This window comes from Pigmentiphaga sp. MLSB6-MA01 (genome assembly GCF_058793475.1).
Genome location: NZ_JBXAFV010000002.1, coordinates 165536 through 223206 on the forward strand (window position 1 = coordinate 165536; position 57671 = coordinate 223206).

Below are 57671 nucleotides of genomic sequence, written 5' to 3' on the forward strand. Positions count from 1 at the left end.
TTCCTGGAGGTGCGGGCGCTTGCCCTGCGGCAAGCGCCAGCCCCTCGCTGCATCTGCGTACCGCTTCCTGCGGCACCGGGGCCCCGGCCTCGTCCTATCGGCCTGCGGCGGTAGGGGCGAAGCCCGCACAGGGAGACCATCGACGTTCCACCGCTGACCAGCCTGTCGGCGGTCGTCCGCCAGGAATCGCCCGCCGCCTCAGGCCTCGGGCGCCACGGCCTCCGCGCGTTCCGCGTAGAAAGCCTCCACATCGGCCACGTTGCGCGTGCGCGTGAACGGCGGCAATCCGCGCCACAGCAGCTTGCCATAGGGCTTCTCGACCAGCCTGCGGTCGGCCACCATCAGCACGCCCCAGTCGGTCTCGGTGCGGATCAGCCGGCCCGCGCCCTGCTTGAGCGCGATGGCCGCCTCGGGCAACTGATATTCGAAGAACGGGTTGCCGCCCCGTTCGCGGCAGGCGCGGATGCGCGCATCCAGGACCGGATCGTCCGGCGGCGCGAACGGAAGCTTGTCGATGGCCACCAGGGTCAGCGCATCGCCCGGCACATCTATGCCTTCCCAGAAGCTGGCGCTGCCCACCAGCACCGCATGCGCGCTGGTCCTGAAGCGATCCAGCAGTTCCCGCCGGGAGCGGTCGCCCTGCCTGAACAACGGCCATTCCCATCCGCGCTCGCGGAAGGCTTCCTGCAACAATTCGGCCACCCGGTCCACCGCCCGCAGGGTCGTGCACAGCACCAGCGCCGACCCGCGGCTGGCCGCCAGCACGGGTAGCAGCGCCTCGACGAAGCCTTCGATGAAACGCGGATCCTGCGGCGCGGGAATGCCGTGCGGCACGAACAGCCGACCGTTCGTGCCGTAGTCGAACGGCGACTCCCAACGACCGGTCGTTGCCTCGTACAGACCGAGCTGGCGGGTGAAATGCGAGAAATCCTCGCGCACCGACAAGGTGGCCGAGGTCAGTATCCAGGCCTGTCCCGCCGGCCGATACTGGGAAAACGCCTGCGCGACAGACAAGGGAGCCGTATGCAGCCGGATGTGGCTGGTTCCGGTTTCCACCCAGCGCACCCAGCCGTCGTCGGCCCGTTTCGGAGGCTGCCCGGAAGGCGGTTCGGCAGCCGGCTCGGGCCACGCGAACTCGGCCGGCTTGCCGGCCTGCTCCGCGTGTGCCGGCGGCACGCCATGGGCCTCGGTCCAGCGCGCCAGCCTCGCGATGAGGTCGGGGCCACGCTTGGCGACCATGTCCAGGTCGGGGTGGCGTTCGCCCACGGCCATCAGGATGCGGCCCAGGGTGTGGACCGCATCGATCACCAGCCGCACCGCCTTGCCGAAATCCTGCTGATTGGGCAGCGTATCGAACGTGCTGCGCTGGCCCGGCATTTTCTCCACCGCCGCGCAGGACAACCTGAGCTCGCGCGTGGCCTGTTCGACGGCCTGCCCCAGCACCGGCCAATCCGCGCTCTCGCGGGCATGGGACAGGCCCGCGACGGTGGCGTCGCGCGCGAAATCCAGCAATTGGTGCGACGACACCGATTCACCCAGGAAACGTGTGGCGGCCGCGGGCAACTGGTGGGCCTCGTCGAAGACCACCGTGTCGGCGGCGGGCAGCAGATCGGTGATGCCTTCGTCCTTGAGCGCGAGGTCGGCCAGGAACAACGCATGGTTGACCACCACCACGTCGGCCTCGATCGCGCGCTTGCGGGCCTGCATGACGAAGCACTCGCGGAAGGTTGGGCAATCCGACCCCAGGCAGTTGTCGCGGGTGGACGTCACCTTGTGCCAGATGTCGGCGTTCTCGGGCACCTCGGCCAGTTCGGCCTTGTCGCCGCTGCGGGTGTGCTTGGCGAAGAGCTCGATCTTGCGCAATTGCGCGACTTCCGCGCGCGAGCCCAGGCGGCCGTCGCCCACCGTCCGCTCGAGGTGGTAGTGGCACACATAGTTGGACCGCCCCTTGAGCAGCGCGATGACGACGGGCAGCCCCAGGGCATCCCGCACCGCCGGCAGGTCGCGCGCGAACAACTGGTCCTGCAGCGTCTTGGTGCCGGTCGAGACGAGTACCTTGCCGCCGTGCATCAGCACCGGCACGAGATAGGCGAAGGTCTTGCCGGTGCCGGTGCCGGCCTCGGCCACGAGCGTGCCGCGCTCGCCGATGGCCTGGGCGATGGCCTGCGCCAGCTCGATCTGCTGGATTCGAGGCCGGTAGCCCTTGAGCTTGCCCGCCAGCGGGCCGTCGGCCGCGAACACGGCGGCCACGTCGGCGCCGATGTCCATGATCGAAGCCGTCATGCAGGAATGTCCGGAATCAATTGCATCTGCAGGGCCACGATGTGGTCCTTGAGCTGGAGCTTGCGCTTCTTCAGGCGCTTCAGGCGCAGTTCGTCCACCCCGGCATCGATGGCCAGCCGCTCGATGGCGGCGTCGAGGTCCCGGTGCTCGAGCTGCAACTCGACAATGCGCGCCTTCAACGTCTGGATCCTGTCATTCATCACGGATTTCCGGCAGGCGCCTGCGCGCCCGCTTCCTGTTGCTGCGCCTTCAGGCGTCCGGCCTCTTCCTCGCGGTCGGCCCGGCGCCGGGCACGCTTGGCCTCGGCTTCCTGGCGGTCGCGGGCCTGCTTCTCGGCGTACTCGCGCGCCTCGGCCTGCTTGCGCTCGAACTCGGCGCGGTTGCGGGCGCGGACGGCGGGATCGTCCAGCTCGCGAGGCGGACGCGGCGCCGGCGCGGCCACGGGGCCCGACGGGCGCGCCGGCGCCGCGGGTTCCGCCTTGGGCGGTGGACGACTGGCTTGCTCCTCCGCCTTGCGGGCGGTCCGGTCGGCCGCCTTGGCGTCGCGCTCGGCATTGTCGCGGTCGCGCTTCTCTTGCCGCTCGCGCGCTTCTTCACGCCGGATGTACAGCTCGGCCTCGCGCCGGTCGGCATCGGTGCGCGTCACACCGGCGTTGCGCTCGAGCCTGGCCTTCTCGGCGCAGCGGGTGGCGAAGAACTTGTGCATGCACGCGGCCGCATCGGCGTCGTACTGCCGCCTGATGCGGTCGGACTCGGCCTTGGCGACGTCGGCGGCCGCCTGCGCGGCCTCTTTCGAGGCGTAGGTCTGCGCGGGGACGGCCTGTCCGTCCCCCCCGGCCGCCAACACCGGCACGGCGGCGACGGCCACCGCGGCGGGCAGCAGCCAGCGCGCCAGCCAGGCGGCCCGGCCGCCCGAGGTCGGCCGGCCGTCGACACATTGCGTAACGCCCGGACGGAAAGCAATTAAGGACATATTCTCAGACTGTGGCAAAATCCGCGGCTTCATTTTCCAAGGTAGGACGGACTCGATGGCTATGGTCACCGACCGGGGCGAGGCACTCGACACCCAGGCCCAATCCCGCATTATCGCCCAGCTTGCCGAAGAACTCGGCGCGCGCCCGTCGCAGGTCTCCGCCGCGGTGGAACTCATGGATGACGGCGCGACCGTGCCGTTCATCGCCCGCTACCGGAAGGAAGTGACCGGCGGCCTGGACGACACCGTCCTGCGCAACCTGGAAGTACGGCTGGAATACCTGCGCGACATGGAAAGCCGCCGCGCGGCCATCCTGGCCTCGATCGAGCAGCAGGGCAAGCTGACCCCCGAGCTCAAGGACGCGCTGACCACGGCCGACACCAAACAGCGCCTGGAAGACCTGTACGCCCCATACAAGCCCAAGCGCCGGACCCGGGCCCAGATCGCCCGGGAAGCGGGCCTGGAACCCCTGGCCGACGCCATTCTCGCCGATCCGGCCATCGATCCGCAAACCGCCGCCGCCACCTACGTCAACGCCGAGGCCGGCGTGGCCGACGCCAAGGCCGCCCTGGACGGCGCCCGCGACATCCTGACCGAGCGTTTTTCCGAAAACGCCGAGGTGCTGGAAAACCTGCGCGGCTATCTGTGGAGCACCGGCCTGGTCTACTCCAAGGTGGCCGACGGCAAGGAAGCCGAAGGCGCGAATTTCCGCGACTGGTTCGACTTCAATGAACCGCTGCGCACCCTGCCCTCGCACCGCGTGCTGGCCATGCTGCGCGGCCGCCAGCAGGGCGTGCTCGAACTGCGCCTGGGCCTGGAACCCGAACTGGAAGAGCAGCTTCCCCACCCCTGCGTGGCACGCATCGCCAAGCTGGTCGGCCTGGACGGCGTGTTCGGCCTGGACATCAGCCCGCGCCAGAAATGGCTGGGCGAAGTCTGCCGCTGGAGCTGGCGCGTGAAGCTGCTGCCCTCGTTCGAGACCGAGAACCTGGCCCGCCTGCGGGAAGAAGCGGAAGCCGAAGCCATCCGCGTCTTCGCCTTGAACCTGAAAGACCTGCTGCTGGCGGCGCCGGCCGGCCCGAAGGCCGTGCTCGGCCTGGACCCTGGCATCCGCACGGGCGTCAAGGCGGCCGCCATCGACCGTACCGGCAAACTGCTCGACACCGCGACCGTCTACCCGCACGAGCCCCGCCGCGACTGGGATGGCTCGATCGAGACCCTGGCCCGCATCGCCCGCCGCCATCAGATCGAACTCATCGCCATCGGCAACGGCACCGCCTCGCGCGAGACCGAGAAGCTGGCCGCCGACCTGATGAAGCGCTACCCCGACCTGAACCTGACCCGCATCGTCGTGTCCGAGGCCGGCGCGTCCGTCTATTCGGCCTCGGAACTGGCCGCCACCGAATTCCCCGAACTCGACGTCAGCCTGCGCGGCGCCGTCTCCATCGCCCGCCGCCTGCAGGATCCGCTGGCCGAACTGGTCAAGATCGATCCCAAGTCCATCGGCGTCGGCCAGTACCAGCACGACGTCAACCAACGCGAACTGGCCCGCATGCTGGACAGCGTGGTCGAAGACTGCGTGAACGCCGTGGGCGTGGACGTGAACACCGCCTCGGCGCCGCTGCTGACCCGCGTCTCCGGCCTGAACGCCGCGCTGGCCAAGAACATCGTGTCCTGGCGCGACCAGAACGGCGCCTTCCCCTCGCGCGCGAAACTCATGGACGTGCCGCGCTTCGGCGACAAGGCCTTCGAACAGGCCGCCGGCTTCCTGCGCGTGGCTGACGGCGACAACCCGCTGGACTGCTCGTCCGTCCACCCGGAAGCGTACCCCGTGGTCGAACGCATCCTGGCCAGGCTCCAGACCGAAATCCGCCAGGTCATCGGCAACCGCGCCGCGCTCAAGGGCGTCTCGCCCGCTCAGTTCACCGACGAACGCTTCGGCCTGCCCACCGTCCAGGACATCTTCAGCGAACTCGAAAAACCGGGTCGCGACCCCCGCCCCGAGTTCAAGACCGCCACCTTCCAGGACGGCGTGGAAACGCTGAACGATCTGCGCCAGGGCATGATCCTGGAGGGCGTGGTCACCAACGTCGCCAACTTCGGCGCCTTCGTCGACATCGGCGTCCACCAGGACGGCCTGGTCCACATTTCGGCGCTGTCCGAGAAGTTCGTCAAGGACCCGCGCGACGTGGTGCGCGTGGGCCAGACGGTGAAGGTCAAGGTGCAGGAAGTCGACATGCAGCGCCAGCGCATCGCGCTGACCATGCGCCTGAACGACGACTCGGCCCCGGCCCGCCGTGGCGGAGACGGCGGCGCTGGCACCGGCGCGGGCCGTCCGGGCGGCGGCCGTGGGCGCGACCGCGGCACGAACGTGAGTTCGCCCGCGCCCGGGGAAAGCGCGATGGCCGCGGCCTTCGCGAAGCTGAAGCGATAGACGGCGGCGACGCCTGATGACCCACAAAAAGGGAAGCATGCGTGCTTCCCTTTTTGTCGTCACGAGTAGGTGCGGCCATCCCCCACCGGCCAGATCGCCCCAAGGCGGGCCACCGTTTCCTTGAGCCTCGGAGCGATGTCCTCCAGCGCCTGGCGGTTCATCCGGGCACACGGCGCCGCCAGCGTCACCACGCCCACGCATTCCTTGTGCTCGCCGAACCGGCGAATCATCACAGGCACGCCGATCGCCCCCACGCCCAGGGAATGCTCCTCGTAGGAAATCGAATAACCCCGCCGGGCGGACAGCTTCAGGTCGTCCAGTATCGCTTCGACCGTGGCGAGCGAATGCTCGGTGGCGGGCTCCAGGCCCCGCTGCAGCACCAGGCCCAGCGCGCGCTCGCTGCTCATCGTGGACAGCCAGGCCTTCCCGGCCGCATGCAAGTGCAGCCGCACTTCGAAGCCATAGCTGGGGTTGAGCTGCAACAGCCGGCTTTGCGCCAGGATGGACGAAACCCAGGTGATGCTGTCGCCTTCGACCACGGCCAGCCGGATCAGCTCTCCCGTGGCATCCGCCAGTTCGCGCAGGATGGAGTTGCTCTGGTCCAGCAGCAGCGACCGGGACATTTTCCGCAGGCCCAGATTGCTCACCTTGAAAGTCAGGCAATAGCGCCCGGACGCGGGATCGCGGAAGACATAGCGGCAGGCGACCAGCGTATTGAGCAGCTTGAAGGCGATAGCCTTGTTCACCGCCAGCAGGCCGACGATGTCCGTGAAGGACAACCCGTCCTTGGCGTCCGCCAAGGCCTCCACGACCTCGAACGCGCGCTGCACGGCGGCAATCTGCTCGACTTTGACCGGGTCGCCGGCGTCCGCGGCTTCGTTCATGGCCGGTGTCTGCGGGGATTCATCCATGGTTCACAACCGCCAAGATTTTCTTGAAAACCATAGTTACTCTCCATTAAGTTTTTGATTTTAATGGATTTAATTTCCAACATCCATCTCTTTGACTACTACAGGTAACCTAGGTTACCTTATAAAAAGAAAACGATTCATCGAGAGGGTGGGATTCATGAGAACAGGCAGCAGGCTGGCCGCCGACATCGGGGGTACGTTCACCGACGTCGCGTATTTCGATGCCGGGACCGGCAATTTGTCGCTGGGCAAGGCATTGAGCACGCCCGACCGTCTGGTCGAGGGCATCGCCAGCGGGGTCGCCCAGGCGGACACCCGGTTCGAGGATGCCGAGATATTCCTCCATGGCTCGACCGTCGCGATCAACGCGCTGCTCGAGCGCAAGGGCGCGCGCACGGCGCTGCTGATCACCGAAGGCTTCCGCGACATCTACGAAATCGGCCGCATCAACCGGCCCGATGCCTACAACCTCTTCTTCTCCAAGCACGTGCCCCTGGTCGAGCGCGCGCTGCGTTTCGAGGTCGCCGAACGGATGACGGCCGACGGCACAGTCCATGCCCCGCTCGACGAAGCCCAGGTGCACCGTATCTGCGACGACCTCATCGCCCGGGACGTCGAAGCCGTCGCTATCCTGTTGCTGCACTGTTATGCCAACCCGGCTCACGAGGCCCGCGTCAAAGCCATCGTGCAATCCCGCCTCCCCCATGCCTTCGTGACCGCCTCGCACGAACTGTCGCAGGAGTACCGCGAGTTCGAACGCTGCTCGACCGCGGTCGCCAATGCCTATGTCGGCCCGACCGTCAGCCGCTACATCGGTGAAATCGAACGCCACCTGGACGCCCGGGGATTCGCCGGCTCGTTCCTGCTGGTCCAGTCGACCGGCGGCCTCTACGTGCCGGATCAGGCAAGGCAGCAATGCGTGCGCATGCTGGAATCCGGCCCGGCCGCGGGCGTCGTGGGCACCCACGCGCTGTGCGCCCGCCTGGGCATCGCCAATGCCGTGGCCTTCGACATGGGCGGCACCACGGCCAAGGCCGGCGTCATCCTCGAAGGCCGTATCCTGACCGGTAATCTCGCCCTGGTCGGCGGCTACAACGAAGGCCTGCCCGTACAAATTCCGCTGGTGGACGTCTTCGAGGTCGGCACGGGCGGCGGCAGCATCGCCGAACTCGACCACGGCGGCGCCCTGCGCGTCGGCCCCCGCAGCGCCGGCGCGGCGCCGGGACCGGCATGCTATGGCCGCGGCGGCGAAGCGCCCACGGTCACCGACGCCAACCTGGTCCTGGGCCGCCTGGGCGCCGATCGTTTCCTGGGCGGCCAGATGCCCCTGGACGTCGATGCGGCCCGGCGCGCGATCGACGCCCGCATCGCCACCCCCCTGGGTCTGGACGTGCCCCAGGCGGCCGAAGGCATCCTGCGCATCGCGGCGACGAAGATGTCCTATGCGGTCAAGGGCGTCTCGACGGAACGCGGCCTGGACGCCGCCTCGTTCACGCTGGTCGCCTACGGCGGCGCCGGTCCCCTGCACGCCGCCGCGGTGGCGCGCGAGATCGGCATGCGCCACGTGATCATTCCCCGGGCGCCCGGCCATTTCTGCGCATTCGGCATGCTGCACTCCGACCTGCGCTACGACTACGTCCGCACCAGCTTCGCCAAGCTGGCCGATATCGGCCTGGACGATGTCATGGGCCAGCTCGACGAACTGGCCGGCCAGGGCCGCGAGGCCCTCGAACTCAGCACGGTCCGCCCCCAGTCGATCACCGTCGCCTACTCCGCCGACATGCGCTATGTGGGACAGGAGCACTCCGTCACGGTCGACCTCGACGAATCCGAACTGCGATCCGGCGACAAGCCGGCCATCAAGGCCCGGTTCGATCTCGTGCACCAGCAGCGGTACGGCACCTGCGCGCCCGGCGAGCCCGTGGAGATCGTGACGCTGCGCGCCGCCACCACCGGCGTCATGCCCAAGCCGCCCATGGAGGAACTTCCCCCATCGCCCGGCGGATCGATCGAGGCGGCCCGGGCGGGACATCGCCGCGTCTATTTCTCGGCCGACGCCCGCGACATCGAGACCCCGGTGTTCCGCCGCGACGCCCTGCCCGCCGGCGCCAGGCTCGACGGTCCCGCCCTGATCGAGGAACACGCCTCCACCACGGTCGTGTTTCCCGGCGACCGCCTCGCCGTGGACGCCTACGGCAACCTGCACATCGAACTTGGAGTCTGCTGACCATGCCCGCCCCTTCCCCGCAGCCCGACATGGACCTCCCGCGCCCGGACGCCGTCCTGACCGAGATCGTCCGCAACGGGGTACTGGCCGTGACCGAGGAAATGAAGACCAACCTCATGCGCACGGCCTACAACATGATCATCTACGAAGCGCTCGACTTCACCGTGGGCCTGTTCACGGCCGACGGGCAGACCGTCTCCATCGGTATCGGACTCCCCAGCTTCATCCGCGGCATGGCCAACACGATCAAGGCCAACCTGGACAGATATGGCAGCGACGGCATCGAGCCCGGCGACATCCTGGTGACCAACGACGCCTACATCACCGGCAGCCACCTGAACCACTTCACCTTCAGCCAGCCCATCTTCTTCGACGGCCGGCTCACCGGCTGGGCCTGCTGCATGGCGCATTGGCCCGATGTCGGCGGCGCGCTCGGCGGCGTCACCTCCGACATCTACGCCGAAGGAATACAGATCCCGGTACTCAAGTACCAGCGGGCGGGCGTGGTCAACGAGGACCTGGTCGACATCATCCGTACCAATGTCCGCCTGCCCGAACGGGCGATGGGCGACCTGCGCGCGCAGATCGTGGCGGTCACGACCGGCTCGCGGCGCTTCTCCGAACTGCTGCAGCGATACGGCCGAGAGCCCGTGCTGGGCGCCATCATGAACATCATGGACCAGTCCGAGGCCGCGGCCCGCCAGCGGACGCTCTCCATTCCGGACGGGGTCTACGAAGCGGAGTCCTTCATGGACGACGATGGCCTGGACATCGGCAAGCGCGTGCCCATCAAGGTACGCGTGATCAAGCAAGGCGACGAATTGACCGTCGACCTGTCCGACATCAGCCCCCAGGTGCGCGGCTTCTTCAATTCGGGTCCCAGCACCGGGTATTCCTGCGCGCAGGTCGCCTACAAGTGCCTGACATCGCCCACGGACTATCCCATCAACGAGGGCAGCTTCCGGCCGCTGAAGGTGATCGTGCCGCAGGGAACGGTCGTCAGCGCCATCAAGCCCGCGGCCATGCGCAAATGGATGACCTTTCCCATGACCGTGGTCGACACGATATTCAAGGCGCTGGCGGGCGCGATTCCCGACCGCACCATCGCCGCGCACCATGCCGACCTGGTGATCGCGATGTTCCATGGCATCGCACCGGCGGACGGCCAGTTCTTCATCGGCTTCATCGGCCCCACCGGAGGCGGCTGGGGAGCCAAGCACTCGGCCGACGGCATGAGCGGCGTGGTCTGCTCCAACGACGGCGACACCCACAACAGCCCCTGCGAACAGCTCGAATCCAAATACCCCATCCTGATCGAACGCCATGCCCTGCGGCCCGATTCCGGTGGCGCCGGCAAGTACCGGGGCGGGCTGGGCACCGAGGTCGTGGTCCGGGCACGCTCGACCCTGTCGGTCGATGTCCAGGCCGACCGCATGCAATGCGCGCCCTGGGGACTCCACGGCGGCCACGCCGGCCTGCCCAACGAGGTCGTCGTCACCCGCCATGGCTCGGGCCAGCCGGAGACCGTGGCCGGCAAGATACGCAACGAACGCCTCAAGCGCGGTGACACCCTGCACCTGCGCGCGGGCGGCGGAGGCGGCTTCGGCCCCCCCGCGCAAAGGGATCCCGAGTCCGTGCTCGACGACGTGCGGCAGGGCTACGTCAGCGCCGGCAACGCGCGCGACATCTACCAGGTCGTGATCGACGACGACAGAATCGACGTCACGGCAACACGGCGGCTCAGGCAGGACGCCCGCCGCTGATCGTTCCACCCAGGAGGAGACACCATGACGTCTGAAAAAATCGTTCCCTTGCACGCGGCCCGCCTGGCCGCGCTAGGCGCGGCGGCCTGCGCCGCGCTGGCCGCCGCGCCGTCCCAGGCCGCCGACGCGTTTCCCTCGCGGCCGGTCATCCTGGTCGTTCCCTACGCCCCCGGCGGCGGCGCCGACATCCTCGCCCGCACAGTCGCCAAGTACCTGGGCCGCGAATGGAACCAGCCCGTCGTCGTCGAATCCCGCGCGGGAGGTGGCACCACGATCGGCGCCAACTATGTCGCGCGGGCCAAGCCCGATGGGTACACGCTCCTGGTCAGCGTGACCCAGCACGCCATCGCGCCATCGCTGTTCAAGCAATTGCCCTACGACTATCTCAAGGACCTGGCGCCCGTGGCGCTGCTGTCCGACAGCCCCTTCATCCTGACCGTGCCCGAACGCTCCGCGTTCGCGAGCCTGCCCGACCTGCTGGCGGCGCTGCAACGCAAAGGAGGCTCCATGAATTTCGGCTCCTCCGGCCCCGCGAGCGTGCCCCACCTGGCCGGCGAAATGCTCAACCAGGCTACCGGCGCCAAGGCCACGCACATCCCCTTCCCCGGCACGGCGCCGGCGTTCACCGCGCTGCTGGGAGAACAGATCGACTATCTGTTCGGAGACACGTCCGTGCTCCCCAGCGTGCAGGCCGGCAAGGTCAAGGCCCTGGCCGTCACGACCCGCGACCGCAGCCCCGCGCTGCCCAACGTGCCTGCCATGTCCGAGACCCTGCCCGGTTTCGCGCTGTCGTCGTGGGTGGGGCTGGAAGCGCCCGCGGGTACGCCCGCGCCCGTCATCGCCGCGATCAACGGCACGGTACAGAAAATCCTGAAGGATCCGGACCTGCTCAAGTCCTTCGCGGAAACCGCGAAGGTGCCGCTGCCCTCGACCCCCGCCGAATATGGCGACTTCAGGAAAGCCGAGGTCGAAAAATTCCGCGCCCTGACGCAGAAAATCGGGATCAAGCTGGAGTGAGCACGCCGCGCGCCACCGCCGCCCGGCTCAAGGCCGTTGCCCTGGCCGGCCGCTGGCAAGTCCTGGTGCAGCGCCATCTGCCGTTGCGCGGCGGGCCTTGCGCCTGCGTCATGGGCATCGGCAACATCGCCGTCGCCGACTTCGAGATCGACCTGCTCGATTTCCTCCACACGCGGTACGCGCGCGACGGGGCGCTTGATCGGCATTTCGCCCATGCCGGGTACGAAGAGGCGGCGGCGGGCAGCCTGCTCTTGCTATTGCAATCGCTTGCCCGCGACCAGGCGCTGCCGGATGGCGCCGGCGACCTGCTCGATGGGCTCCAGGCGTCCCTGCAATCGCTGGAAGCGGGCCATTGAGCGGCCCAGCCGCTACAAGACCACCGTCTCCCGCCTCTCGGCATCCAGGTATTCCCTGGACTGCATCTCCAATATCCGCGACACGGTCCGGTGGAACTCGTTGGCCAGCGCGCCCTCGGTGTACAGCTCCTCGGGCTCGCACGCCGCCGACATGATCAGCTTGACCTTGTGGTCATAGAACACGTCCACCAGCCAGGTGAAACGCCGGGCCTCCGACGCCTGCCGGGGGCCCATGCTGGGCACGCCGGACAGGATCACCGCATGGAAACGGCTGGCCAATTCCAGATAGTCGTTCTGCGACCGCGGCCCGCCGCACAGCGTGGCGAAGTCGAACCACACCACCGTCCCGCTCAACTTCCTGGCCTTGATCTGCCGGTTCTCGACCGACAGCACCGGCGGCTCGATGGGCGGGGTGTCGGCCAGCGCGGAAAACGCCTTCTCCAACGCCTCGTCCGCCTCCGGCCCCAACGGGCTGTGGTAGATCTCGACCTGCTCCAGCGCCCGCCGGCGGTAGTCCACTCCTGAATCGACGTTCATCACGTCCATCTTTTCCTGGATCAGCGCGATGGCAGGAAGGATGCGGTCGCGGTGCAGGCCTTCGGGGTACAGCGTCGAAGGTTCGTAGTTGGACGTCATCACGAACGACGTCCCGTTGGCGAACAGCGCCAGCAGCAGCCGGTACAGGATCATGGCGTCGGCCACGTCCGAGACATGGAACTCGTCGAAGCAGATCAGCCGGTAGCGGCGCGCGATGCGGCGCGCCACCTCGTCCAGCGGATCGGCCATGCCCTTGACCTCGTCCAGTTCGCGATGCACGCCGCGCATGAACTCGTGGAAATGCAACCGCGTCTTGCGCTGGACCGGCACGGTCGCGTAGAAGGCGTCCATCAAGAAACTCTTGCCGCGCCCGACGCCGCCCCACATGTAGACGCCGCGGGGCACGCCCGGCCGGTTCAGGAAGCGCTTCAGGGCATTGGAACGCAGCGACTTGAACGCCACCCAATCGTCGTAATAACGCTGCAGGCGCTCGACGGCGGCGCGCTGGGCGGCATCGGGGGTGAACCCGCGCTCGGCCAGCGCTTGTTCGTAGTATTCGCGGACGTTCATTACGGTCGGGCAAAAGACGAAAGTATACGTCCGGCGCGCCCGCGCCCTGGCCTCGCGCGCCCGGCCCAACCTGGGATATGCTGGACACGACGATTCCGCGACGCAAGGGAAACGGCCATGCCCGCCACGGCACGCACGCTCGGAAAAGACGCCACGGGGGCAAGCCAACACAATGGCTTGCCCGCCTCCCTGCGCGTGACGCATCCGGAACGGGTGATCGACAAACAGAGCGGCATCACCAAACTGCAACTCGTCCAGTGCTATGCGGCCATGGCGCCCCTGCTGCTGCCGCACCTGAAGGATCGGCCCGTGGCCCTGGTGCGGGCGCCCGATGGCCTGGACGGCGAACGCTTCTTCCAGAAACACGCCGGTCCCGCCGCGCTGGCCGGCGTAACCAGGTTGCCGCGGGAGATCGACCCGAGCCACCCGCCGCTGCTGAAGATCGACAGCCTGCAAGGCCTCCTGTCCGCGGCGCAGATGAACACCATCGAACTGCACACCTGGAACGGCACGGACCGCGCGATCGGCACGCCCGACCGCATGATCTTCGACCTGGATCCCGGCGAAAACGTGGACTGGCCTCGTACCCGGGAAGGCACCCGGCTGGTCCGCGCCTTCCTGCAGGACCTGGGCCTGCCAGCGGTCCTGAAGACCAGCGGCGGCAAGGGCATGCACATCGTCGTGCCGCTGCGGCCGCAATACGACTGGGAGACGGTCAAGGCCTTCTCGCGCGCCATCGTGCTGCGCCTGGCGCAGGCCCTGCCCGGCCATTTCGTGGCCAGGAGCGGGCCGAAGAACAGGATCGGCCGGATCTTCATCGACTATCTGCGCAACGGCTTCGGCGCCACCACGGTAGCGGCCTGGTCGGTGCGCGCCCGGCCCGGACTGCCCGTATCGGTGCCGATAGCCTGGGATGAACTGGACGGCCTCCCGGGCTCGGCCCATTGGACACTTCTCACCCTGGGCGACCGGCTGGCCACGGGCAACACGCCCTGGGCGCACTACGACTCGTCGCGGATATCCCTGACGGACGCAATGCGGCGCCTGGACTTCCGTCCGGACCAGGGCGCCTGACAGGCCGCTCAGCAACCGAGCAGCTTCGCCGCGTTCCCTCCCGCCACCGCGGCCAGTTCGTCGCCCGCCAGGCCGCACTGCCGGAGCCATGCGACCGGATCGCTTTCGCCCACCGGATAGTCGCTGCCCATCACCAGCCGGTCCACTCCCACCCTTTCCACCAGCACCCGCAGGACCTTGGGATCGTAGACACACGTGTCGTAGTGGAACGAACGCAGCAGCTCGCTGGGCGATCGGCCGCCCGTGTTGCGTACCGTGTCGGGCCGGTTCAACGTGTTGCGATCCAGCCGCCCCATGTAATGCGCGAAGTACCCGCCGCCGTGGGCCATGACGACCTTCAGGCCGGGCAGGCGCGTCATCACGCCTTCATAGACCAGCGATGCCATGCACTTGGCTTCTTCTATCGATTGCCCCAACGAGTTCCACAGCGCGTATTTCTGGAACCACGGGTCGCGCACGCCTTCCGGATGCACCCAGGTGGTGGCGTCCGCGTCATGGAGCCTTTCCCAGACAGGCATGAACCCGGGGTCGCCCAGGTAGACACCGCCATAGCTGGACGACAGATTGGCGACCTTCAATCCCAGTTCCCGCGTACAGCGATCGAGTTCCTCGACCGCCCGCCCGACGTCCTGCATGGGCAGCACGAACGAACCGACGAAGCGGCCGGGATAGCGGCGGGCCCAGTCGGCCGCCTGATCATTGCACGTCCGGCACAGGGCCAGGTCCAGCGCCGGTTCGGCCCAGGAACTGCCCTGCAGGACGGTGCTGGAACTGACCACGCTGACATCGATGCCGCGTGCATCCATGTCAGCGATGATGGCACGGGGATCATACATGCGTCCCATCAGGCCCTGCGCCCCTGGCCTCGGCGCGCTTGCCGGCGTCGCGCCGAACCCGGTGAACACGGTCTTGTTGGTGGAAGCCGCGAACACGGTCTCCTCCAGCATATGGCAGTGGAAATCGATGACCCGGGCGGGCGGAGAGGGATTCGGGCGGGACATGGGAAAGGCTTCCTGTTTCATCGCGCCGCCTGGATGTTGGCCGACCGGGCCACGTCGGACCACTTGCGCAGGTCGGTGTCGAGCGCGCGCGCCAGTTGCTCGGCCCCGCCTGCGCCCGGCACCATGTTCAGCCCCTTCATCCGCTCCGCCACCCTGGCGTTGCGCAGCGCCTTGGCGGCGTCGCCCTCCAGCCGCTTGACCACCGCCGGCGGCGTCTTCGCCGGCGCGAACAGCCCGGCCCAGTATTCGATCTCCAGCTCGGGCAGGCCCAGCTCGGTCACGGTGGGCACGCCGGGGAGCGCCGCCAAGCGCTGCGGCGAAGTCACCGCCAGCGCCTTCACCTTGCCGCCCGCCAGGCCGGAAATCGCCGGCCCGGTGTCGACCAGCGCCATCGCCAGGTCGCCCGAGGCAATGGCCGTGATCGTCTCGCCCATGCTGCGGTACTGGATGAATTCGCCTGGCACCTTGGCCCGGAGCTTGAACATTTCGGAAGCGAACTGAAAAGCCGGCCCCGATCCGCCATAGTTCGCGCGATCGGGGTGCTTGCGCAGGTACTCGACCAGTTCAGGCAACGTCGCCACGGGCAAGTCGGACTTGACCAGCAGCACCAGCGGAAAAGTGGCGAGCATGGCCACCGGCGTGAAATCCTTCTGCGGCGAATAGCGCAGATTGGGCGTCAGGATCGTGGTGAACACCATATTGCCGATAGGCGCCAGCATCAGCGTGTAGCCATCGGGATCCGCCTTGGCGACGAACTCCGTACCGATGACCCCGCCCGCGCCGCTCTTGTTCTCGACGACGACCGGCTTGCCCAGGCTCTCGCCCATCTGCTCCGACAACAGGCGCGCCAGCGTGTCCATGCCTCCTCCCGCGGCCTGGCCAACCACGATGCGGACCGGACGGTCGGGATAGGCGTCGGCGGCATGGACCGGGCCGAGGGCGAGCGCGGACAGCGCCACGAGCAGGAATCTGGACAACATGGTGTCTCCGTATGGATGGGTGTCGTTATGCGGCGCAGTGTAGGCAGGACACCCTCGCAGAACCAGCGGACCGCGTGGATACAGAGAATCCATCCGATGGATAACCCGCCTTCGCGCCGCGCGGGTCCAGGGCTTCCCAGCGCAAGCCCGGGGTCGACACGCGCGCGATTTTCGATAGAATTCGTTATATACAGCGGTAGCTAACGAATTGGATGCCCCTTCCCGGCGCCAGACGCCCTTCCTTGCCCAGGACCTCTCATGACATTCGAATTCCAGCACGCCCCCCATCCGGTCGACACCCTGCCCGCCCACCTGCGCCAACGTTCGACGCTGATCCTCCTGGCCCTGGGCCTGCTGGCCGTCTTCCTCCACGCCATCTTCCGTTTTCCGCTGCAACTACCCGGCCATCACGGCCTGGAATGGATGGCCTTGCTCGTCATGGCCCGGCATGTCTCGACCTACCGCTGGGCGGCAACCATCGCCGCCTGCGGCGCGGCGGTGACGGCCGCAAGCCTGCCCGTCCTCGGTTTCCACTCGCCGCTGGCGCCACTGTTCTATCTGCTGCCAGGCGTCTGCCTGGACCTGCTATTCCTGGCCAGGCCCACGACCTGGCGTGCGAGCACCTGGCTGGTAGGCACGCTGGCCGGCCTGGCATTCGCCAGCAAGGTCCTGGTCCAGTGGATCGGGTTCGCCGTGTTCGACTTCCCCTTCGGCGCGATCGCGCGTCACGGACTGTTCCACGTCCTCGCCCTGCACTTCGCATTCGGTTTCGCCGGCGGCGCCATCGGCAGTGCCCTGCCGCTGCTGAAGAAGCCTCATTCCTGATCCCCTCCCGGCGCATGCCGCCGGACCGCCCCGAAAACCGCCACCCTCGTTCGAACACCGTTTCGAGCGGGCGGCGGCGGCTTGTTCCGATCACCCGCCTTTCATCACACCATGCCAGCCCACCCGCCCCGTCCCGCCCGTGCCGCGCTCCCGCCCTATCTCTGTGCAGGCCTCTCCGCACTCGCCCTGCCCGCCTTCGCGGCGGAAACCGATGCCACCAGCTCCGGCATTCTGTCCGAAGTCGTGGTGTCCGCACGCCGTATCAGCTCGGAACAGGTGGCGACCCTGGAGACCGTCACGCAGGAGGACATCAGCGCCAGCGGCGCGCGCACGCTGGACGAGGCCCTGCGGCTGCTTCCCGGCGTCTATGTCTCGGTCGGCGGCCAAGGCACGCCGCGCATCCAGATCCGCGGCCTGCAGGTGCGCAGCATCAAGCTGCTGGTCAACGGCATTCCGGTCAACTCCACCTACGAGAGTGATTTCGACCCGACGCAGATCCCCGTCACCCAGATCGACCGCATCAAGGTGAGCAAAGGCGCCAGTTCCGTCCTGTACGGCGACGGCGGGCTCGGCGGCGTCATCAACATCATCACCAGGCGCGGCCAGGGCGCTCCCGCCCTGACCGGCGCGGGCGTGGAAGCGGGAACCTCCGGCTACCGCCGCGCGTGGGCCTCCACCGGCGGCTCCAGCGGCGACTTCGACTTCTCGCTTTCGGCCAACCACCAATCGCGGGATGGCTACCGGCTGTCCAGCGATTTTTCGCCGAACGACAGGCAGGGCAAGGGGCGCCGCATCAACAGCGACCTGGACCGCAGCAACCTGTACCTGAACCTCGGATACCGGCTGGATTCGGATTGGCAGCTCGGCTTCAACCTCAATGCGATGACCGGCAAGCAAGGCATCCCCCCGGTCATCTACGACAACTCGGTGGACCGCTATGCATCGCGCACCCGCTACGAGCGCCTCACCAACCAGAAAAGCCTCGCCATGCAATGGATCGCCGCCTGGCAGCCGGCCGACAGCCCGTGGTCCGCGCGCTTCTGGTTCTATGACAACCAACAGTCGGAAAACAGCAACAGCTACGATGACGCCAGCTACAGCTCCATGAGCGATCCGGCGCTGAACAACACCTATGCCCTGCGCAACCGGACGCACACACCCGGCGCGCATGCCGAGGTCCGCTACGACTTCGCCAGGCTCGGCAACCTCACGTTCGCCACGGACATCCGCCGCGACAACTGGAGCAGCCATGGCGTGATGCACGATCTTGCGGTTTCTGGTGGCGGTGGCGGTGGTGGCGGTGGCGGTGGTGGCGGTGGCGGTGGCCGCAATACCTACACCGACCGCCCCTATGATGAAAGCCAGGGCGTTACCGTGCGATCTTTCGCGCTCGAATACGCGGTATCGCCCAGCGACGGCCTGACCCTGACAGCCGGCGTCGGGCGGCACCTCCAACGCATCAACAGCGCAACGACCCTGGGCGCGACCTCCTATCTCATCGGCGCATCCCAGGAACTCGACGCCCGGACCCGCCTACGCGCATCGCTGTCACGCCAGGCGCGCATGCCCAGCCTGCGCCAGCTCTATGACCCGACCCGCGGCAACCCCGGCCTGCGGGCGGAATCGGCCCTGAACGCGGAGCTTGGAATCGAGCACCAGCTTGACGAACGTACCCGGCTCTCGGCAACGCTCTTCCAGAACCGTGTCTCCAACTACATCGAGAACAGCGCGGCCACCGATCGTTTCGAAAACTTCTCGCGCTATCGCTTCCGTGGATTGGAACTCGCCACCACCGTGCACGCGGGGCGGACCTTGCTCATCAACGGCTCATACACCTACCTGCAGGCCCGCAACATGGACGGTTCGGGCGTGGACGATCTGCAATATCGTCCACGCCATACGATAGGCGCGGCGGCCGCGTGGCGGTTCGCCCCCGACATGACTCTGTCCGGCACGGTCGAATACGTCAGCAACCTGCCCTATTATTCGCGCGACACCCCGCCCTCCAAGGCCCGCCTGGGCAGCTTCGTCCTGCTCGGCGTCAGGGTGGCCAGGCAATTGCCCGGCACCGACATGACCCTGTACGCGGGCGCGTCGAACCTGCTCGACAAGAACTACCAGACCAGCTACGGGCTGCCCCAGCCAGGCCGGACGATCTACATCGGCATGGCCTACCGGCTGTAGCCGGGCCATCAAGGAAACCCGCCATGGACACTCGCATCCTGCTCTGCATCGACGATACCGACGATCTGGACAGCCCAGGCACCGGCGAACTGGCCGAAGAGATCGGCGCCCATATCCGCACCCGGGGGTGGGACGTCCCCGCCCCCATCACGCGCCATCAACTCCTGATCCATCCCGACATTCCCTACACCTCGCACAACAGTTCGATGTGCCTGGCCGCGACCATCGACGGGCGGCACTATCAGGCCTTGATCGACTGGAGCGGCGACTTCCTGGCCAAACGCAGCGCGCCGGGCTCCGACCCCGGGCTGTGCGTGCTCCGGCCGGACAAGCTGGACCAGCCCGCCGCGCTGATCAGCTTCGGGCGCCGCGCCAAGGCGGAGGTGCTCGAACAGCGGGCAGCGCACGAACTGGCGGCGGCGCTTGGCATCCACCTGTCGGAACACGGCGGCACCGGCCAAGGCGTCATCGGTGCGCTGGCGGGCGCAGCCCTGCGGCTGGAAGGCAAGGATGGCCGCATGCGCGGCACGCTGCGAGACTTCGCCGCCGGAACACAGGTGCCTGTCCTGGCGCTGCTGCAACATCCCGCCGTCGACGAGGTCCGGCAGGTGGACGGGCCCGCCCTGTCCCTCGATGCGCTGGTCATGATCGGCGAAAAACCCAAGAGCGTCATGCAGGACGGCCGCTTCGTCCTGCTGGTCCAGGCCGATACCCCCACCCACCCCGGCATCTGGCGTACCTGTACACGCCAGGAGCTCCAGGCCTACTAGGTCCACGCCATGCCCCGATCCGATCCTGCCCCTGGCCTGGACCTCGGCATCCCCCGCGGCGACCATGCCGCGGCCACGGCGCAAGCCGCCCGCTGCCCAGGCTTCACCCCCGACGACGAGGACGAATGGGCCGCCGACGAGGCGCGTTCCTGTTTCAATTGCCGCTGGCGGCGCTGGACGCCCGCTTCGTTCCGCTGCCTGGCTCCCACCCCGCCGACTTGACGTAGTCCCCATAACTGGTAGCATCCCGCCCGTCGGCCATCCTCCCTCCGCCCTGCCGGGCCGCGGGTGGCCGGAACCCTAGCCACGACGATACCGAGTTGTCCGCCCAGATCGCCCGCCTGATTCCGCCGGGCCCCCTGCCGACGGGGCTGCGCCTATGGTGCTTTGCGCCAGGCCTCGCCATGCACGGCGATTTCGCACCTTGCGGCGTCTTCCGGCCATTGCGCGCCACCTTCCTCGACGCCCAGGAAGCCGCTGCCCGCTCCGCCTACGCCCGGTCCAAACCGGGCTAAATCCAGGCTCCGCGGCCTATCCGCCGCCCTTGCCCTTTCGAACACCGATAGGCGCGCCCGCCCTGGGTCGCGCCCCGGTACCGCCTCGACACAACGCCGCGCCCCGCGCGCGCGCCGGCACGCTCGTTCAGCCTGGATGGCACCATGGAACTCACCAAGCAATTCGTCAAAGCCAAGAACCCCTGCACCGGCGGCTACCGCTGGTTCATCCGCGACCACAACGGACACGGAGACTATCAAGCCATCCTCGATGCCCTGGTGGCCGATGGCCGCATCGACGACGCTTGCTGGCTGCTGGACCAGTTCGGTCCGGTCGACACGATCCTGCGCCTGGATACGGTGGATGCCCACGCCCTCGTGTTCGCGGGTACGCTCGAAGTCCGCAACGGCATCACGGTGGATACCCTCGTGCGCGCCGGCCGCCATCTCTGCACGGGCGGCGGCATACGGGCCGGCACCGCCATCGTGGCCGGCAGCGACATCGAGGCGGCGGGCAACCTGGCCAGCGGCGGCCATATCCGGGCCGGCGGCGACATCTCCGCCGGCTGGGGCATCGAAGCGGCCACCCAGCTCGACGCGGGTGGACACTGCCGGGCGAAATGGGACATCCAGGCCGGCGGCGACATCGTGGCCGGGCAGATGCTGCAGGCGGACGGCGGCATACAGGCTGGCCACACGCTGCGCAGCGGCCGCGGCATCAAGGCCGGCACCGACATCACCACCGGGCACGATCTGCTGGCCGCGCAGGGCATCCTGGCCGGCGGCGACATCACCGCCGGCAACCACATCGAATCGGCATGGGGCATCAAGGCGCTGGGCGACATCCTGGCCCAGGGAGCCATCCGGACCGGGGAAGGCATCGAGGCCGGCGGCGGGATCGGCTGCGGCGCGGGCTACGGCATCTACGCGGGGCTCCAGGTCAGGCGCGATGCCTGGGCCGACAGCGCCCGCATCCAGGCCCGGCAGAGACCGGATGGCCTGATCAGCGGCCACTGGGCCGGCCAGGAGCCCTGAGCGCCGCCGCGGGCCCGCTACGGACGCCAGGCACTGGTCACGTGGGACAGGCCATGGTGCGGCCCTCCCGATAGCCCCTCCGATAACTCGCGGGCAACCAGCAGCACGCGGTCGGAGAGTTCGCGCAGACGGCGCGGCTTGAATCTGGCGTCCGGCCCGGACACGCCTATCGCCGCGATGACGTTGCCCATGCCGTCGCGTATCGGTGCCGCCACGCCACTGACCGCTTCGCGCCATTCGCAACGATTGACGGCATAGCCCCGCTTCCTGATCAAGGCCATTTCGGCTTCGAAGGCCGCCGGGCTGACGATGGTGTGCGGCGTATAGGCCACCAGTTCCTGGGACATCGCCGCCAGCCACTGCGGGGTGCGAAAGGCGATCATCGCCTTGCCCGTGGCCACACAATGGGCGGCCGCGCGCCCGCCTATCTGCGAATAGGCCCTGACCGGGTTCAGGCTTTCGACCTTGTGGACGTAGACGACTTCCTTCTGGTCGAGCACCGACAGATGCACGGACTCGCCGGTGTCGTCCATGAGCGCATCCATGACGCCTTCGGCATGACGGCGCAGGTCGAACCCCGACAACGCGGCCGACCCCAGCTCCCATAGCTTGATCGAAATGCTGTAAGAACCGCCGTCATGGCGGATCACGTAGCGCTGCGCGGCGAGTGCCTGCAGCAGCCGGTGCGCGTTGCTCTTGGGCAGGCCCAGCGCCCGGGCGATGTCCGTGACGCCCAGCGCGCCCTGACTGCGCGCCAGCAACTCGACGACGGCCAGCCCCTTGAGCAGGGTGTTGTTCATGGCGATACCTTGCAAGATCGTTCCATATTCTAGAACAGTTGTACCTATTCTGAGAACACTCCTAAGCTCTCTCCCATTCGACAAGGAGACATAGACCTCATGAGCGACATCGAACCCCGCGAACTGCCGTTGGCCGGCATCACCGTCATCGAGTTCTGCTCGATCGCGGCCGGCCCGTTCTGCGGCATGCTGCTGGCCGACCTGGGCGCCGAGGTCGTCAAGGTCGAGGCGCCCGGCGGCGACGCCATGCGCGCCTGGCCCCCGCTGAACGAGGGATACAGCGAAAACTTCGCCTCGTTGAACCGCAACAAGCGCTCGGTCGTGCTGGACCTGAAGAATCCCGCGGACGTCGCCACCGCCCGGTCGCTGGTGGACAAGGCCGACGTCCTCATCGAGAACAACCGGCCCGGCGTCATGGACAGGCTGGGACTGGGCTACGCGGCGCTGTCGGCGCGGAATCCGGCCCTGGTCTATTGCTCGATTTCCGCCTATGGACAGAGCGGCCCGCGCGCCCAGGAAGGCGGCTTCGACCTGACCATGCAGGCAGCCGCCGGCGTGATGAGCGTGACCGGCGACTCGGATGCGCCGGTCAAGTGCGGCGTGCCTATCTCCGACTTCGCATCGGGCCTGTACGCGGCCTTCACCGTGGCCTCCTCGCTGCTGAAGGCGGTCAGAAGCGGCCGCGGCGCCCACCTCGACATCCCCATGTTCGGGTGCACGCTCGCCATCGGCGCGCTGCAGACCAGCGAATACTTCGGCACCGGCGTCAATCCGCGCAAGCTGGGCTCCGCCCATCCCCGCAATGCCCCCTACCAGGCCTATCGCGCCGCGGACGGCCATTTCGCGATCGCGGCCGGCAACGACAATCTGTGGCACGCGGTCGTACGCGCCGTCGAGCTGCCCGACCTGGCGCGCGACCCGCGCTTCGCCACCATCCTGGATCGGGCCAGCAACCAGGTGGCACTGAAAGAAATACTGGAGACCCGCTTCGCGCTGCATGGCGTGGACCATTGGATCGATGTCTTCCGGCAGGCCGGCGTGCCGCATGCCCGCATCAACGACTACGCTTGCGCGCTGGCCGATCCCCAGGTCGAGCACATGGACTGGGTGCGGGGACTGCGTCTGCCAGGCGGACGCGACACGCGCACCTTCGCCTCGCCGGTCCGCCTCGACGGACGATCGCCGCCGATACGGCGCACGCCACCCGCGCTCGGCGAGCACGGCGAGGAAATCCGCGCCACCTTGAACCAGGAGACCCAGGCATGACGGCCCCGTCCCCCCTTCCCGGCCGTCTGGCCGATTTTGTCCAAGGCATGAATGCCGCGGTCGGCGCCGGAGCGGACGAAACCCGCGCCGTCAGGGCGTGTGAGGCGCTGTTGCAAGAACTCGTCGCCCACGACGACTGGCTGCCCGAGGACTGCTCCCGCCCCCACCCGGTCCACTACCAGCAGTACCTGCTGCACCGGGATCCCGCCGACCGCTACTCGGTCGTCAGCTTCGTCTGGGGGCCGGGCCAACGCACGCCCGTCCACGATCACTGCACCTGGGGCGTCATCGGCATGCTGCGCGGGGCCGAATACTCGCGCGCCTATGCCAGGGAAAACGGCCGCCTGGTCCCCTCCGCCATCGAGGAGCGCATCGAACCTGGGCAGACGACCTGCGTGTCTCCGTCCATCGGCGACATCCATCTCGTGCGCAACGCCTTCGACGACCGGGTTTCCATCAGCATCCACGTCTATGGCACGGACATCGGCAAGCAATCGCGCCATGTCTACGATCCCGACACCGGCGCCGTCAAATCCTTCGTTTCTGGATACGCCAATGCCTGACACCGTGCTCCAGATCGAGACCGATGCCGGCGTCCGCCGCCTCAGGCTCGACCGGCCGTCATCCGGCAACGCCCTGTCGGCGGATCTGGTGGATGCATTGACCGACGCCGTCGAAGCCTGCTTCCGCGACGGCGTGCGCCGCCTCGTGATCGAAGGCGCGGGCCGCCACTTCTGCACCGGCGTGGACCTGTCGGCGCTGGACCAGGAAACCGACGACTCCCTATTGGCCCGCTTCGTCCGCATCGAACTGTTGCTGCAGGCGGTGTACCAGGCGCCATTCGAAACGATCGCCATCGCCCACGGACGGGTTGCCGGTGCCGGCGCGGATCTCTTCGCCGCCTGCCGCCGCCGCGTCGTTCTCGGCAACGCCTCGTTCGCCTTCCCCGGCGCCTGCGGCTTCGGCCTCGTGCTCGGCACACGCCGCCTGGCCGCCCGGGTGGGCAGCGACACCGCCCAGGCCTGGATACGGTCCGGCCGCTGGATCGATGCCGAAGAGGCCCTGGCGGCGGGCCTGGCCCAAACGCGCATCGACGCGGCGGAGAACCTGGATGCGCCCTCCGCCGGCCTCCCCGACGCCTTTACCCAAGCCTTGCTCGACCAGGCCATGCAGGCCCCGGGAGCCGCCGATCTCGACCTTGCCCTGCTGGCCCGCTCGGCGGCCCGGCCCGGCCTCAAACGACGCATCCAGGAGTATGCCGCGCGCGTGCGCGCGGCCAGGCAGCAGTAGCCCTTCCACAACAAGCGCGCTCGCAGAGGCGCACGACAGGAGACATGCATGTTTCATCGTCTTGCCGCGGGCGCGGCACTGGTATTGCTGAGCCCGTTGTCCCATGCGGCCCCCGAGTCCGCGGCCTTCCCCACCCGGGCCGTCAAGATCGTCGTCGGCTATACGCCCGGCGGCGGCACCGACATGACCGCGCGCCTGCTGGCGCAGCAACTGGGTGAAAAACTCGGCCAGTCGGTGATCGTCGAAAACCGGCCGGGCGCGGGCCAGAACATCGGCGCCACCTACGTCGCCCGGGCCGAACCCGATGGCTATACCCTGTTCCTCAGCTCTTCGGCGCTGGCGATCAATATCAGCCTGTTTCCCAAGCTTGACTACGACCCCGTCAAGAGCTTCGCGCCCATCGCCGTGTTCGGCCAGAGCCCCAATCTGCTCGTGGCGTCGAGCAAGCTGCCGGTGACGGACGTCAAGCAGCTCATCGCCTATGGCAAGCAGCACCCCGGCGCATTGAATTTTTCGTCGTCGGGACACGGCAGCACCCAGCATCTGTCCGCCGAGCTCTTCAAGCTGCGGACCGGGATTTCGGCCACGCACGTTCCCTACAAAGGTTCGGGGCCGTCCATCAACGGCGTGCAGACGGGCGAGGTCCAGTTCACGTTCATCAACATCCCCTCCATGTCGGCGCTGATGGGCAGCGACAAGGTCAGGATCCTGGGACTGACGAGCTCGAAGCGGTCGCCAGCCGTGCCCGACGTGCCCACGCTGGCGGAGTCCGGCGTCGAAGGCATGGACGTCGCCGCCTGGTACGGCCTGCTCGCGCCCGCCGGGACGCCGCCCGCCATCGTCAAGCGCCTGAACCAGGCGGTCAACGACGCGTTGGCCGACGAGAAATTCCGTGCCCAGCTGATGCAGGCCGGCGTGGAACCCATGGTGAACAGCACGCCGGAATTCTTCGCCTCTTTCCTTGCCGACGACATCGCTCTCTGGAAGAAGGTGATCAGCGCCGCCGGCACCAAAGTCGATTGATGTCCCCCCATCCCCTTAGACAGGAGCAACACATGTTCGAGAACTGGAAGGAACTGCTGGGCACCCTGCGCCAGTCGTCCAACAAGCTGGGCAACACGAACCCCAAGGTGCTGGAGGCCTACCGGGGCCTGAACGCCGCCCTCGGATCCAACGGCGCGCTGGACGCCAAGACCCGCGAGCTGATCGCCCTGGCCGTGGCCGTCACCACACGATGCGACGGCTGCATCTCCTCGCATGCCGCGGCCGCGGTCAAGGCCGGCGCCACGGAGGCCGAAGTCAGCGATGCGCTGGGCACGGCCATCGCGCTGAATGCCGGCGCGGCCTACGTCTATTCGCTGCATGCCATGGAAGCCTTCCAACAGAACGCCTCCGCATGAAGGCGGCGTTCGCCCGGCATCGCCCATCCCCGCCCATCGACAGGAGACACGCCCCATGAGCGCCTATGTCATCGACAGCGCGCTGTTCCGGGACCAATTCAGCACCGCCGCCACCCGGAGCATTTTCAGCGACGAACAGACCGTCCAGAAATGGCTGGACGTGGAAGCAGCCCTTGCCCGCGTACAGGCCCGCCTGGGCATCATTCCCCAGCACGCCGCCGACGAGATCCAGGCCAAGGCCAGGGTCGAACTCATCGACCTGGCCGAGCTGAAGCAGGAAATGGACCGCACCAGCCATCCCATCGTCCCGCTGCTGCGGGCAATGAAGAAAGTGTGCGACGGCGACACCGGCGAATTCATCCACTGGGGCGCGACGACGCAGGACATCGTCGACACCGGCACCGTCCTGCAAGTCAAGGAAGCGCTGGAACAGATCGAGAACAACTACCGGCGGGCCCATGCCCACGTCATCGCCCTGGCCGAACGGCACCGCGACCAGACCATGGCCGGACGCAGCCACGGCCAACAGGCCCTGCCCATCACCTTTGGCTTCAAGGCCGCGGTGTGGGCGGCCGAGATCGGCCGCAACCTGGAACGCCTGCGGCAAATGAAGGAACGGGTGCTGGTTGGCCAATTCTCCGGCGCGGTCGGGACGCTGGCCGCCCTGGGCGGCCAAGGGATCGAGGTGCAGGAAGCCCTGTTCAAGGAACTGGACCTCGCCTGCCCGGAGATCTGCTGGCACGTGGCCCGCGACGGCATGGCCGAGCTGGCGTGCGTACTGGCGATCTGCACCAGCACCGCCGGCAAGATCGCCCACGAGGTCTACAGCCTGCAGAAAACCGAGACCGCCGAACTCGAAGAGCCCTTCACCATGGGGAAGGTGGGCAGCAGCACCATGCCCCACAAGCGCAACCCGCCCGCCTGCGAAGGCATCGTGGCGATTTCGCGCGTCGTCCGCAGCACCGTGGCGCTGGGACTGGAAGGGATGATGGCCGAGCACGAACGCGACAAGATCGTGCTCCAGACCGAACGCGAGTTCATCAGCCGTTTGTGCTGCATGGCCGACGCGGCCTTCGCCAAACTCGCCTACGTCACCGCCGGCCTGACCGTCCGGGGCAACAACATGGAGCGCAACCTGTCCGTGCAAAAAGGCCTGTTGCTGTCGGAAGCCGTCATGATGAAGCTGGGCGACCACCTGGGCAGGCAGGAAGCCCACGAACTGGTCTACGAGATCTGCATGGACGTGTTCGAGCAAGGCGGCACGTTCAAGGATGGCCTCCTGGCCAATCCGACCATCGCCCGCCACCTCAAGCCGGAGGACATCGACCGCATGCTGGATCCCCAGGCCTACACCGGCGCCGCCGGCCTCTTCGTGGACCGCGTCGTGGCCTCTCATCGCGGCGCCACTACCTGACCGATCCATCAAAGCAAAAAAACGGCCTCACGGCCGTTTTTCCTCAGCGCCCCGACTCCAGGGCACGGCGGATCCGGCTCTGCCGGTCCGCCAGTGCCGCCCCCTGGGGGGCGCGTCAGCGCGTAGGGGGGATCAGAAGTTCAACGCCCTCTTGTCCACCGCCAGCGCGGCTTCCTTCACCGCCTCGGACAGCGACGGATGCGCATGGCAGATGCGGGCGATGTCTTCCGACGCCGCGCGGAACTCCATGGCCACCACGCATTCCGAGATCAGCTCGGAGGCCTGCGGACCGATGATGTGCACGCCCAGGATCTCGTCCGTCTTGGCGTCGGCGATGACCTTGACCATGCCGGTCGTGTCGCCCAGCGCACGGGCACGGCCGTTGGCCAGGAACGGGAAAGTACCGGTCTTGTAGGCGCGGCCTTCGGTCTTGAGCGCCTGCTCGGTCTGGCCCACCCAGGAAATCTCGGGCGAGGTGTAGATGACCGACGGGATCGTGTTGAAGTTGACGTGCCCGTGCTGGCCGGCGATGCGCTCGGCCACGGCAACGCCCTCTTCCTCGGCCTTGTGCGCCAGCATAGGGCCGCGCACGACGTCGCCGACGGCCCAGACGTTGGGCAAACCGGTCCGGCAGTCCTCGTCGACCACCACGAAGCCACGCTCGTCCAGCTTCAGCCCCACGCCTTCGGCGTTCAGGCCCTGGGTGTTGGGCACCCGGCCGATGGACACGATCAGCTTGTCGACGACCAGCGACTGTTCGGCGCCGGCGGCGTCGGTGTACTTGACCGTGACGGTCTTGGCCGCGGCCTTGACCTCGGTGATCTTCACGCCCAGGTTGATCTTCAGGCCCTGCTTGGTCAGGACTTTCAGGGCTTCCTTGGCGATCTGCTCGTCGGCGGCGGGCAGGAAGCTGGGCATGGCTTCCAGGATGGTCACGTCCGAACCCAGGCGGCGCCACACGCTGCCCAGTTCCAGGCCGATCACGCCGGCGCCGATCACGCCCAGTCGCTTGGGCACGCCGCCAATGGCCAGCGCGCCATCGTTGGACAGCACTTGCTTCTCATCGAACGGCAGGTCGGGCAGCGCGCGCGGGCTGGAACCGGTCGCCACGATCACGTGCTTGGCGACGAGTTCTTCCTCGGCGGAGCCGGAAACCTTGATCGACCAGCCGCCGTCGACCTGGCCCGAGAACGCGCCCGTGCCATGGAAGAAGGTGACCTTGTTCTTCTTGAACAGGAACAGGATGCCGTCGTTGTTCTGCTTGACGACGGTGTCCTTGCGGCTGATCAGCTTGCCCAGGTCCAGGCCCAGGCCCTTGACCTCGATGCCGTGGTCGGCGAAGTGATGGCCGGCATGCTCGTAGTACTCGGACGATTGCAGCAGCGCCTTCGAGGGAATGCAGCCCACGTTGGTGCAGGTGCCGCCAGGAGCCGGACCGCCCTTGGCGTTGCTCCAGGCGTCGATGCAGGCGACCGACATGCCCAGTTGGGCAGCGCGGATCGCGGCGATGTACCCGCCAGGACCGGCACCGATGACGACGACGTCGAATTGCTTACTCATTTCATTCTTCCAGTTAGAACCCCGATCAACCCAAGACACCGCGCCTTGCGGTACCCCAGGATGCGGTGGATCCGGCTCCGCCGGTCCACCCGCATCGCCCCCTGGGGGGCGCACATCAGCGCGTAGGGGGGATCAGATATCCAGCAGCAGGCGCTGCGGGTCTTCCAGGGCTTCCTTCATCGCGACCAGGCCCAGGACGGCCTCGCGGCCGTCGATGATGCGGTGGTCGTAGGACATCGCCAGATAGTTCATCGGACGGATGACGATCTGGCCGTTCTCCACCACGGCGCGGTCCTTGGTGGCGTGCACGCCCAGGATGGCCGACTGCGGCGGGTTGATGATGGGGGTCGACAGCATCGAGCCGAAGGTGCCGCCGTTCGAGATCGAGAACGTGCCGCCGGTCAGGTCGTCCAGGCTCAGCTTGCCTTCCTTGGCCTTCTGGCCGAACTCGGCGATCTTCTTCTCGATGTCGGCCAGGCTGAGCTGGTCGGCGTTGCGCAGGATGGGGACCACCAGGCCGCGCGGGCTGCCGACAGCGATGCCGATGTCGAAGTAGCCGTGGTAGACGATGTCCTTGCCGTCAACCGAGGCATTGATGACCGGGTAGCGCTTGAGCGCGGCCACGGCGGCCTTGACGAAGAACGACATGAACCCCAGCTTGACGCCGTGCTCCTTCTCGAACTTGTCCTTGTACTTGGCGCGCAGGTCGATCACGGCCTGCATGTTGACCTCGTTGAACGTGGTCAGGATGGCGTTCTCGGATTGCGATTGCAGCAGGCGCTCGGCCACGCGGGCACGCAGGCGGCTCATCGGCACGCGCTGCTCGGGGCGGCCGTTGACCAGGGTCGCGGCGTCGTTGACGATGGGCGCTGCGGCAGGCTTGGCCGCCGGCGCGGCGGCGGCGCCGAGGGCATCGCCCTTGGTGATGCGGCCACCACGGCCCGTGCCTTGCACGGACTCGGGCGCGATGCCTTGCTCGGCCAGCAGCTTGGCGGCGGCGGGCGAAGGAATCGAGGTGGCGGGCGCGGCGGACGGAGCCGCGGCGGCAACGGCAGGCGCCGGGGCGGCGGCGGGAGCGGGAGCCGCGGCGGCGGGCGCGGCGGCGGCCTTGCCTGCCGTGTCGATCTTGGCGATCACTTCGTCCGAGGCGACGGTGCTGCCGTCGGCCTTGACGATCTCGGCCAGCACGCCGTCGGCGGGCGCCGGCACTTCCAGCACGACCTTGTCGGTCTCGATCTCGATCACGATTTCATCGCGCGAGATGGCTTCGCCCGGCTTCTTCTTCCAGGTCAGCAGCGTGCCTTCCGACACCGATTCAGAAAATTGGGGGACTTTTACGTCGACTATAGCCATGTCAGTTATTCCGCAAGGATGGGGAGTTCTTTCTTGGTCCGGCGCCAGGCGGCCGGGAGCCGGGACCGCCCGCGGGCGGTCCCGGACGTAAGGATCACTTGGTCAGCACGACGCCCTTGAGACGGCCGAAGGACTGGTCGAGCAGCGCCTTCAGTTGCTCCATGTGCTTGGAGTAGTAGCCGACGGCCGGCGAGGCCGAGGCCGGACGCCCGGCGTAGGCGAGCTTCTGGCCTTCGTTCATGTTCTCGTACAGGTGATGCTGCACGTAGAACCACGGTCCCTGGTTCTGCGGCTCGTCCTGCACCCAGACCACCTCGGTGACGTTCGGGTACTTCTTGAGCTCGGCGGTCAGGCTCTTGTGCGGGAACGGATACAGCTGTTCGGCGCGCGCGATGACCACGTCGTTGGCGCCGCGCTCCTTGCGGGCGTTGACCAGGTCGTAATAGACCTTGCCCGAGCAGACCAGCAGACGCTTGACCTTGGCGGCGTCGATCGTATCGTCGACTTCGCCGATCAGGGTCTGGAACGACCCCTTGCTCAGATCGGACAGCGGCGAGGTGGCATCCTTGTTGCGCAGCAGCGACTTGGGCGTGAAGATGACCAGCGGCTTGCGGAACTGGCGGATCATCTGGCGGCGCAGCAGGTGGAAGATCTGCGCGGCGGTGGTCGGCTGCACCACTTGCATGTTGGTATCGGCGCACAGTTGCAGGAAGCGCTCGATGCGGCCCGACGAGTGCTCCGGGCCCTGCCCTTCGTAGCCGTGCGGCAGCATCAGCACCAGGCCCGACTGGCGGCCCCACTTGGCTTCGCCCGAGCTGATGAACTGGTCGATCACGACCTGGGCGCCGTTGGCGAAGTCGCCGAACTGGCCTTCCCAGATCACCATCGAGTTGGGCTCGGCGGTCGAGTAGCCGTATTCGAAGCCCATGACGGCTTCCTCGGACAGCAGCGAGTCGATGACGCGGAACGGCGCCTGCGCCTCGGACACGTTCTGCAGCGGCACGTACACGCCCGAATCCCAGCGCTCGCGCTTCTGGTCGTGCAGCACGGCGTGGCGGTGGGTGAAAGTGCCGCGGCCCGAATCCTGGCCGGTCAGGCGCACGGGGTAGCCGGCGGCCACCAGGCTGGCGAAGGCCAGGTGCTCGCCCATGCCCCAGTCCAGGTTCATTTCACCGCGCGCCATGGCGCGGCGGTCCGCCAGGACCTTCTCGACGATGGGGTGGACCTTGAAGCCTTCCGGCACCGTGGTGATGCGCTCGCCCAGGCGCTTCAACTCGGCCTGCGGCATGGCGGTGTCGGCGGCATCCGTCCACTTGCGGCCCAGGAAGGGCGACCAGTCGACGGCGTACTTGTTCTTGTAGTCGGTCAGGACGGGATCGACCGTATGGCGGCCTTCGTCCATCGCGGCGCGGAAACGCTTGACGAATTCGTCGCCCTCGTCGGCGCCGATCACGCCCTGCACCGCCAGCTTGTCGGCGTACAGCTTGCGCGTGCCGGGGTGCTGGCCGATGCGCTTGTACATCAGCGGCTGGGTCAGCGCGGGCGTGTCCTGCTCGTTGTGGCCCAGCTTGCGGAAGCAGACGATGTCGACCACGATGTCCTTCTGGAACTCGACACGGAAGTCCAGGGCCAGGCGGGTGGCGAACACGACGGCCTCGGGATCGTCGCCGTTCACGTGCAGCACCGGCGCCTCGATCATCTTGACCACGTCGGTGCAATACAGCGTGGAGCGGGTGTCGCGCGGATCGGAGGTGGTGAAGCCGATCTGGTTGTTGATGACCAGGTGGACCGTGCCGCCCGTGCCGTAGCCGCGGGTCTGCGCCAGGTTCAGGGTTTCCATCACGACGCCCTGGCCGATGAAGGCGGCGTCGCCGTGGACCAGCACCGGCAGCACCTGCTTGCCGCCTTCCATGCCGCGGCGCTCCTGGCGCGCGCGGGCGCTGCCTTCGACCACGGGGTTGACGATTTCCAGGTGCGAGGGGTTGAACGCCAGCGACACGTGGACAGGGCCGCCACGGGTCGAGACGTCGCTCGAGAAGCCCTTGTGGTACTTCACGTCGCCGGCCGCCAGGCCGCCGTCGTCGTACTTGCCTTCGAATTCGGCGAACAGGTCCTTGGGCATCTTGCCCAGGGTGTTGACCAGCACGTTCAGGCGGCCGCGGTGGGCCATGCCCAGCACCACTTCCTGGATGCCGGCTTCGCCGGCATGCTGGATCAGTTCGTCGATGGCCGCGATGAAGCTTTCACCGCCTTCCAGCGAGAAGCGCTTCTGGCCGACGTACTTGGTGTGCAGATAGCGTTCCAGGCCTTCGGCGGCGGTCAGGCGGTCCAGCACGTGCTTCTTCTGGTCGGCCGACAGGCTGGGGGTGGCTTGCGTGCTTTCCAGGCGCTGCTGGATCCAGCGCTTGATGACCGGGTCGGACACGTGCATGAACTCGACGCCGATGCTGCGGCAGTAGGTGTCGCGCAGCGCCTTCACGATCTCGCGCAGCGTCATGTGCTCGGCGGTCGTGAAGTAGGTATTGGTGGCGGAGTACACCTTGTCCATGTCGGACTCGGTCAGGCCGTAGAAGCTGGGCTCCAGTTCGGGGATGGCCGGGCGTTCCTGGCGCTGCAGCGGGTCGAGATCGGCCCAGCGCGCACCGAGGTAACGGTAGGCGGCGATGATGGACTGGACGTGGACTTGCTTGCCCGCGACCGACAGGTCGCTTTCGGCGGCACGCGGCAGGAAAGCATTGGCTCGCGCACGCTGGGCGAAAGACTCGATGACCGGCGCATGGGCCTGGTCACGGGTCGATTCCTGGCCGTCAACCGCCGGCGTATGCTGCAACTGGTCGAAGTAATTGCGCCAGTTGTCGGGAACGGAACCCGGATTGTCGAGGTAGGCCTCGTAGAGTTCTTCCACGTACGGCGCATTACCCCCAAACAGATACGAGGTGCTGGATTCTTGGATGCTGGACATGATTTGCGCTTCACCTTGCCGGGTGTTTCACCCGTTCGATGCAGGACGGACCTTCCGCGACACGGCTTGGCCGATTAGCGGATAGCTAGTGCAGAAGGCGGTTGATGGAACCTTTCGGTTGGAAGGAATTAAATCAGTAAACCTGTAAAGCATAGCACTTAGGGACTTCCCTCGCTCGGAAAAGCCGCGCGAGTGTAGCGGTTTGAACCACAGCCACCGTACGGGAAGACCCGGCGCCTATCCTTTAGTTCCGATGCTGCAATGCAGCGTCCGCCAACCGCGCCGCCAACCGGGACGGATCAGCCGGATCCCGAGGTCCCAGCCGGATGCGAAGAGCATTCCGCCACGGGTCTTTTGGCGTTCGGGGGGCCCCGCGGGTCAGGCGTGCGGGGAAGCGCGCCGGGCGTAGTCGTCCTCGATGGTGGCGACCATCGCCAGGAAAGCGGGCGGCGTCCTGCCGGCCAGACGTTCGGCCAGGACGGCCAGGTGGGCATGCCAGCCGCCGGAGACGTCCAGGCGGGTGGCCCGGTCCTTCAGGCGGGTGTGGGTGATGGTCAGGCGGGTCTTGTCTCCTTCCGGAGCCAGCTCGAACACCACTTCGGACGGCGGTTCCTTTCCCCCGCCCCAGGTCATCGCCAACAGGCGCGGCGGGTCGAGGCGCAGCACCTGGTGGCGGCTGCGGAAAACGCCCTCGTACTTCCTGAATCGCTCGGGAATCGGCGCCCGGTGCGGCGACAGCCCGGCATTGTCGAACACCAGATCGAAGGACTGCCCGGGCGCCGCGGGCAGTTCGCCCGGCGCCAGCCACTGCGCGCGTTTGTCCGAGTCGGCGATCCAATGCCATACCCGCTCGATCGGGCCGGGCAGCAGGCGTTCGAAACGCACGGCCGTTTCCTCGTCCGCCACCCTGCCGTGGCCGACCCGGCTCGCGAGCACGCCGGCCAGATTGTCGAACATGATTCGCCAGGCCGCCGCCGATCCGCTGTCCTGCCCGGCGGGCGTCCGCGCCAATTCCCTGGCGATGCCCGGACCTGACTGGACGAAGCGCATCAGGCAACCGCCCTCCCCGCCGGCCTCGACCTTCATGGCCAGCACGTCGCTGTCCGGCGAGGATTGCGGCATCGCGAAACTCATGGACAGGCGACGCGGCGGATCGAATTCCAGGATTTCCCCCTGGACCGTGTGGTCGGCGCCGTCGCGCCGGTCGGTGATCGACCAGTTTCCGCCGGCACGGGCCGCCAGGGCCACGGACTGGCCTTCGCCGTAGGCGGAGGTGAACAGCCAGCGGCGCACCAGGGCCGGATCGGTCCAGGCGGCGAAAACCTCCTCTGGCGGCGCGTCGTAGTGCCGTTCGAGCCGCAATTCGGTGCCGGGGCTCTTGTTCATTTCCGCGTTCCTTTACCGGTTTCTTACCGGGAAGAAGATGTCGATGGTCCCTTCTCTTCGGCCTCCAGCAGTGCCTGCAAGGCATCGAGCCGGGTGCTCCAGAAACGTTCGTAGACACTCAGCCACGCCTGCGCATCGGCCAGCGGCCCGGGTTCGAGCCGGCAGAAATGCAAACGCCCCTGCACGCGCCGGCGCACCAGGCCGGCGCCCTCCAGCACCTTGAGGTGCTTGGAGGCGGCGGCCAGCGACATCGTGAAGGGCGCGGCCAGGTCCCCCACCTTGCGCTCGCCTTCCGCCAGGTACCGCAGCATCTCGCGGCGGGTGGGATCGGCAAGCGCGTGGAAGACTCGGTCCAGCGCGGAAGCTTTATATTCAACCATGAGGTTGAATATAAAGCTTCCGATAAAAATATTCAACCTTTTGGTTGAACATTTTCCCCACCCACCCTACTGCCAACCGTAGCGGCGCACGTAGATACCCTTCATCGCCTGGGTCAGTCCCATATAGGCCAGCAGGATCACCGGCAGGAACGCGAAGTACAGCGGCGGCAGCGCCTGCAGCTTGAAGTAGTGCGCCAGGGGCCCCATCGGCAGGAAAATGCCGATCGCCATGATGACCGCCGTCATCACCAGCAGCGGCATGGCGGCGCGGCTCTGGATGAACGGGATCCTGGGCGTGCGGATCATGTGCACGATCAGGGTCTGCGTCAGCAGCCCCACCACGAACCAGCCCGACTGGAACAGCGTCTGATGCTCGGGTGAGTTGGCGCCGAACACGAACCACATCAGCGCGTAGGTCGTGATGTCGAACACCGAGCTGATCGGCCCGAAGAACACCATGAAGCGGCCAATGTCCCCGGGGTTCCAGCGCTGTGGCTTCTGCAGCAGTTCATCGTCGACGTTGTCGAACGGAATCGCGATCTGCGAAATGTCGTACAGCAGGTTCTGCACCAGCAGGTGCATGGGCAGCATGGGCAGGAACGGAATGAAGGCCGAGGCCACCAGCACCGAGAACACGTTGCCGAAGTTCGAGCTGGCCGTCATCTTGATGTACTTGAGCATGTTGGCGAAGGTACGGCGCCCTTCCTGCACGCCCTCCTCCAGCACCATCAGGCTCTTTTCGAGCAGGATGATGTCGGCGGCTTCCTTGGCGATGTCCACCGCCGTGTCCACCGAAATGCCGATGTCCGCCGCGCGCAGCGCGGGCGCATCGTTGATGCCGTCGCCCATGAAGCCGACCACGTGGCCGTTGGCCTTGAGCAGGCGCACGATGCGCTCCTTGTGCGTGGGCGTCAGCCGGGCGAAGACGTTGTGGCGTTCTACCGCCACGGCCAGCTCGCGGTCGCCCATGCCTTCGATGTCGCCGCCCAGCAGCATGCCCCGCTGGGCCAGCCCCACCTCGCGGCAGATCTTGGCCGTGACCAGTTCGTTGTCGCCGGTCAACACCTTGACCGCCACGCCATGCCGGGCCAACGCCTCCAGTGCCGGCGCGGTGGACTCCTTGGGTGGATCGAGGAAAGCCACGTAGCCGATCAGCGTCATGTCCCGCTCGTCGGCCACCCCGAAGGCTTCCTGCACGGGAGGCTGTTCCCGGGAAGCCACCGCGACCACCCGCAGCCCTTCGCCGTTGAACCCGGCCGTCACCCTGCGGATGTCCTCGAGCACGGCCGGGGTCAGGGCCTCGGTCGCCTCGCCATGGCGCACCCCGGAGCAGACCGACAGGACCTCCTCGACCGCGCCCTTGGTGATGATCAGGTGATGTTCGTCGTGCTCGGCCACCACCACCGACATCCGGCGCCGCTCGAAATCGAACGGAATCTCGTCCACCTTGCGGAAATTGGCGGCGGGCTCCAGCTCGCGCTGCATCTCGGCATGCTCCAGCACGGCGACGTCCAGCAGGTTCTTCAGCCCCGTCTGGTAGTAGCTGTTCAGGTAGGCCAGTTCCAGGACAGCATCGGAATCCGCGCCCCAGGCATCGACGTGCCGGGCGAGGAAGATGCGGTCCTGCGTGAGCGTGCCGGTCTTGTCGGTGCACAGCACGTCCATCGCGCCGAAGTTCTGGATGGCGTCCAGCCGCTTGACGATGACTTTCTTGCGCGACAGGAACACCGCCCCCTTGGCCAGCGTGGAGGTCACGATCATCGGCAGCATCTCGGGCGTCAGGCCCACCGCGATGGAGAGGGCGAACAACAGCGCCTGCATCCAGTCGCCCTTGGTGAAACCGTTGATCAGCAGCACCAGCGGCGCCATCACGAACATGAAGCGGATCAGCAGCCAGCTCACCTTGTTCACGCCGGCCTGGAACGAGGTCTGTCCCCGGTCGACGGCGGTGACGCGGCCGGCCAGCATGCCGAAATAGGTCTGGTTGCCGGTGCCCACCACCACCGCCGTGGCCGCGCCCGAGACCACGTTGGTCCCCATGAACAGGATGTTCTCCAGTTCCAGCGGATTCACCGTCCCGGGGTCGCGGTGGAGCGCGAACTTCTCGACCGGCATGGCCTCGCCCGTCATCGCCGCCTGCGACACGAACAAATCCTTGGCCGACAGGACGCGGCAATCGGCCGGAATCATGTCGCCCGCCGCCAGCGCGACGACATCGCCGGGCACCAGCAAACGGATCGGCAGCTCCACGCGCCGGGCCGCGCGGGCACGCAGGTGGACACCATAATAGTGCTCGAACAGCGGCGCGGCGTCCTCGGAAACGTCGCGCCTCACCACCGTGGCGGTATTGCTCACCATGGCCTTGAGCGCATCGGCGGCGCGGTTGGACTTGCCCTCCTGCCAGAAACGCAGCAGCGTCGACAGCACGATCATCGTGCCGATGACGATCGTGGCCTTGGTGTCCTCGGTCAGATAGGAGATCGCCGCCAGCAGGGTCAGCAGCAGGTTGAACGGATTCCGATAGCAGTGCCAGAGGTGCGCCCACCAGGGCAGCGGTTTTTCGTGTTCGACCTCGTTCAGGCCCGCGCGCTCGCGTATGGCCTCGGCCTGATTTTCCGACAGCCCGTCCTCGTGGCTGCCGAGGAACGCCAGCAGTTCGCCGGCGTCTCCCTTGGCCGCGCTCACCAGCGTTTTCGTCAGGCCCGGCGGCAATTCGCGGCTGACGCCGGTGCGGGCCACCGTGTCCAGCAGCGCAAGGCGGCGGAAATGGCGGGAAATGTGGCGGGTGCGAAGAAAACCCGCGAAAAAGGCTTTGAGCAGCATGAAGTTCATTGTTCTTCTCCGGGTCGGCCCGCCTGCCGCACGCTGCGCCGCGTACTCAGACAGGGGGTGGATGCTCTGGGTCGGGCACGGTTCTCGTCAGTGCCGCGCGGCCTGGACGGAAGCTGTCCCGCAACAGGCCGCCTGGGCCGGCGCCTGCCGCCATGGCGGCAGACCGGCGGCAGGATGGCCATGGGACGGGAAAGGGACGATGCGCACGAAATCCTCCTCGAAAGTCGAGGCGGAGCGATGACGCGGGCGCGGCGGAACCGCCGTACCTGGCGGCTGACAGTCTGGGGAGAGGATGGACCACGGACGAACGCCGTGGCCGGAACCGCCTCTCGCCTGGCGGCGAGACGGCGGCAGGGGAAACCTGCGCGCTAGCCCGCCGAGCGTTCACCGATCACAAGGACCGGTCGACTACTGCCACTCGAACAAGTACCCACGTCAGGGCCTCCACTGTTGATGAACGGCGCGATTTTATCCGCGCAACGGCGACAGGTCCATGACCCTCGCCATGTACGCCGCCGGCATGCGGACGCGGCCCGCCCAAGCCGCATGCCGCTTGGACCGGGAACCGCGTTTCCGGTTCCCGGCCGGCATGCCCGGCTTATCGGCTGGGCATGTCCTTTTCCGTATAGACCAGTTCGCTGCGGGCATCGGCGGGGATCGCGCCGAACACGGCATCCCAGTCATCGCAGCGCCCGCGCATCCGCGCCAGGCGTTCGGGCTGGCGAAGCGCCAGGTTGGCCCGCTCCCGCTCGTCCGCGGACAGGTCGAACAAATACTCGTTGCCCTCGATCGCCAGGTACTTCCACGGCCCATCGCGCAGGGCTCGCTGGCCGCGGTAGTTCATGCGCCAGAACAGCTCGCGCGGGAACTCGTGCGCGGGCTCACGCAGCACCGGCAGCATGGACACGCCATCGAACGGATAGCCGGGATGGGCCGGCACGCCGGCGATGTCCAGCATGGTCGCGGTCCAGTCCATCGTCATGCAGTGCTGCGCGGACACCGATCCGGGCGCGATCCGGTCGCCCCACTGCACGATGTAGGGAACGCGTATGCCGCCTTCGGTCAGGTCCATCTTGCCGCCCACCAGCGGCCAGGTGTCCGAGAAGCGCTCGCCACCGTTGTCGCTGGTGAAGATGACCACCGTGTCGTCGGCCAGGCCCAGGTCGTCCAGCGCTTTCAGCACGCGTCCGCAGCCTTCGTCCAGCGCCTTGATCATCTCGCCGTAGATGTGGACGGAACCGCCGTCCAGGTGGCGGATGTCCTGGTCGGTGTCGGGATTGGCCCCCCCCTGCGCGCGCGTCTCCCAGGGCCAGTGCGGCGCGGTGTAGTGCAGGCTCAGCAGGAACGGCTGGCGGTCTCCGGCACGCGCACGCAAGTAGGTCTCGGCTTCGTCGGTCAGCAGGTCCGTCAAATAATGGCCGTCGTAGTTGACCGGCTCGCCGTCGCGCACGAGGTCGTGCTTGCCCATGCGGTCCACGTGGCTGAAGTAGCTGACGCCGCCCGACAGCGGACCGATGTGGTACTCGTACCCGCTTTTCTCCGGACCGAAATGCGGGGGATAGCCCAGGTGCCATTTGCCGATCAGCGCGGTGCGATATCCCCGCTCGCGCAACAGCGACGGCAGCGTGGGGTGCGCCGGCGGCAGGCCGATTTCGGTACTGCCGCGGAACCGCCCGGTCATGGGCTCCTCGGCGGCGCCGCGCAGCCGGTACTGGTAGCGGCCGGTAATCAGGCCGAAGCGCGTGGGCGAGCACACGGGCGAATTGGAATAGCCCTGCGTGAAGCGGATGCCGCGCGCGGCCATGCGGTCCAGGTTGGGCGACACAGGCCTGCGGCCGCCATAGCAGCCCAGGTCGGCGTAGCCGAGATCATCGGCCAGGATGAAGATGAAGTTGGTCATACTTGCTTACTCTAGGGTTCCGGTGTCAGTCGACCTTCATGCCGGCCGACTTGATGATCTTTGCATAGCGGTCCCGAACGGTCGCCAGTTCCCTGGCGGCGGCGTCGCCGTCCAGGGTGCCCAGCGTGAAGTCCATCGCGCGCAGGCGCTGCTGCACGTCGGGCTGCGCCAGCACCTGCTCGATCGCCTTGCGCAGGGTCTGGACGACGGTATCCGGCGTCTGTGCCGGCACCATCGCAAGATACAGCACATCCTGGCGGACCTCAGGGTAGCCCAGTTCAGCCGTGGTAGGTACCGACGGCAACAGCGGCGACCGCTGGCTGCCGGTCACGGCCAGGGCTTTCAAGGTACCCGCGTTGACGTGTTGCAGCAGGCCCGGCGTGGCCAGCGCGGCGGCCTGGACCTCGCCCGACACCAGCGCAAGCACCGCCGGCGCGTTGCCGCGATACGGAATGTGATTGATCTTCATGCCGGTAGCCTGTTGCAGCATGCTCAGGCTCAGGTGCCCAGGCGACCCGTTCCCCGCCGAGCTGAACGTGACCGGATCCTTGTGGCCGCGCTCGACCAGGCCTTTCAGCGTATCGGCCTTGGCGGACGGATGCGCGGCGATCAACATCCCGGAGGAAGCCAGGCGCATCACCGGTTTCAACTGGTCCAGGTTGAAGCCCTGCGAGGAATACAGGCTGGGATTGACCGTGAAGGTCGAATCCAGCCCGATCAGTACGGTGTAACCGTCGGGCGCGGCGTTGGCCACCGCGGCCGCGCCGATGTTGCCGCCACTGCCGGTCTTGTTCTCGACCACGAAGGGCTGCTTGAAGATGGCGTTGAGCCGTTCGCCCATCATCCGCGCCATGATGTCCAGCGGACCGCCCGCGGTGAAATTGACGACGAACCTGACGGGCTTGTCGGGATAGCTGCCCTGCGCCGACGCCGCACCCGCCGCAGTGGCCATTACAAACGCCAGCCCCAGCGCCCCGACCCTGGATTTCAACATTTCCCATGCTTCCTGATTGTGCCGGTGCCCTGCCATCGGACGCCGCTCTGTCCGCGCCATCATAGAAGCGCAGGAGATAATATTGGTTGATCTTTTCGCAAATTGCTTGAGCAAAAGGAAATCATGCTGCGCACCCTCGACCCCCGACTGCGCCTGCGCCATCTGCAATGCCTGGTCGCCCTGGCCAGCCACCGCAGCGTGCTCAAGGCCGCCGATGCCCTGGCTCAGACGCCTTCCGCGGTTTCCAAGAGCCTGGCCGAACTGGAGGCGATCACCGGCGAAACGCTGGCGCTCCGCCATCGCAAGGGACTGGAGTTGACGCCCGCCGGGCATATCCTGCTGCGCCATGCCGCGCTCGCCATCGGCGCGCTGCGCGACGGCTTCGAATTGCTGGGCACGGGCGAAAAAGCGCCCGAACACGTACGCATCGGCATCCTGCCCACCGCGGCCGCCACGCTGGTCCCGAACGCGATCCGCCAGATACAGGCGCGCTTTTCCCACCTCGTGGTCACGGCCCACGGCGGCACCAACGCCGATCTGCTGGTGCGCCTGAAACTGCGGGAACTGGACCTGGTCATCGGCCGCATCAGCCACCCCTCGGAAATGGTGGGCATTTCCTTCGAGCACCTGTACATGGAGCCCTTGGTCATGGCCGTGCGCCCGGACCATCCGCTGCTGTCCGTCCCCAGCCTGCAGCCCGCCGACGTCCGCGCCTACTCCATGATCCTGCCCATGAAGGGCACCTATATCCGGCCGGCCGCCGAAACCTTCCTGCAATCGAGCGGCATCGGCATCCCCCAGCAACTGGTGGAAACGCTTTCCTCCACCATGGCGCGCAGCCTGCTGCGCACGGGGGATGCCATCTGGTTCGTCCCCTACGGCGTGATCGAAACCGACCTGGACGAGGGCCTGGCGCGGGCCCTGCCGGTGGACACCAGCCCGACCTCGGCGGCCGTGGGGCTGACCACCCTCGGCACGGGCGAACTGCCGGAAGGGGCCCGCCTGTTCATCGACGTCGTGCGCGAAGTCGCCGGCGAAATGCGCAACCGCAACCGGCGCACGCTGATGCGGGAAGGCTGAAGCGCTCGTGGCGCGGGGAGATAACTGGAAACAAAAACGCGCAAAATGAACACCCTTCCCGCCGCGCCCTTGCCTAACATTCGATCTGTTGCTGTTGCCGAAACGATACGCGGATGACGCGTCAACGGACGATGACCGGATCGAAAGCACGCAGACCTCCCTTACCCGACCATGGCGATCCGCCCACCCCTGCCCCCGCCGGGGAAGGCGGCCCCGCCTGGCGAGGCATGCCGGATCTCGCCCGATGCGCGCTTTTCCTCGATCTGGACGGCACGTTGGCCCCCATCGCCTCCGGTCCGGAAACCGCCTCGGTCCCCAGTTCGACCATCGCGCTGCTGCGGCGCCTGGCGCCGGCCACGGATGGCGCGCTGGCCGTCGTGTCCGGCCGCACGATCGAAACGGTGGACCGCCTGCTGCATCCGCTGCGCGTGCCGGTGGCGGGCCTGCACGGCGCCCAGTGGCGCGGCCCCGACGGACAGGTCTCGGCCGTGCCGATGGACCGGGAACGGGCCGCCCGGCTGCTCGCGCGGCTGCGGGCGATCGCTGCCGGACACGCGGGCACGCGCGTCGAGGACAAGGACATTTCGTTTGCCATCCATTACCGGCAGGCACCGGGGCAGGAATCGCGGATCCGCCGGGAAGTGGCCGAAGCGGCCGCCGCCTTCGAACCCGACTACGTGCTGCAATTCGGCAAGATGGTGGCCGAGGTGCGGCCGCGCGGCGCGGACAAGGGCAACGCCATCGAGCGCTTCATGGCGATCGCGCCATTCTCGTCCCGCCTGCCCGTCATGGCGGGAGATGACCTGACCGATGAGGCGGCCTTCGCCACCGTCGCGCGCCTGGGCGGCGTCTCGATCAAGATCGGCGGCGGCGACACCTTGGCATCGTGGCGGCTGTCCGATCCCGCCGCGCTCGCGGGCTGGCTGGACAGCCTGCTGGCACAATCCCCGGCCAGCGCGCGGCCCCACGGATAGGCGGTCAAGACATGGGCAGACTCGTGATCGTTTCCAATCGTGTGGCCTCCGCGGCCGAGGGCAGAAGCAGCGCGGGGGGCCTGGCGGTCGGCGTGCTCGATGCCCTCAAGCGGCAGGAGGGCCTGTGGTTCGGATGGAACGGCAAGATCGAGGAGGCCGAGAAAGCCGAAGTCGTCGTCCATCGCATCGGCCGCATCGACTGCGCGACCACGGGCCTGTCGCGCAGTGAATATGACCTCTACTATCGGGGATTCGCCAACGGCACCCTCTGGCCCACCTTCCACTACCGCATCGACCTGAGCCGCTACGACGCCCGCGAATACGCCGGCTACCTGGCCGTCAACGAGCGGCTGGCCGGCCTGCTGAAGGAACTGGTCGTCGAGGACGACCGGCTCTGGATACACGACTACCATCTCATCCCCTTCGCCCGCGCCTGCCGGCGCCTAGGGCTGCGCAACCGCATCGGCTTCTTCCTGCACACGCCCTTCCCGCCCGAGGGCATCCTGCGCACCATCCCGCCCCACCGCGACCTGGCCGAAGCACTGTGCGAGTACGATCTGATCGGATTCCAGACCCGCGGCGACGCGCAGGCGTTCCGGGACTATGCGCAACGCCGCCTCGGGCTGCCGCGGGAAGGCGACTCGCTGCGCGGGCCGTCCGGAACGGTGCGCGTGGGCCACTATCCCATCGGCATCCTGCCCGACGACGTCCAGAACAAATCGAAGGCGCGCAGCCGCTCCAAACTGGTCGGCACGCTCAAGCAAGGATTGCAGGAACGCAAGCTCATCATCAGCGTCGACCGGCTGGACTACAGCAAAGGCATGGTCGAGCGCTTCAATGCCTTCGAACGGCTGCTGGAATCGCGGCCGTCTTACCGCGGCCACGTCAGTTTCCTGCAGATCGCCCCGCCCTCGCGATCCGACGTCGAAGGCTATCGCCCGATCCGGCGGCAGCTCGAAACCACGGCGGGCCACATCAACGCCCGCTGGACCGAACTTTCATGGACGCCCATCCGCTACATGAATCGCGCCTATGAACGCGCCGCGCTCCTGTCGTTCTTCCGCGCCTCGCAGGTGGGCTTCGTCACGCCGCTGCGCGACGGGATGAACCTGGTGGCCAAGGAATACGTGGCGGCCCAGGAACCCGAGGATCCCGGCGTGCTGGTCCTGTCCGAATTCGCGGGCGCCGCCGACGAGCTCGCCGACGGCGCGATCATCGTCAATCCCTACGACATCGACGCCATGGCCTGCGCCCTGGACCGCGCCCTGGCCATGCCGTTCGAGGAGCGGCGCGAGCGGCACGGCCACATGATGCAAAGGCTCAAGGACAACGACATCAAGCAGTGGCGCGACCACTTCCTGGCGGATCTCTGACATTGCCACGCGCGCCCGCCCCGCGCCGATACTGATGCGCGGAGCCGGCTCAGGCTTCCCGTCCCGGCTGTTCCAGCGCCGCGCCGCAGTGCTTGCAGTAGTTCGCGTCGTGGTCCTGCCCCGGGGTCAGGCACGCCTGGCAGGCGCGCGTCGCGGCCCGGCGCCGCGCGCTCTCGGCCAGCGTCATCTCCATGGTGACGATGCCCGTCGGAACGGCCAATATGCCCCAGCCCAGCAACATCATCACCGACGCGATGAGCCGGCCCAGCGCCGTATGCGGCGTGATGTCGCCGAAGCCCACCGTCGCGATGGTCGATATCGCCCAGTAGACGCCCACCGGGATACTGGTGAAGCCGTACTTGGGCCCTTCCACCACGTACATGACCGTGCCCATGACCAGGACGATCAGCAGCACCACCGACAGGAAGACCATGATCTTGCGGGACGAGGCGCGCAGCGCCCGGGCCATCGTCAGGTATTCCTCGGTGAACAGGCGCAGCTTGAACACGCGGAAGATACGCAGGAGGCGCAGTACCCGGATGCCGATCAGGAAGGCCAGGCTGGGCGCCAGCAGCGCCGCGTAGGTGGGCAGGAAGGCCAGCAGGTCCACCACGCCGTAGAAACTGGCGGCATAGCGCAGGGGGCGCCGCACGCACGAAAGCCGCAGCACGTACTCGATCGTGAAGAGCACGGTGAAGGCCCATTCCAGCGGCCCGAACAGGCCGTCCAGGCGCTGCGACAGGAACGCCACGCTGTCGGCCATCACGACCGCCAGGCTGGCCAGGATGACCACGCACAGCAACTGGTCGAACCGCCGTCCGGCGGGCGTGCCGGTCTCGAACATCACCGCATACAGCGACCGCCGCCACCCCGCATCCGGCCTGCCGAAAGCCTCGGCGATGCCATGGTCGCGCTCCGTCGATCGGTTTTCCTGCGCCACGACCGCTCCCGCGCCAGCCGCGGCCCGGCGGGCCGCCACTTCCGGCAAGCGAAATCATAGGGGAAGCCGCCCTGCCCGGCCAGCCCGCGCCGTCCGGAGCCGGGGCTCAGCCCCCTGCGCCCTCGCGCGACTCCAACAGTCTTACCAGACTGTAGAGCACACGGTTGGCGGGCGTGCGCACGCCCGTCTCGCCGCCCTTGCGGACGATGTAGCCATTCAGGTGCTCGATCTCGCTCGGCCTGCCGCGCGCCAGATCCTGCGCCGTGGACGACAGCTGGGTAGGCATGCTGCGGCTGATGCGCAGCACCGCTTCCCAGGTGTCGCCGGGCACCGTCACGCCCGCGGCCGCGGCCACCGCCAGGCACTCGTCCACCACATCCCGCATGACGTCCAGTACCGCCGTGCCCTCGACCAGCCGCCCATAGGGCATCTGCGTCGCGGCCGACAGCGCGTTATAGGCGCAATTGAGGATGAGCTTGGCCCAGAGTTCGCCCACGGCATTGGCCGACACCGTGGCCGGGATGCCTGCCGCGCTCAGGACGCCTGCGATCTCGTCGCTGCGGGGCGACGGCCCCAGCACGAGTTCGCCGCGTCCATGGTGGCGCACGTGCCCCGCTCCCGCCATCTCCACCGCCACATAGACCACCGCCGGCACCACCGGCTGGGCCAGCAGCGCCTGCAACCGCTCGGCGTTGTCGACGCCGTTCTGCAGGCTGAGCACGACGGCATCGGCATCCAGGTGCGGCGCGATCTGCCTGCCCGCGTCTTCCGTGTCGGTGGACTTCACGCAAAACAGCACGAGTTTCGCGCCGGCCACGTCCTCGGGGCGCTCGCTGGCCCGCGACGGCACGTGGCCGCGGAAAGACTTCATTTCCAGCAGCAGACCCTGCCTCCTGACCGCCTCCACGTGCGCGGGGCGCCCCACCAGGGCCACGTCGTGGCCGGCGCGGGCCAGCATCGCGCCGTAGTAGCTGCCGACCGCGCCGGCTCCCATCACTGCAATCTTCATGTCCACCTCTGAAACCGGAGTCCTTCTTTCCAGCAGGCCTTGCCCACATCGGCAAGTGTATGCCGATGGCCACATCCTCCCGCAGCCGCCGTTGCCTCGCCCGGCATGGATTGATAAACTTTATGCTCGGCTTTCTGCCTTCACATCCATCACCTCACCCAAGGAGACGCAAAATGAACACCACGCGCATCGTCGTCTCCGGACCGGCTCCCCGGCACCTCTAGGTTGCCTCCGCGGGCGGCGTTCCTGCCCGCACACACTCCCGGACGGTTTTCTGCCCCTCGCACGCCACAAGCGCGCGCTGGCCCGTCTGTTCCCTGTTCCGACTTTGGAGACCCCGCTCCACCGCGAGCCGGGGCTGTCGCAAATGGCATTGAAAAAACTCGATTTCCGCGGACAGTCCTACAAGGACGTCCTTGGCTTCACTTTCCGGCACTGGGCCGAACAGCCCTGGCGCATCCTCACCATCATCGTCGCCGTCCTGCTCTCGACGCTGGCCAGCGTGGTGACGCCGCTGTACGCGGGCCGGCTGGTCGACGCGGTCGCGTCGGGCGCGGCCAGCGATCCGGCGGCCTGGCAGGCCGCCATCGCCGCCTTCTGGGTGCTGGCGGCGCTGGGGGTGGGCGCCACCGCGCTGCGCCAGGTGGTGTTCCTGAGCCTGACCTTCCTCACGCTCAAGATGATGAGCAAGATCGCCGGCAACGCCTTCCATCGCGTGCAGCGCTTCTCGACCGACTGGCACGCCAACAGCTTCGCCGGCTCCACCGTGCGCAAGGTCACCCGGGGCATGTGGGCGCTCGACCTGCTGAACGACACGCTGCTGGTCGCCCTGTTGCCGTCGCTGGTCATGCTGGCGGGCGCGACCGTTCTTCTGGGCGCCACCTGGCCCCTCATGGGCGCAGTGATCGGCGTGGGATCCCTGCTGTACGTGGCGTTGACCGTCATGCTGTCGCTCGGCTTCGTCGCCCCCGCCGCGCGCCTGGCCAACGCCTGGGACACGCGCATGGGCGGCGCGCTGGCCGATTCCATTACCTGCAACGCCGTGGTCAAGGCCTTCGGCGCCGAGGATCGCGAGGAAACGCGCCTGGCGCGGGTCATCCACAAGTGGCGCCTGCGCACCCGGCGCACCTGGGTGCGCGGCACGATCAACGGCGGCGTCCAGGGCACCATGCTGGTGCTGATGCAGGCCGCCATCCTCGGCACCGCGCTGCTGCTGTGGTCGCGTGGGCAGGCCAGCGTGGGCGACATCACCTTCGCGCTGACGACCTTCTTCATGCTCCAGGGCTACCTGCGCGACGTCGGCATGGATATCCGCAACCTGCAACGCTCCATCAATGACATGGAGGAACTGGTCGCGCTGGAACGCCAGCCGCTGGGCATCGAGGATCGCCCGGGCGCGCCGGCCATCGCCATCGGCCCCGGCGAGATCCGCTTCGAGCACGTGGACTTCCGCTACGGGACCCATGACACCCCGCTTTACCGCGATTTCTCGATACGCATCGCGCCGGGCGAACGGGTCGGGCTGGTCGGCCACTCCGGATCGGGCAAGACCACGTTCATCAAGCTGATCCAGCGCCTGTACGACGTCAGCGGCGGCCGCATCACCATCGACGGACAGGATATCTCCACCGTCCGCCAGGCCTCGCTGCGCCAACAGATCGCCATCGTTCAACAGGAGCCCATCCTGTTCCACCGCTCGTTGGCCGAGAACATTGCCTATGCCCGGCCGGACGCCACGCGGGCGCAAGTCGAGCACGCCGCGCGCCTGGCCAGCGCCCATGATTTCATCATGGCCTTGCCCAACGGCTACGAGACCCTGGTGGGCGAACGCGGCATCAAATTGTCGGGCGGCGAACGCCAGCGCGTGGCGCTCGCCCGCGCCTTCCTGGCGGACGCGCCCATCCTGATCCTGGACGAAGCGACGTCCAGCCTGGACAGCGAGAGCGAGGTGCTGATCCAGCAGGCCATGGAGCGCCTGATGGAAGGCCGCACCACCCTGGTGGTGGCGCACCGGCTCTCCACCGTGCGCGCGCTCGACAGGCTGCTGGTGATGGACAAGGGCCGCGTCGTCGAGGAAGGCACGCACGAGGCGCTGATCCGCATCCAGGACGGCGTCTATCGCCGGCTGTTCGAGAAGCAGGCCCTGGAACTGACCAAGGGCCTGTTGCTGGACGGCAATGCATTGCGCAGCGCCGACGATGACTGGCTGTCCGACACGGATCCGCTGGTGGAAGACCCGGCCGACGCGCCGGCCGAGCCGGGCCGCTAGCGGCGCGCCTCGGTGGCCATGCGCACGGCCAGCCCCGCCAGCACCGTGCCCATCAGCCACCGCTGCGCGACCAGCCACAGCGGGCGGCGCGCCAGGAAGGCCGCGATCGAACCGGCCATGATGGCCACCGTCGCGTTGATGCTGATGCTGATCGCGATCTGAGTCGCGCCGAACGCGAAGGACTGCGCCAGGACGCTGCCCTGCTCCGGCCGGATGAACTGCGGCAGCAGCGACAGGTACATCACGGCGATCTTGGGATTCAGCAGATTGGTCAGGAACCCCATCGCGAACAGCTTGCCCGCGCCATCGCGCGGCAGTTCGCGCACCTGGAACGGCGAGCGCCCGCCCGGCTTGACCGTCTGCCACGCCAGATAGAGCAGATAGATCGCGCCGCCCGCGCGCAGCGCATCGTAGGCATAGGGCACCGCCATGACCAGCGCGGTGATGCCCAGTGCCGCGCACAGCATGTAGAACACGAAGCCCAGCGCCACGCCGCCCAGGGACACGAGCCCGGCGCGCGGCCCTTGCGAGATCGAGCGCGAGACGAGGTAGATCATGTTGGGACCTGGCGTCAGCGCCATCCCCAGGGCCACCAGGCCGAAAGCTAGCAGGCTGGACGTATCGGGCATGGTCTTCTCCTGGTGCGGGTGCGCGGATACCCTTGGAATGTGCCCGCCAGCACACGCGACGGGGATCCATCCCGCGATCTCGACAAGAAAAGTAGGCGGCGCGGGCGTTTCCGGCTATCTTAAACCGCGTGTTCGATCCCCGGCCGGGCCGCCCCCACCATGCCATCCGACATCCACCGCCATCCCCCGCTGCGCCACCGCGACGGGCACCACGCCCGCGTCACCTTCGAAGAACTGTTCTTCGACCTGATCTACGTCTTCGCCGTCACACAGATCAGCCACCAGCTCCTGCATCACCTGACGCTCACCGGCGTGATCGAGTCGCTGATCCTGTGGCTCGCCGTGTGGCTGGGCTGGCAATACACCTGCTGGGTCACGAACTGGTTCGACCCCGAAACCCCGCGCATACGGGGCCTGCTCTTCGCCACCATGCTGCTCGCGCTGTGCATGGCGGCCAGCCTGCCCGAGGCCTTCGGCGATCGGGCGCTGCTGTTTGCCGGATCCTATGCCGCGATGCAGGTGGGCCGGACCGCGTACATCGTCTGTCAGTTGCCCGCCGGCCATCCGCTGGCCGCCAACTACCGCCGCATGCTGGGATGGCTGGCCATCGCGGCCGTCTTCTGGATAGCCGGAGCGATGGCCGAGGGGCACACGCTGCGCGCCGTCCTGTGGTTGATCGCGGTGCTGTGCGAGTACGGTTCACCCATGTTCGGCTTCGCCCTGCCGGGCATGGGACGGTCCCATACCCGCGACTGGACCATCGAAGGCGGCCACCTGGCCGAACGCTGCCAGTTGTTCGTGATCGTGGCGCTGGGCGAGACGCTGCTCGCCACCGGCGTCATGCTGGCGGACACCGGAACCTGGAGCACGGCCGTCGTCTCGGGCGTACTGGCCACCTTTCTCGGCACCCTGGCGATGTGGTGGCTCTATTTCGGCACCTCCAGCAAGGACGCGACCGAAGCCATCACGCGCTCGGCCGATCCCGGCCGCATCGGGGCCTATTTCCACTACATCCACGCCATTCTCGTGGCCGGCATCATCGTCACCGCGGTCGGCAACGACCTCGTCATGGCCCACCCTCACGAGCATCTGGGCACCGCGCAGGTCCTCGTCCTGGTCGCGGGCCCGGCCATCTACCTGCTGGGCAGCGCCATCTACAAGAAGGTGGTCTACGGCGCGGTTCCCCGTTCGCACCTGGCCGGCGCCGTGGCGCTGCTGGTCCTGGTTCCCGTGGGCTACGCCGCGACGCTGCTGGCCATGGGCTGGCTGACCACCGCGGTGCTGTCGGCCGTCGGCCTGTGGGAGACACGGCGCCTCCAGCGGCAGCGCGCCCGGCAACCCTCGCCGCCGCTGGCCCATTGAATCGCCCCGGCGCCACTCAACCCAAGGGAATCACGTGTCGCAAGAAAGCCTGACCGCCCGGCTCGACCAACCGGTGGACGACGCCCGGGACCACATCCTCGGCCCCGCCGATGCCGCCATCACGCTGGTCGAATATGGCAGCTACGCCTGCCCGTACTGCCGGGCCGCCAACGAGCGCATCGCCGAGATCCGGCATCAACTGGGCGACCGGCTGCGCTATGTGTTCCGGCACTATCCGCTGCCGGGCAGCGACATCGCGCGCCGCGCGGCGGAACTGGCGGAGCACGCGCGCGACTCCCGCCAGTTCTGGGACGCCCACGTCACGCTGATGACGCATTCGCGCACGCTGTCCGAGGAAGACCTGTCTCTCGTCGCCAGCGAACTGGGCGTTCCATCCGCCGGCGCGGCCCAGGCGGCCGGCGACGCCCAGGCCCGGGCCCGGGTCGAGGCCGACGTCGCCAGCGCCCGGGCCAGCCGGGTCATGGTCACGCCCACCTTCTTCATCAACGGCCGCCGCTACGACGGCCCCTGGGACGAAAGTTCATTCACCGACGCCATGCTGCGGACCCCGGGCCATCGCCTGCGCAGCGTGGCGCAGGACTTCGCGGGCTGGGCACCGTCGGCCGGCGTGCTGCTCCTGCTCGCGGCCGCCCTGGCGGTCCTGCTCACGAACTCAGAACTGGGCGAGAGCTTCGCCGCGCTGTGGGAAACGCCCCTGGCCATCTCGTTCGGGCAGGCCGGCTTCGGCATGTCGCTGCTGCACTGGATCAACGACGGCCTGCTGACCATCTTCTTCCTGGTCGTGGGGCTGGAGATCAAGCGCGAATTCACCGTGGGCCACCTGGCCAATCTGCGGTCGGCCGCGCTGCCGGTGGCGGCGGCCCTGGGCGGCATGCTCGTGCCCGCGCTGGTCTACAGCCTGGTCGTTCCCGCCGGTCCGTGGTCGCACGGCTGGGGCGTGCCCATGGCCACCGACACCGCCTTTGCCATCGCGTTGATCGCGATGATGGGCAGCCGCGTCCCCATCGCGCTGCGGGTGTTCCTGACCGCCGCGGCCATCGTCGACGACATAGGCTCCATCGTGGTGGTCGCCCTGTTCTATTCCGGCTCGCTGAACCTGGGCTACCTGGCCGCCGCCGCGGCCCTGGTGGGCCTGCTGGCGCTGCTCAACAAGGCCCACATCTATCGCGTCGCGCCCTACGCCCTGACCGGCATCCTGCTGTGGGCCTGCGTCCACGCGAGCGGCCTGCACGCGACCATGGCCGGCGTGCTGCTGGCGATGTTCATTCCGACTCGTCCGCCCCCCAACCTGCCCACGCTGGTGGCCCAGGCCGACGCCATCCTGACAGCCGAAGCGCGCCGCAGCGGCGAGGTTCTGCGGCACGGTCCCTCGCTGCCCGCGCTGGCCGCGTTCGACGCCATCCATGATCGTCTGGAGTCGCCCGCCGACCGGTTGCTGCGAACGACCGGCGCTCGCTCCAGCTATGTCGTGCTGCCGCTGTTCGCCCTGGCCAATGCCGGCGTGGCGCTTGCGCCCGATGTCCTGTCCAGCCACGGCCAGCTGTCGCTCGCCATCATCGCCGGACTGGTCGTCGGCAAACCGCTGGGGCTCGTCCTGGCATCGGCGCTGGCCGTCCGGCTGGGCATCGCGCGCAAACCCGCCGACTACTCGTGGCGGCAGTTGGTGGGCGCCGGGGCGCTGGCCGGCATAGGCTTCACCATGTCCCTGTTCATTTCGGGACAGGCCTTCCCGGTGGAAGCCGATTTCGCCGCGGCCAAGGTCGCGGTCTTCATCGGCTCCATCCTGTCCTCGCTGATCGGCGTGGCCATTCTGTGGGGCGCGGGGCGGCCGCCGGCCGAAGGCTGACGCGCCGGCCCACGCAACGCGGGCGGGTGCCGCGGCCGCGTGCCGGCGGACGGCCCCCGAAGAATTGACGCCACTGGATTTCCTGCTCATACTCCGGCGTTTGATCGGCCATCCCGCCTATCCGCCCCGCCCGCCCCGGGGCAACGAACCCGACTCGAGCATGCATCGGCCCTCCCTCCGATTCGTCAGGCAAGACTTCCATCGCGGCTATGCGATGCTGGTCCTGCTCGCGCTGCTCTGGGGGATGCTGGCGCCGGCCATCGCCAATACGCTGGCCCGCCCCTCCGATACCTGGGTCGAACTTTGCAGCGTCTACGGCCCGAAACTGATCAAGTTGTCTGACGACGGCTCCAGGCCGTCGCCGGACGACTCGGCCACGACATCCGCCGACTGCCCATATTGCCGGCTCCATGCCGCCGTCGCGCTGCCGTCGCCAGGCGGTGGTCCGGTCCTGGTCGGTCTCGTCGTCTCGGCCGAGGCCCCGGCGCTTCCCCCCGCTCCGCTGTTGGGCACGGCGCCCATTTCGCGCCCGCCTCCCTCCCGCGCTCCGCCTCTCACGTCCGCTTCCTGACCCCGCCCGGCCTGCCCGCGTGGCAGAGCCGTTTCGCCCTGCCGCGCCCCGCGCGCGGCCGACCAGGAGTCGTTCGTGTTCCCTCCCGTTTCCCCGATGCGCCCGCGCGCGCATCGCGCCGCCCCACGCCCATCCCTGCCCGGTTTCGCATGCGCCGGTATTCTCTGCGCCTGCCAGGCGCTCACCGCGCCCGCCCATGCCCAGGCTGCTCCCGAACATGTCCTGCCCGCGATCGAAGTCAGCGGCAGCGCCGACACGCCCAACGGCAAGCTCAACCTTGACACCCCCGCCGCAGCCGCCAGCAACCTCGGCCTGACGGCCCGTGAAACCCCGGCCTCGGTTACGGTGGTCGACCGCGCCACGATCGAGGCGCGGGGAGCGCAGAATACCCAGGAAATCCTGCGCGCCATCCCCGGCGTGACCGCCCACGACGCGCCCGGCAACGTGGGCGTGAGCTACCGCGGCTTCGGCACGGGCTCCATCAGCCAGTTGTTCAACGGCATCAACGTCCAGTACTCCATCGCGGCGCGTCCCGTGGACAGTTGGATCTACGAACGCGTCGAAGCCATCGGCGGCCCCTCCAGCTTCCTGTTCGGCGCGGGCGCGGTAGGCGGATCGATCAACTATGTGACCAAGCTGGCCCGGCGCGAGGACATCTCCGAAGGCCAGTTGCGGCTGGGCAGCAACGGACTCAAGGAAGCCTCCATCGGGCTGAACCGGCGCATCGCGGGCGATCCCGACGGGCCGGGCCACTACCTGCGCCTGGACCTCAACCATCGCGACGCCGACAGCTGGGTGGACGGCACGGGCACGCGCGCCACGCAGTTCGCGGCCTCGGTGCTGTCCGATTTCGGCAACGGCTTCACCCATACCCTGGCCTACGAGTACCAGCACGAGCACGTCGACCGCCCCTACTGGGGCACGCCGCTGCTCAATCCGATCGCCGGCTCCGCGCGCATCGACGACGGCACCCGCTTCAAGAACTACAACAGCGCCGATGGGGTGTACATCCAGCGCGTGCAATGGCTGCGCTCCATCGCCGAATGGCGGGTCAGCGACAAGCTGCAATGGCGCAACACCTTCTACGTGTACGACGCCCTGCGCGACTACCGCAACGTCGAGAACTATCGCTTCAACGCCGACAACACGGCCGTAATACGGTCGAGCGCGCTGCTGCAGCGGCATGACCAGCACCTGGTGGGCAACCGCATCGACGGCATCTACCGCGGCGAGATCGCCGGCCTGAAAAGCGACTGGGCCTTCGGCGTGGATGTCAGCGTGAACCGGCAGACCCGCTTCCCCAACAGCCTGTCCGGCCCCATCAGCACGGTCAATCCCTACGACTACGACACCGAACATTTCTTCGACATTCCCGGCATGTCCCCGGGTTTCCGGCCCGACCGCGACAACAAGGTGCGCACCCTCGCGGTCTATGCCGAGAACCGCACCGCGCTGCGGCCCGGCCTGCACCTGATCACCGCGCTGCGCCACGAACGCATCCAGCTCGACCTGACCAACCGGCGCGAGGTCACTGCCGCCAACCCCGCCGAGTTCCGCCGCAGCTACCAACCGACCACCGGACGCATCGGCCTGGTCTGGGACGTCACGCAGGACGCGGCGCTCTACGCCCAATACGCCACCGCCGCGGATCCACCGTCGGGCGTGCTGTCCACCGCCTCGTTCGCGGACGTACGCAACAACAGCGAACTGACCTCGGGCCGCCAGGCCGAGGTGGGCGGCAAGCTGGACTTCTGGGAAGGCAAGGGAACGGCCACGCTGGCCGCCTATCGCATCTCGCGCCGGAACATCGCCAGCCAGGATCCGAACGACAGCAGCCTGACCCTGCTCGTGGGCGAGCAGTCTTCCCGGGGACTGGAACTGGCCGTCGGCCTGCAGCCCGACCGGCGCTGGTCCATCCAGGGCAACATCGCCTACGTCGACGCGCGCTACGAGGACTACACCCAGGGCGGCGTGTCGCTGGCGGGCAAGCGCCCGACCAACACGCCGGCCACGGTCGCCAACCTGTGGGTGTCCTATGCCGTCACGCCCGCGCTGCAGGCCAGCGTCGGACTGCGCCGCGTGGGCCGCGTGTACGCCGACGCGGCCAATACGGTGTCCTGGCCCGCCTACCTGCTGGTGGACCTGGGCGTGAGCTACCGGATCGATCGCCGCACCGCTATCGTGGCGCGCATCCGCAACCTGACCGACAAGGTCTATGCCGCCAACATGACGCCGACCATGGCCTACCTGGGCGCGCCCCGTACCGCCGACGTCAGCCTGCGGATCGCGTTCTAGGAGACCGCCATGCGTTCCCGCCTCAAGCGCTGGCTCTATCTGCTGCACCGGTGGATGGGCATCCTGATGTGCGCGTTCTTCGTCATGTGGTTCGCCTCGGGCGTGGTCATGATGTACGTCGGCTACCCCAAGCTCACCGCCGCCGAGCGGCTGCGCCACCTTCCCCCGCTGGACCCGGCGGCGCCCCTGCTCGGCCCCGGCCAGGCACTGGCCGCGGCCGGTATCGCCGCCGCCCCGAAAGACCTGCGGCTGGCGGCCGCCAGCGCCGGCCGGCCGGTCTACCTGGCCACGCTGGCGGACGGCTCCCGGGCCGGCACGCCCGTGGCCATCGATGCCACGACCGGGGCGATGTTGGGCGGGATCGATGCGGCGCACGCCCTGGCCAGCGCGGCTGCCTACGGGGGCGGCGCCGTCCGGGCGCACTATGCGGGCCTGGTGGACGAGGATGCGCATACGCACTCGCGCGCCCTCGACGCGCACCGGCCGCTGCACCGCGTGTTGCTGGACGACGAAGCGGGCACGCAGTTGTACGTTTCCAGCCGCACCGGCGAGGTCGTGCGCGACGCGACGCGCACCGAGCGCTTCTGGAACTACGCGGGCGCGTGGATCCATTGGCTCTACCCATTCCGAGGCAACCTCTTCGACCGCCACTGGGCCACCATCGTCGATGCCCTGTCCATCGCCGGCATCGCCGTCGCCCTGACCGGCACGGTCGTCGGTCTGCTGCGCTGGCGCTTCGCGCGCCCCTATCGCAGCGGCTCGCGCTCGCCGTACCGGGCAGGCATGATGCGCTGGCACCACCTGGCGGGACTGGCATTCGCGCTGACCACGCTGACGTGGATGTTCAGCGGATTGATGTCCATGAATCCATGGGGACTGTTCAGCAGCGGCCGCGGCGGGCCGTCGATGGCCGCCGTGTACGGCGACATGGGCGCGATGCCCGCCGGCGCGGCCTCCGTGCAGGCGCTGCTGGCAGGCGGCGACATCCGCGAACTGCGCTGGGTCCACCGCCTGGGGCGCGAACTTGTCCTGGCCTATGGTCCGGCCGGCCGGCCCACGCTGCTCGACGTCCGGACCGCGCAGGCCGTGCGCCTGGACGCCGACGAGCTGCGTCGCGCGGCGGCGGGGCTCATCGCCGCCCCCGTCGCCCGCATCCAGGTGCTCGATCGCTACGACCTCCACTACTACGACCGGGCCCCGCACACCATGACGGGTGGCGGCGACAAGCCGCTGCCGGTGTGGCGCATCGAATTCGACGATCCCGCCGCGACCTGGGTGCACCTGGACCCGCACACCGGCTCCGTCCTGAACAGTACCGACCGCCCTCGCCGCGCCTCGCGCTGGCTGTTCGCCATGCTGCACAGCTGGGACTGGCTGCCGCTGCTGGAGCGCCGGCCGCTATGGGACGCGGTCATGATCCTGCTCAACCTCGGGGGCTTCGCGTTGAGCGCCACGGGTCTCGTCATAGGCTGGCGCAGGCTGCGCCTCTCCGGGCATCGCTTCCGGGCTTGACAAGCTAATGACCGCCAGTCATTATTCAACAATGATAACGATTCTCATTAATAGGGAATCACCATTGGCTCGTCACCGGATAAGAGGCTCGTCATGCAACACCACGATCTCGCGCACTGGCCGCTCGTCGTCAGCGTTTCCACCGGCGCCCCCACGCTGGCGGATACCCAGGCCTTCAGCCAGGCCTGGGACGAATGGCTGGCGCGCGAACAGCCCTTCGCGTCCCTGCGCGTGTTCGCCGACGCCGCGTCGCTGACCCACCCTCCCGGCGCCGCCCAGCACGTCAAGCAATGGTTCGGCCGGCAGGCACCGGCCATACGTGATCAGGTCATGGGCATGGCCAACGTCGTCCCGCCCGAAGAGTTCGAACGAGTCTCCCGGATGAACATCGAGAAGCTGTTCGGCGTCCCGGCCGCGACCTTCGCCGACCTGCCCTCGGCGCTGGCCTGGCTGCGCGACCGGGTGTTCGCGCCGCGCGGCCTGCCCTTCGACGACGCGGTGGCCACGGCAGCCATACAAGGAAAAACGAATGCCCGCTGAACCCTCCGGAGCCGCGTCCACCGCGTCGCGGCCGCGCGTGCGCGCGCCGCAGAACCGGCGCGTCGAGCTGTTGGACGCGGCCGAACGCCTCTTCCTGCGGAAGGGCGTGGCCCAGACCAGCGTCGACGACATCACCGCGGGCGCCCAGGTCTCCAAGGGAACGTTCTACCTGTACTTCTCATCGCGGGAGGAACTGCTGGGCGCGCTTCGGGAACGCTTCATCCAGGGCTTCTGCGAGCGCGTGGACACCGCCGTGCGGCGCCGCGCGGCCCCCGGCGA

The 57671-nt window shown here is 67.8% G+C and carries 47 protein-coding genes (1 of these 47 cut by a window edge); 28 read left to right on the plus strand and 19 right to left on the minus strand.

The genetic code is table 11. The features are described 5' to 3' along the window. Positions 1 to 198: 198 nt before the first annotated feature. Genes yoaA through AC1Q6E_RS04095 form a run of 3 tightly spaced genes read right to left on the minus strand, consistent with a single transcriptional unit; the run spans position 199 to position 3256 of the window. Positions 199 to 2283, minus strand: a complete 2085-nt coding sequence (gene yoaA / locus AC1Q6E_RS04085) for a DNA repair helicase YoaA (RefSeq protein WP_492572249.1) — start codon at positions 2281 to 2283, stop codon at positions 199 to 201. Next, positions 2280 to 2483 (minus strand): YdcH family protein, encoded by a 204-nt coding sequence (locus tag AC1Q6E_RS04090; RefSeq protein WP_152796623.1) that lies wholly within the window; start codon positions 2481 to 2483, stop codon positions 2280 to 2282. The genes yoaA and AC1Q6E_RS04090 overlap by 4 nt, the downstream gene beginning before the upstream one ends. After that, positions 2483 to 3256, minus strand: a complete 774-nt coding sequence (locus AC1Q6E_RS04095) for a hypothetical protein (protein ID WP_296556701.1) — start codon at positions 3254 to 3256, stop codon at positions 2483 to 2485. Before AC1Q6E_RS04095 ends, AC1Q6E_RS04090 begins: the two co-directional genes overlap by 1 nt. A 55-nt stretch (positions 3257 to 3311) precedes the next feature. On the opposite strand from AC1Q6E_RS04095, the gene AC1Q6E_RS04100 reads away from it, so the two are divergent. Continuing rightward, the gene (locus AC1Q6E_RS04100; RefSeq protein ID WP_152796627.1) at positions 3312 to 5690 is read left to right on the plus strand and encodes a Tex family protein; all 2379 of its coding nucleotides are present in this window, start codon (positions 3312 to 3314) and stop codon (positions 5688 to 5690) included. A 59-nt stretch (positions 5691 to 5749) separates the two neighbouring features. On the opposite strand, the gene AC1Q6E_RS04105 is transcribed toward AC1Q6E_RS04100, so the two are convergent. Then, on the minus strand, positions 5750 to 6574 hold the full coding sequence (locus tag AC1Q6E_RS04105) for an IclR family transcriptional regulator (RefSeq protein ID WP_296556703.1): 825 nt from the start codon (positions 6572 to 6574) through the stop codon (positions 5750 to 5752). Between the two features lie 184 nt (positions 6575 to 6758). On the opposite strand from AC1Q6E_RS04105, the gene AC1Q6E_RS04110 reads away from it, so the two are divergent. From AC1Q6E_RS04110 to AC1Q6E_RS04125, 4 genes are read left to right on the plus strand one after another with little or no spacing between them, the layout of a single operon-like run. Beyond that, positions 6759 to 8828 carry a hydantoinase/oxoprolinase family protein gene (locus tag AC1Q6E_RS04110; protein WP_492572250.1) on the plus strand — a complete coding sequence of 690 codons (2070 nt, stop codon included), beginning with the start codon at positions 6759 to 6761 and terminating at the stop codon, positions 8826 to 8828. 2 nt (positions 8829 to 8830) lie between these two features. Beyond that, entirely contained in the window at positions 8831 to 10591 is a 1761-nt protein-coding gene (locus AC1Q6E_RS04115) for a hydantoinase B/oxoprolinase family protein (RefSeq protein WP_296556704.1), read from the plus strand. A gap of 24 nt (positions 10592 to 10615) precedes the next feature. Continuing rightward, positions 10616 to 11608 (plus strand): tripartite tricarboxylate transporter substrate binding protein, encoded by a 993-nt coding sequence (locus AC1Q6E_RS04120; protein WP_152796632.1) that lies wholly within the window; start codon positions 10616 to 10618, stop codon positions 11606 to 11608. Next, on the plus strand, positions 11605 to 11964 hold the full coding sequence (locus tag AC1Q6E_RS04125; protein WP_296556705.1) for a hypothetical protein: 360 nt from the start codon (positions 11605 to 11607) through the stop codon (positions 11962 to 11964). Before AC1Q6E_RS04120 ends, AC1Q6E_RS04125 begins: the two co-directional genes overlap by 4 nt. 12 nt (positions 11965 to 11976) lie before the next feature. Here the strand turns inward: AC1Q6E_RS04125 and zapE are convergent, their stop codons facing one another. Then, a complete protein-coding gene (zapE, locus tag AC1Q6E_RS04130; RefSeq protein ID WP_152796636.1) occupies positions 11977 to 13071 on the minus strand; it encodes a cell division protein ZapE in 1095 nt (364 codons plus the stop codon). Positions 13072 to 13188: 117 nt separating this feature from the next. On the opposite strand from zapE, the gene ligD reads away from it, so the two are divergent. Further along, positions 13189 to 14145 (plus strand): non-homologous end-joining DNA ligase, encoded by a 957-nt coding sequence (ligD, locus tag AC1Q6E_RS04135; RefSeq protein ID WP_152796638.1) that lies wholly within the window; start codon positions 13189 to 13191, stop codon positions 14143 to 14145. Positions 14146 to 14153: 8 nt separating this feature from the next. Here ligD and AC1Q6E_RS04140 read toward each other — a convergent pair whose 3' ends face one another. Together AC1Q6E_RS04140 and AC1Q6E_RS04145 are read right to left on the minus strand one after the other, a co-directional pair. Next, a complete protein-coding gene (locus AC1Q6E_RS04140; protein WP_492572251.1) occupies positions 14154 to 15146 on the minus strand; it encodes an amidohydrolase family protein in 993 nt (330 codons plus the stop codon). A gap of 17 nt (positions 15147 to 15163) precedes the next feature. Further along, positions 15164 to 16126: a Bug family tripartite tricarboxylate transporter substrate binding protein gene (locus AC1Q6E_RS04145; protein ID WP_492572252.1), complete on the minus strand. Its 963-nt coding sequence runs from the start codon at positions 16124 to 16126 to the stop codon at positions 15164 to 15166. A gap of 258 nt (positions 16127 to 16384) precedes the next feature. Here AC1Q6E_RS04145 and AC1Q6E_RS04150 point away from each other — a divergent pair, with 258 nt between their 5' ends. The 5 genes from AC1Q6E_RS04150 to AC1Q6E_RS04170 all read left to right on the plus strand — a co-directional run bounded on the left by AC1Q6E_RS04150 (position 16385) and on the right by AC1Q6E_RS04170 (position 21434). Beyond that, positions 16385 to 16951, plus strand: a complete 567-nt coding sequence (locus AC1Q6E_RS04150) for a hypothetical protein (RefSeq protein WP_152796644.1) — start codon at positions 16385 to 16387, stop codon at positions 16949 to 16951. A gap of 246 nt (positions 16952 to 17197) precedes the next feature. After that, positions 17198 to 19135 carry a TonB-dependent receptor plug domain-containing protein gene (locus AC1Q6E_RS04155; protein WP_492572253.1) on the plus strand — a complete coding sequence of 646 codons (1938 nt, stop codon included), beginning with the start codon at positions 17198 to 17200 and terminating at the stop codon, positions 19133 to 19135. A 23-nt stretch (positions 19136 to 19158) separates the two neighbouring features. Continuing rightward, positions 19159 to 19905, plus strand: a complete 747-nt coding sequence (locus AC1Q6E_RS04160; RefSeq protein WP_492572254.1) for a hypothetical protein — start codon at positions 19159 to 19161, stop codon at positions 19903 to 19905. 9 nt (positions 19906 to 19914) lie between these two features. Beyond that, positions 19915 to 20127, plus strand: a complete 213-nt coding sequence (locus tag AC1Q6E_RS04165) for a hypothetical protein (RefSeq protein ID WP_152795552.1) — start codon at positions 19915 to 19917, stop codon at positions 20125 to 20127. Positions 20128 to 20564: 437 nt separating this feature from the next. After that, positions 20565 to 21434, plus strand: coding sequence for a hypothetical protein (locus AC1Q6E_RS04170; protein WP_296556711.1), 870 nt, complete (start codon positions 20565 to 20567; stop codon positions 21432 to 21434). 17 nt (positions 21435 to 21451) lie between these two features. On the opposite strand, the gene AC1Q6E_RS04175 is transcribed toward AC1Q6E_RS04170, so the two are convergent. Further along, complete coding sequence (locus AC1Q6E_RS04175) at positions 21452 to 22234, minus strand: IclR family transcriptional regulator (RefSeq protein ID WP_152795548.1); 783 nt, start codon at positions 22232 to 22234, stop codon at positions 21452 to 21454. Between the two features lie 99 nt (positions 22235 to 22333). Here AC1Q6E_RS04175 and AC1Q6E_RS04180 point away from each other — a divergent pair, with 99 nt between their 5' ends. The 6 genes from AC1Q6E_RS04180 to purB are packed head-to-tail and all read left to right on the plus strand — an operon-like array spanning position 22334 to position 27604. After that, complete coding sequence (locus AC1Q6E_RS04180) at positions 22334 to 23500, plus strand: CaiB/BaiF CoA transferase family protein (RefSeq protein ID WP_152795546.1); 1167 nt, start codon at positions 22334 to 22336, stop codon at positions 23498 to 23500. Positions 23501 to 23547: 47 nt separating this feature from the next. After that, positions 23548 to 24063: a cysteine dioxygenase family protein gene (locus AC1Q6E_RS04185; protein ID WP_492572351.1), complete on the plus strand. Its 516-nt coding sequence runs from the start codon at positions 23548 to 23550 to the stop codon at positions 24061 to 24063. Next, a complete protein-coding gene (locus AC1Q6E_RS04190) occupies positions 24056 to 24790 on the plus strand; it encodes an enoyl-CoA hydratase/isomerase family protein (RefSeq protein WP_152795542.1) in 735 nt (244 codons plus the stop codon). The genes AC1Q6E_RS04185 and AC1Q6E_RS04190 overlap by 8 nt, the downstream gene beginning before the upstream one ends. A 48-nt stretch (positions 24791 to 24838) precedes the next feature. Next, on the plus strand, positions 24839 to 25813 hold the full coding sequence (locus tag AC1Q6E_RS04195; RefSeq protein WP_152795540.1) for a tripartite tricarboxylate transporter substrate binding protein: 975 nt from the start codon (positions 24839 to 24841) through the stop codon (positions 25811 to 25813). A gap of 32 nt (positions 25814 to 25845) precedes the next feature. Further along, entirely contained in the window at positions 25846 to 26190 is a 345-nt protein-coding gene (locus tag AC1Q6E_RS04200; RefSeq protein WP_152795538.1) for a carboxymuconolactone decarboxylase family protein, read from the plus strand. A 55-nt stretch (positions 26191 to 26245) separates the two neighbouring features. Then, the gene (purB, locus tag AC1Q6E_RS04205) at positions 26246 to 27604 is read left to right on the plus strand and encodes an adenylosuccinate lyase (protein WP_492572255.1); all 1359 of its coding nucleotides are present in this window, start codon (positions 26246 to 26248) and stop codon (positions 27602 to 27604) included. Between the two features lie 132 nt (positions 27605 to 27736). On the opposite strand, the gene lpdA is transcribed toward purB, so the two are convergent. The 8 genes from lpdA to AC1Q6E_RS04245 form a co-directional block, all read right to left on the minus strand. Continuing rightward, entirely contained in the window at positions 27737 to 29164 is a 1428-nt protein-coding gene (lpdA, locus tag AC1Q6E_RS04210) for a dihydrolipoyl dehydrogenase (RefSeq protein WP_152795534.1), read from the minus strand. A 132-nt stretch (positions 29165 to 29296) separates the two neighbouring features. Continuing rightward, the gene (gene odhB / locus AC1Q6E_RS04215) at positions 29297 to 30517 is read right to left on the minus strand and encodes a 2-oxoglutarate dehydrogenase complex dihydrolipoyllysine-residue succinyltransferase (protein ID WP_296556712.1); all 1221 of its coding nucleotides are present in this window, start codon (positions 30515 to 30517) and stop codon (positions 29297 to 29299) included. Between the two features lie 94 nt (positions 30518 to 30611). Next, positions 30612 to 33479, minus strand: a complete 2868-nt coding sequence (locus AC1Q6E_RS04220; protein WP_152795530.1) for a 2-oxoglutarate dehydrogenase E1 component — start codon at positions 33477 to 33479, stop codon at positions 30612 to 30614. Between the two features lie 378 nt (positions 33480 to 33857). Beyond that, positions 33858 to 34865: an SRPBCC domain-containing protein gene (locus AC1Q6E_RS04225; protein ID WP_152795528.1), complete on the minus strand. Its 1008-nt coding sequence runs from the start codon at positions 34863 to 34865 to the stop codon at positions 33858 to 33860. A 23-nt stretch (positions 34866 to 34888) separates the two neighbouring features. Beyond that, complete coding sequence (locus AC1Q6E_RS04230; RefSeq protein ID WP_152795526.1) at positions 34889 to 35245, minus strand: ArsR/SmtB family transcription factor; 357 nt, start codon at positions 35243 to 35245, stop codon at positions 34889 to 34891. A 66-nt stretch (positions 35246 to 35311) separates the two neighbouring features. Continuing rightward, positions 35312 to 38077, minus strand: coding sequence for a magnesium-translocating P-type ATPase (gene mgtA, locus AC1Q6E_RS04235; protein ID WP_296556714.1), 2766 nt, complete (start codon positions 38075 to 38077; stop codon positions 35312 to 35314). Positions 38078 to 38675: 598 nt separating this feature from the next. Then, on the minus strand, positions 38676 to 39977 hold the full coding sequence (locus AC1Q6E_RS04240) for a sulfatase family protein (RefSeq protein WP_152795522.1): 1302 nt from the start codon (positions 39975 to 39977) through the stop codon (positions 38676 to 38678). Between the two features lie 25 nt (positions 39978 to 40002). Next, entirely contained in the window at positions 40003 to 40971 is a 969-nt protein-coding gene (locus tag AC1Q6E_RS04245) for a Bug family tripartite tricarboxylate transporter substrate binding protein (RefSeq protein WP_492572256.1), read from the minus strand. Between the two features lie 123 nt (positions 40972 to 41094). Here AC1Q6E_RS04245 and AC1Q6E_RS04250 point away from each other — a divergent pair, with 123 nt between their 5' ends. The 3 genes from AC1Q6E_RS04250 to otsA all read left to right on the plus strand — a co-directional run bounded on the left by AC1Q6E_RS04250 (position 41095) and on the right by otsA (position 44398). Next, complete coding sequence (locus AC1Q6E_RS04250) at positions 41095 to 42051, plus strand: LysR substrate-binding domain-containing protein (protein WP_152795520.1); 957 nt, start codon at positions 41095 to 41097, stop codon at positions 42049 to 42051. Between the two features lie 227 nt (positions 42052 to 42278). Further along, on the plus strand, positions 42279 to 43025 hold the full coding sequence (gene otsB, locus AC1Q6E_RS04255; RefSeq protein WP_492572257.1) for a trehalose-phosphatase: 747 nt from the start codon (positions 42279 to 42281) through the stop codon (positions 43023 to 43025). Between the two features lie 11 nt (positions 43026 to 43036). Then, positions 43037 to 44398, plus strand: a complete 1362-nt coding sequence (gene otsA / locus AC1Q6E_RS04260) for an alpha,alpha-trehalose-phosphate synthase (UDP-forming) (RefSeq protein WP_152796648.1) — start codon at positions 43037 to 43039, stop codon at positions 44396 to 44398. A gap of 49 nt (positions 44399 to 44447) precedes the next feature. Here the strand turns inward: otsA and AC1Q6E_RS04265 are convergent, their stop codons facing one another. Together AC1Q6E_RS04265 and AC1Q6E_RS04270 are read right to left on the minus strand one after the other, a co-directional pair. Next, positions 44448 to 45377, minus strand: a complete 930-nt coding sequence (locus tag AC1Q6E_RS04265) for an ion transporter (RefSeq protein ID WP_366058923.1) — start codon at positions 45375 to 45377, stop codon at positions 44448 to 44450. A 67-nt stretch (positions 45378 to 45444) separates the two neighbouring features. After that, positions 45445 to 46347 carry a ketopantoate reductase family protein gene (locus tag AC1Q6E_RS04270; RefSeq protein ID WP_492572258.1) on the minus strand — a complete coding sequence of 301 codons (903 nt, stop codon included), beginning with the start codon at positions 46345 to 46347 and terminating at the stop codon, positions 45445 to 45447. Positions 46348 to 46714: 367 nt separating this feature from the next. Here AC1Q6E_RS04270 and AC1Q6E_RS04275 point away from each other — a divergent pair, with 367 nt between their 5' ends. After that, on the plus strand, positions 46715 to 48616 hold the full coding sequence (locus AC1Q6E_RS04275; RefSeq protein WP_152796652.1) for an ABC transporter ATP-binding protein: 1902 nt from the start codon (positions 46715 to 46717) through the stop codon (positions 48614 to 48616). Here AC1Q6E_RS04275 and AC1Q6E_RS04280 read toward each other — a convergent pair. Beyond that, positions 48613 to 49245, minus strand: coding sequence for a LysE family translocator (locus AC1Q6E_RS04280; protein ID WP_152796654.1), 633 nt, complete (start codon positions 49243 to 49245; stop codon positions 48613 to 48615). The two genes, AC1Q6E_RS04275 and AC1Q6E_RS04280, sit on opposite strands and share 4 nt — an antisense overlap. Before the next feature lie 159 nt (positions 49246 to 49404). Here AC1Q6E_RS04280 and AC1Q6E_RS04285 point away from each other — a divergent pair, with 159 nt between their 5' ends. From AC1Q6E_RS04285 to AC1Q6E_RS04315, 7 genes are all read left to right on the plus strand, one after another. Beyond that, entirely contained in the window at positions 49405 to 50607 is a 1203-nt protein-coding gene (locus AC1Q6E_RS04285) for a low temperature requirement protein A (protein WP_492572259.1), read from the plus strand. 34 nt (positions 50608 to 50641) lie between these two features. Next, on the plus strand, positions 50642 to 52474 hold the full coding sequence (nhaA, locus tag AC1Q6E_RS04290) for a Na+/H+ antiporter NhaA (RefSeq protein ID WP_492572260.1): 1833 nt from the start codon (positions 50642 to 50644) through the stop codon (positions 52472 to 52474). 160 nt (positions 52475 to 52634) lie between these two features. Continuing rightward, positions 52635 to 53045 carry a DUF2946 family protein gene (locus AC1Q6E_RS04295; protein ID WP_296559320.1) on the plus strand — a complete coding sequence of 137 codons (411 nt, stop codon included), beginning with the start codon at positions 52635 to 52637 and terminating at the stop codon, positions 53043 to 53045. A 96-nt stretch (positions 53046 to 53141) separates the two neighbouring features. Then, a complete protein-coding gene (locus AC1Q6E_RS04300; protein ID WP_152797775.1) occupies positions 53142 to 55340 on the plus strand; it encodes a TonB-dependent siderophore receptor in 2199 nt (732 codons plus the stop codon). A gap of 9 nt (positions 55341 to 55349) precedes the next feature. Then, positions 55350 to 56852, plus strand: a complete 1503-nt coding sequence (locus AC1Q6E_RS04305; protein WP_492572261.1) for a PepSY domain-containing protein — start codon at positions 55350 to 55352, stop codon at positions 56850 to 56852. 93 nt (positions 56853 to 56945) lie between these two features. Then, the gene (locus tag AC1Q6E_RS04310; protein WP_492572262.1) at positions 56946 to 57392 is read left to right on the plus strand and encodes a hypothetical protein; all 447 of its coding nucleotides are present in this window, start codon (positions 56946 to 56948) and stop codon (positions 57390 to 57392) included. Then, a protein-coding gene (locus AC1Q6E_RS04315) for a TetR/AcrR family transcriptional regulator (protein WP_152796671.1) crosses the window boundary here: on the plus strand, positions 57382 to 57671 show its 5' portion. The gene runs 340 nt beyond the window's last position; the window shows 290 of its 630 coding nt (coding positions 1–290); its start codon is at positions 57382 to 57384; its stop codon lies off the right edge, out of view. The genes AC1Q6E_RS04310 and AC1Q6E_RS04315 overlap by 11 nt, the downstream gene beginning before the upstream one ends.

Bases quoted from the DNA above. Each gene is read 5' to 3' on its own strand.
- yoaA (WP_492572249.1), bottom strand. From the start codon at position 2,283: ATGACGGCTTCGATCATGGACATCGGCGCCGACGTGGCCGCCGTGTTC.
- AC1Q6E_RS04090 (WP_152796623.1), bottom strand. From the start codon at position 2,483: ATGAATGACAGGATCCAGACGTTGAAGGCGCGCATTGTCGAGTTGCAG.
- AC1Q6E_RS04095 (WP_296556701.1), bottom strand. From the start codon at position 3,256: ATGTCCTTAATTGCTTTCCGTCCGGGCGTTACGCAATGTGTCGACGGC.
- AC1Q6E_RS04100 (WP_152796627.1), top strand. From the start codon at position 3,312: ATGGCTATGGTCACCGACCGGGGCGAGGCACTCGACACCCAGGCCCAA.
- AC1Q6E_RS04105 (WP_296556703.1), bottom strand. From the start codon at position 6,574: ATGAACGAAGCCGCGGACGCCGGCGACCCGGTCAAAGTCGAGCAGATT.
- AC1Q6E_RS04110 (WP_492572250.1), top strand. From the start codon at position 6,759: ATGAGAACAGGCAGCAGGCTGGCCGCCGACATCGGGGGTACGTTCACC.
- AC1Q6E_RS04115 (WP_296556704.1), top strand. From the start codon at position 8,831: ATGCCCGCCCCTTCCCCGCAGCCCGACATGGACCTCCCGCGCCCGGAC.
- AC1Q6E_RS04120 (WP_152796632.1), top strand. From the start codon at position 10,616: ATGACGTCTGAAAAAATCGTTCCCTTGCACGCGGCCCGCCTGGCCGCG.
- zapE (WP_152796636.1), bottom strand. From the start codon at position 13,071: ATGAACGTCCGCGAATACTACGAACAAGCGCTGGCCGAGCGCGGGTTC.
- ligD (WP_152796638.1), top strand. From the start codon at position 13,189: ATGCCCGCCACGGCACGCACGCTCGGAAAAGACGCCACGGGGGCAAGC.
- AC1Q6E_RS04140 (WP_492572251.1), bottom strand. From the start codon at position 15,146: ATGTCCCGCCCGAATCCCTCTCCGCCCGCCCGGGTCATCGATTTCCAC.
- AC1Q6E_RS04145 (WP_492572252.1), bottom strand. From the start codon at position 16,126: ATGTTGTCCAGATTCCTGCTCGTGGCGCTGTCCGCGCTCGCCCTCGGC.
- AC1Q6E_RS04150 (WP_152796644.1), top strand. From the start codon at position 16,385: ATGACATTCGAATTCCAGCACGCCCCCCATCCGGTCGACACCCTGCCC.
- AC1Q6E_RS04160 (WP_492572254.1), top strand. From the start codon at position 19,159: ATGGACACTCGCATCCTGCTCTGCATCGACGATACCGACGATCTGGAC.
- AC1Q6E_RS04165 (WP_152795552.1), top strand. From the start codon at position 19,915: ATGCCCCGATCCGATCCTGCCCCTGGCCTGGACCTCGGCATCCCCCGC.
- AC1Q6E_RS04170 (WP_296556711.1), top strand. From the start codon at position 20,565: ATGGAACTCACCAAGCAATTCGTCAAAGCCAAGAACCCCTGCACCGGC.
- AC1Q6E_RS04175 (WP_152795548.1), bottom strand. From the start codon at position 22,234: ATGAACAACACCCTGCTCAAGGGGCTGGCCGTCGTCGAGTTGCTGGCG.
- AC1Q6E_RS04180 (WP_152795546.1), top strand. From the start codon at position 22,334: ATGAGCGACATCGAACCCCGCGAACTGCCGTTGGCCGGCATCACCGTC.
- AC1Q6E_RS04185 (WP_492572351.1), top strand. From the start codon at position 23,548: ATGAATGCCGCGGTCGGCGCCGGAGCGGACGAAACCCGCGCCGTCAGG.
- AC1Q6E_RS04190 (WP_152795542.1), top strand. From the start codon at position 24,056: ATGCCTGACACCGTGCTCCAGATCGAGACCGATGCCGGCGTCCGCCGC.
- AC1Q6E_RS04195 (WP_152795540.1), top strand. From the start codon at position 24,839: ATGTTTCATCGTCTTGCCGCGGGCGCGGCACTGGTATTGCTGAGCCCG.
- AC1Q6E_RS04200 (WP_152795538.1), top strand. From the start codon at position 25,846: ATGTTCGAGAACTGGAAGGAACTGCTGGGCACCCTGCGCCAGTCGTCC.
- purB (WP_492572255.1), top strand. From the start codon at position 26,246: ATGAGCGCCTATGTCATCGACAGCGCGCTGTTCCGGGACCAATTCAGC.
- lpdA (WP_152795534.1), bottom strand. From the start codon at position 29,164: ATGAGTAAGCAATTCGACGTCGTCGTCATCGGTGCCGGTCCTGGCGGG.
- odhB (WP_296556712.1), bottom strand. From the start codon at position 30,517: ATGGCTATAGTCGACGTAAAAGTCCCCCAATTTTCTGAATCGGTGTCG.
- AC1Q6E_RS04220 (WP_152795530.1), bottom strand. From the start codon at position 33,479: ATGTCCAGCATCCAAGAATCCAGCACCTCGTATCTGTTTGGGGGTAAT.
- AC1Q6E_RS04225 (WP_152795528.1), bottom strand. From the start codon at position 34,865: ATGAACAAGAGCCCCGGCACCGAATTGCGGCTCGAACGGCACTACGAC.
- AC1Q6E_RS04230 (WP_152795526.1), bottom strand. From the start codon at position 35,245: ATGGTTGAATATAAAGCTTCCGCGCTGGACCGAGTCTTCCACGCGCTT.
- mgtA (WP_296556714.1), bottom strand. From the start codon at position 38,077: ATGAACTTCATGCTGCTCAAAGCCTTTTTCGCGGGTTTTCTTCGCACC.
- AC1Q6E_RS04240 (WP_152795522.1), bottom strand. From the start codon at position 39,977: ATGACCAACTTCATCTTCATCCTGGCCGATGATCTCGGCTACGCCGAC.
- AC1Q6E_RS04245 (WP_492572256.1), bottom strand. From the start codon at position 40,971: ATGTTGAAATCCAGGGTCGGGGCGCTGGGGCTGGCGTTTGTAATGGCC.
- AC1Q6E_RS04250 (WP_152795520.1), top strand. From the start codon at position 41,095: ATGCTGCGCACCCTCGACCCCCGACTGCGCCTGCGCCATCTGCAATGC.
- otsB (WP_492572257.1), top strand. From the start codon at position 42,279: ATGCCGGATCTCGCCCGATGCGCGCTTTTCCTCGATCTGGACGGCACG.
- otsA (WP_152796648.1), top strand. From the start codon at position 43,037: ATGGGCAGACTCGTGATCGTTTCCAATCGTGTGGCCTCCGCGGCCGAG.
- AC1Q6E_RS04270 (WP_492572258.1), bottom strand. From the start codon at position 46,347: ATGAAGATTGCAGTGATGGGAGCCGGCGCGGTCGGCAGCTACTACGGC.
- AC1Q6E_RS04275 (WP_152796652.1), top strand. From the start codon at position 46,715: ATGGCATTGAAAAAACTCGATTTCCGCGGACAGTCCTACAAGGACGTC.
- AC1Q6E_RS04280 (WP_152796654.1), bottom strand. From the start codon at position 49,245: ATGCCCGATACGTCCAGCCTGCTAGCTTTCGGCCTGGTGGCCCTGGGG.
- AC1Q6E_RS04285 (WP_492572259.1), top strand. From the start codon at position 49,405: ATGCCATCCGACATCCACCGCCATCCCCCGCTGCGCCACCGCGACGGG.
- AC1Q6E_RS04295 (WP_296559320.1), top strand. From the start codon at position 52,635: ATGCATCGGCCCTCCCTCCGATTCGTCAGGCAAGACTTCCATCGCGGC.
- AC1Q6E_RS04300 (WP_152797775.1), top strand. From the start codon at position 53,142: ATGCGCCCGCGCGCGCATCGCGCCGCCCCACGCCCATCCCTGCCCGGT.
- AC1Q6E_RS04305 (WP_492572261.1), top strand. From the start codon at position 55,350: ATGCGTTCCCGCCTCAAGCGCTGGCTCTATCTGCTGCACCGGTGGATG.
- AC1Q6E_RS04310 (WP_492572262.1), top strand. From the start codon at position 56,946: ATGCAACACCACGATCTCGCGCACTGGCCGCTCGTCGTCAGCGTTTCC.